We start from the raw sequence: 54,555 nt of genomic DNA on the forward strand, positions 1-54,555 counted from the left end.
GTCGACCAGGAACGGCATGTCGTCGGTGACGATGTCGATGACGTCAGAGGCGGGGTCGACCGCGGCGCTACCGCCCGGCCGGGCCCGGACCAGGGCCCGGCCCTGCGGCCGCGTCGCGGCCAGCCCGGCCTGCTCGCGGGCCACCGCGGCCAGCCGGACCGGGCCGGCCGCGGCCAGGTCATCGTCGGCCACGTGCCGGTAGTAGGCCCGCACGTAGGCCTGCACGTCGCCGACGCCGGGCAGGTCCCCGATGACCTGGCCCGCCTCGCCGAGCAGTTTCTCCCTGGCCTCGCCAGTCTCCGACATCCCTCACTCCTCTGAATGCACTTCGTGCCGGGGGGTTCCGGGGGGTTGGTCCCCCGCTCCAGCACGGCGGCGCCGTTGCCGCTAGTTACAGCCAGTCCCGCAGCTCCCATAGCAGCGGGTAGTACCTCATCGGAACACGTCTGTGCAGATATGGTGCGCCCGTTGAGCCGCCAGTCCCAGACTTCGTGCCGATTTGCCGCTCAACCATCTGCACGTGCCGGGCCCGCCACAAGGCGGCCAGCTCATCGTGGGTGAGCAGGTCCTCGGCCAGCTGCCACTCCTCGTCGTGGCCGTCGCGGTCACGGGCCACCAGCACCAGCGACTGCAAGATCTCCTGGTCGCTGGCCACCGGCAGGCCCCGCGAGGCCAGCAGCCCGACGTAGGCGTCCCACAGCGACGGCTCGGCCAGCCGCCGGTCCAGCCGCTCGCGCTCGGCGTCGGTCAGCGACCGGAACCGGGCCAGGAAGCCGGGGTCCTTGGCCCCCGACAGGAACTCCAGCTCCCGGAACTGGACCGACTGGAACCCGCTGGCCGGGGCCAGCGCGGCCCGGAACTCCAGGAAGTCCTGCGGGGTCATGGTCTCCAGCACGTCGATCTGGCTGACCAGCAGCCGCTCGACGACGTGAGCCCGCCGCAGCAGCTGCCGGGCCCGCCACAGCTCGCGCTTGAGCATGAGGTCGCGGACGGCCGTCAGCTCGTGCAGGAGCTGCTGGAACCACAGCTCGTAGGCCTGGTGGGTGGTGATGAACAGCAGCTCGTCGTGGGCCGGCGGGTCCGACTCGAGATGCTGGGCGTCGAGCAGCTGCGGCAGCCGCAGGTAGCTCCCATAGGTCAGCTGCGCTCCCTGCTCCCCGAAGGAGACGAACCTCTCGTCGCTCATGCGCAGACGGTAGACCCGCGTCGGTCATGATGTCCGGCATCAGGTTCCGACTCGGGGAGAAGAGACGATGAGCAGGCGCATCAAGCACGAGCTGACGTACGACGCCCCGCTGGCCGCGGTGGCCGCGATGCTGGTCGACCCCGTGTTCCGCGAGCAGGTCTGCGACCGCCAGCACGTGCTTCGCCGGCAGGTGAGCGTGACACCGTCCGGGTCCGGCACCGAGGTCGTCGTCGACCAGGTCCAGGCGGCCGAGGGCATCCCGTCGTTCGCGAAGAAGTTCGTCGGCGACGAGATCAACATCGTCCAGAAGGAGATCTGGACCGACGCCGAGCGCGCCGACGTCTTCGTCACCATCCCGGGCAAGCCCGGCGACATGCGGGGCACGATCCGGCTCGAGGAGCGGGACGGCCGCACGACCGAGACCGTCTCCCTCGAGATCAAGGTCGGTCTGCCGCTCGTCGGCGGCAAGATCGAGGGTCTGGTGGGCGACCTGCTGCTGAAGGCGCTGGCCAAGGAGAACGAGGTCGGGCGGGACTACCTCTCGCGCTGAGCCTCCGGGGCGTCGTGGCCCTCCGCCTCGGCGGCGCGGTCCTGCCGGCGGCGTACGGCGATCACGATCCCCAGCACGACGAAGGGACCGAAGGCGAGCGCGACCGTGAGGGCCTGCTCCACCGGGTGCAGCGCCCCGAGGTGCATCGGGATGGTCGTCATCGTCCTCAGTCCATGTACGGGTAGCGGTAGTCGGTCGGCGGCACGAAGGTCTCCTTGATCGACCGCGGGGAGGTCCAGCGCAGCAGGTTGACCGCGGCGCCGGCCTTGTCGTTGGTCCCCGACGCGCGGCCGCCGCCGAACGGCTGCTGGCCGACGACAGCGCCGGTCGGCTTGTCGTTGACGTAGAAGTTGCCCGCGGCGAAGCGCAGCTCCTCGCTCGCCCAGGTGATCGCCGCGCGGTCGCGCGCGACGACCGCGCCGGTGAGGGCGTACGGCGCCGCTCCCTCCAGCTGCCGGGTGACCTTCTCGAAGTCCCCGTCGTCGTAGACGTGCACGGCGAGGATCGGGCCGAAGTACTCGGTGGAGAACATCTCGTCGGTGGGGTCGCCGCCCTCGACGACGGTCGGGCGGACGAACCAGCCGACCGAGTCGTCGGTCTGCCCGCCGACCAGCACGTCGAGCCCGTCGGTGCCGCGGGCGCGGGCGATCGCCTTCTCGTGCTTGGCGAACGCGCGCTCGTCGATGACCGCGCCCATGAAGTTCGACAGGTCGGTCACGTCCCCCATCGCGATCGCCTCGACCTCGGCGAGGAAGTCGTCCTTCAGCCGGTTCCACACCGAGCGGGCGACGTACGCGCGCGACGCGGCCGAGCACTTCTGGCCCTGGAACTCGAACGCCCCGCGGATCATGGCGGTGCGCACGACGTCCGGGTCGGCCGACGGGTGGGCGAGGATGAAGTCCTTGCCGCCGGTCTCGCCCACGATGCGGGGGTAGGAGCGGTACGACGCGATGCTCTCGCCGACGGCGCGCCACAGGTGCTGGAAGGTCGGGGTGGAGCCGGTGAAGTGGATGCCGGCCAGGTCGGGCGAGGCGAGCGCGACCTCGGAGACCTCGATCCCGTCGCCGGGCAGCATGTTGATGACCCCCGGCGGCAGCCCGGCCTCCTCGAGCAGCTCCATGGTCAGCGACGCGGCGAGCTGCTGGGTCGGCGAGGGCTTCCAGAGGACCGTGTTGCCCATCAGCGCCGGCGCGGTCGGCAGGTTGCCGGCGATCGCGGTGAAGTTGAACGGCGTGATCGCGTAGACGAAGCCCTCGAGCGGGCGGTGGTCGGTGCGGTTCCAGATGCCCGGGTTGTTCGCGATCGGCTGGTCGGCGAGGATCTGCCGCGCGTAGTGGACGTTGAAGCGCCAGAAGTCGATCAGCTCGCACGCGGAGTCGATCTCGGCCTGGAAGGCCGTCTTGGACTGACCGAGCATGGTGGCGGCGTTCAGCCGCTGGCGCCACGGGCCGGCCAGCAGGTCCGCGGCCCGGAGGATCACGGCCGCGCGCTCGTCGAACGGCAGCGCCCGCCAGCCGGCCGCGGCGTCGGAGGCGGCCTGCACCGCGGCCCGCGCGTCGTCCTGCGTCGAGGCCTGGAACGTGCCGAGCACGTGCTGGTGGTCGTGCGGTTGCACGACCCGGGTCTCGACGCCGCCGCCCTCCTGCCAGCTCCCACCGACGTAGCCCGCCAGGGCGCGGGGGGACGACTCGAGCCGCTCGATCTCGACCAGCAGGGCCGCCCGTTCGGGGCTGCCCGGGGCGTAGGTCAGGTTCGGCTCGTTGATGGGAGCCGGTGGAGACGTGATGGCATCCATGTCGCGACTCTCTCACCGGAGGTCGGGCACCTCAAACAGCACCCGCACCCCGCGCTCAACCGAAGGCCGAGCCGTCCAGCAGCTGCGGGATCTCCTGGGTCGCGAACCAGGCGAGGTCGTCGTCGGGGTGCGCGCCCTCCTCGGGGTCCGCGTGCACGGCCACGACGTCGCGCAGCGGCACCGGCCCGTCGGGGTCGGCGACCTCCGCGACGACCACGATCCGGCGCCCGGAGCCGTCGAGCAGCTCCGCCGCCGCGGCGCCCGCGGCGACCAGCGCGGCGTACTCGCCCTCCTCGGTCTCGTCGGGCGCGACGAACCGCTCCTCGGTCGCCGGCACCTCGCCGGCGGCGGCGTACGCCGCGAGGCCGCTCAAGGTGGTGGGGACGTAGATCCGTTGACTCATGGCTTCACCGCCGGTTGCTGGGGGTTGCTCTTCTTCCGGCGTCCGCGTGGCACCCGCGGCCGGGCGCCGGTGACGGTGTCGAGGAGCTCGTCGAGCGCCTCGCGCAGGCACTGCTCCAGTACGTCGATGTCCGGCACCAGGTCTCGGTCGGCGGTCAGACCGTAGGTGACCTGCCCGTCGTACGACGTCACGCCGATCGCCAGCGCGTGGCCGGGCAGCAGCGGCGGCACCGGGTAGGTGGCGAGCATCCGGGCGCCGGCGGCGTACAGCGGCGACTGCGGCCCGGGCACGTTGGTGACGCTCAGCTGGAAGCCGCGCCCGCGCTCGGCCGCGGCGACGCGCGAGCCGATGGCGTGGAAGGTCGACGGCGCGAACCCGGCGATGCCGGCGAGCCGGTTGGCCGCGACCCCGCGGCCGGTCTCCTGGTGGACCTTGAAGGAGTACGACACCTGGTGCAGGCGGACGACCGGGCTGGCCTCGCCGATCGGGAGCTCGACCAGGTGCGCGGCGATCTGGCTGCCGAGCGCCGTCGCCTCCAGCTCCGCGTCGATCACCGAGACCGGGACGACGGCGCGGATCTGGCGCAGCCCGCCGAGCGAGCCGGAGCGGGTCATCAGCCAAGCGCGCAGCGCGCCGGCCACCGTGGCCAGGATGACGTCGTTGACGGTGCCGCCGTGGACGTCGCGGATCCGTCGGTAGTCCTGCAGGTCGGTCCAGACCGCGCCGATCCGCCGCTGCTGGGAGAGCTCTCCCGCGAAGGGACCTTCCCGCTCGGGACGACGGCCGGCGAGCCCGTTCACGATCCTGCCGGCCCGCTGGGCGGTGCCGTCGAGTCCGCGCAGCACCGCGCTGGCGGTGCTGCGCGCGGTGTCGAGGCCGGTGGTCGCGTCGCCGAGGGTGTCGCGCAGGGCGTCCGCGACCAGCCCCGTCGGGGTCGGGCGGCGGCGCGGCTCCCAGGCGTCCCCGCCGAGCTCCTTCCGCTCGGGCGTCAGATCGAGCAGCACCTGGGCCAGGTCGACGGTGTCGACGCCGTCGACGAGCACCTGGTGCGCCTTGTAGAGCAGCGCCACCCGGCCGTCGCCGAGCCCCTCGACGAAGTAGACCTCCCACAGCGGCCGGCCGCGGTCGAGGGGACGCGAGACGATCCGGGCGACCAGCTCCTGGAGCTGGCCGAGCGTGCCGGGGCGCGGCAGCGCGGAGCGTCGTACGTGGTAGCCGATGTCGAAGTGCTCGTCGTCGACCCAGACCGGGTTCGCGACCCTCCCGGGCACCGACTGCAGCCGCTGGCGGTAGCGCGGCACGAACGAGATCCGGTCGGAGATCAGTGCCACGAGACAGTCGTGGTCGAAGCCCGACTCCCCCGGGTCGAAGATCTCGACCGTCGCGTTGTGCATCGGCGTGGTGGTCGACTCCTCGGCGAGGAGAGCGAGGTCCCGTGGCCGCAGCCGCTCGCCCATCTGCCCCCGCCTCTCCCTCGCGCGTATCCGGGCCTGTGGGACCCGGACTTGCTCTGCATGGGATTCTGACAGACGTGCCCGTGCGAAGACGGGCACGTCTGCTGTCCGAGTGGTGCCGAACGAGATGAAGGTGGATCCGATGCGTCGACTGATCGCGAGTGTCGCGGTCGTTGCGAGCACGCTGGCCCTGACCAGCGCCTGCGGTGACGAGGAAGAGCCGCCCGCCGGCAACGGCGAGCCGGTCTCCATCGAGATCACCTTCGAGGGCGACACGGTGACCCCCCGCAGCGCCGAGGAGACCATCGCGCAGGGCACCGACGTCGAGCTCGTGGTCGAGGCCGACAAGCCGGGCGAGCTGCACGTGCACTCCTCCCCCGAGATGTCGCTGAAGTACGGCGCCGGGACCACGACGATCCCGGTCAAGCTCTCCAACCAGGCCCCCGGAGTGGTCGACATCGAGTCGCACGACCTCGACGTGGTCGTGATCCGCCTCGAGATCCGCTGAGGTGCGCCCCGACGGCTCCACGCTCGCCCACGGCATCGGGGGTGCGCAGGATCTTCCCATCTCGCCCGAGCTCGCGATCGCGGGCGCGGTCGCGGCCCTGACGGTCTCCTTCACCGTCCTCGCGCTCGCCTGGCGCACCCCTCGGTACGCCGATTCCGGCGGCGGCCGGCCCGCCCCGGCCTGGCTCGACACCCTGGCCTCGCATCCGGCGTTCCGGATCGGCCTGCGCGTGCTCGGGATGGTGCTGTTCCTCTACACCGCGATGGTGGCCGTGCTGGGGCCCGACCGGGTGACCAACCCGTTCTTCGGGATCTTCTACGTCTGGTGGTGGGTCGGGCTCGTCCCGTTCTCGCTCCTGTTCGGCCCGGTCTGGCGGGCGATCAGCCCCGTGCGCACCATCAACCTCGCGTTCGCGAAGGTCTCCGGCGGCGACCCCGACGTCGGGATCTTCCGCTACCCCGAGCGGCTCGGGCACTGGCCGGCCGCCGTCGGGCTGTTCGCGTTCGTGTGGCTGGAGCTGGTCTACCCCTACTCCACCGAGCTCGGTCCCGTCCGGCTGTGGTGCGCGGTGTACGTCGCCGTGATGCTGCTCGGCGGCGCGCTGTTCGGCAACACCTTCTACGAGCGCGCCGACCCGTTCGAGGTCTACTCCACCCTGGTCGCCAAGCTCTCGGTGTGGGCGACCGACGGGGGCCGGCTGGTCCTGCGCAGCCCGCTGGCGAACCTGGCCACCGTCGTACCCCGGCCGGGGCTGGTGGCGGTCACCGCGGTGCTGTTCGGCAGCACGGCCTTCGACTCGTTCCGCGACTCCACCACCTGGTTGCGGTTCCTGCAGGACCACGACTTCATCAATGCGAACGGAGCGGTGGCCTCGGACACCGCGGCCACGATCGCCAACAACGTCGCCCTGCTGGTCTTCTGCGTGGGCATCGGGCTCATCTTCGCGGCCGCGACGATGGCGACCGGGGTGGAGCACAGGACCGACCGGCGCACGCTGCCTAACCGGTTCGCGCACTCGATCGTGCCGATCATCGTCGGCTACATCGTGGCGCACTACCTGACGTACTTCGTCGAGGTCGGCCAGATGACGCTGATCCAGGCCAGCGACCCGTTCGCCGACGGCAGCAACTACCTGGGCACGGCCGACCTGCAGGTGAACTACTGGCTGTCGTACCACCCGACCCTGCTGGCCAACACCAAGGTCATCGCGGTCGTCATCGGTCACGTGCTGGGCGTGATCGCGGCCCACGACCGGGCGGTCCAGATCCTCCCGGCCCGCCACCAGCTGACCGGTCAGCTGCCGCTGCTGTTCGCGATGGTGGGCTTCACCGCCGGAGGCCTCTTCCTGCTCTTCGCCGCCTGAGCCGCGACACGGGCGCGCTCGCGGGTCCCGGCCCGACGAGCGCGTCGGCGACCGCGGCGACGGCGCGCACCACGGGCGCGTCGCCCTGGCCGACGAGCGTGCTGCCCGTGACCAGTGCCCGGTCGACCGTGGGGCGGTCGTCCGGCACGAAGTGCAGTCCGGCGTGGCGGGCGAACCCGGCCACCATCCCGGCGACGTCGCGCTCCGACCAGCCGAGCGAGGGGCGCATCCGGTTGACGACGACCCGCACGGGAGTGCCGGGGAGACGCTCGCGCAGGTCGACCAGGCCGCGGGCCAGCCGGGAGAGACCGACCGGGTCGGCGGCGCCGACGACCACCACCTCGTCGGCCGCGTCGAGCGCCTCCAGCGTCAGCTGGTGACGACTCGGCCGCGCGCCCAGGTCGCCGCTGCGCTCGTCCTCCAGCCCCGGACCCGTGTCGACGACGACGTGTCCCTGCGCGCCGGCAAGTCCGAGCAGGTGCTCGACGACGCCGGGCCGGACCTCCACCCAGCGGTCCGGCCGGGGCAGCCCGGTCACGACGCTGAGGTGCCGGTCGAGCGCGCGCTGCGTCGAGGCGAGCCCCTCCTCCAGGCCCCCGGCGGCCGCCAGCCGGGCCGCGGCGAGCAGGCCGGAGACCTCGTCGAGGACGCCGAGCTGCTGGGCCACGCTCGCCGACACGGGATCGGCGTCGACCAACGTCGTCCGCAGCCCCCGCCGGGCGAGCTCGGCCGCCAGCCCGGTCGCGATGGTCGTGCGGCCCGGCGCTCCGGGCGGTCCCCAGACGACCAGCACCCGGCCGGGCGTGGGCGCTGCGTCGTACGGCGGCGGCCCGCTCGGGTCGGCGGGCTCGGCGTCCGGCTCCGCGTCGCCCTCGGTGTCGGGCTCCGGCACGGGCCGAGCCGCCGACGCGACCGCCCGCCCCAGGGCGTCCAGGTCGGTCTCGGCCAGCACGGTCCGGACCCCGATCCGGGTCGCCCTCAGCCGGGCCGCGTCGTCCGGCACCCCGGACGGGACCACGGCCACCGGGGTCACCCCGTGCCGTACCAGGTGGTCGACGGCGGCCCGGTCGAGACCCGGGGCGTCCAGGGCCACCACGGCCACGTCGGACTGACCGGCCGACGCGGCGGCGAGCAGGTCGTCGACGTCGACGCACCGTTTGAGGACCACGATGCCGGCGGTGTCGTTGAGGCGCCCGAGGGCGACCGGCTCCCAGGCCGCACCGGCGGCGACCACGAGCACCACCGTCGTCACGATCAGCCCCGCCGTACGACGGTCAGCACAGGGTTCTCGACGGCCCCCGTAAGCTCGAAGTAGCGCTCGACGTCGTCCTCGCCGACCGCGAGCACCAGCTGGCGCCGGCCGCCGGCCGAGAAGCCGGACCCGGCCGAGGGCGCGTCCACGACGGTCGCGTCCTCGAGCAGCAGGCTGTCTCCGGGCACCGCGGCGCCCGGGCCGGCGGCGGGTGCGTTGAGGTGGACGCTGACGACCGACCCCGCAGCCACCGAGACCGGGACCAGCGCGGGGTCGACGGAGATCGGCAGCTCGACCCGCCCGTCCGCACCGGCGGCCGCGACCGCGCCCCGCGGGAGCAGCTCGCCGCCCCCGACGCCGCGGGTCAGCTGCAGGTCGCCGGGCAGCTCGTCCTCCACCGTGAAGTAGCCGCCCAGGGCGGCCTCGTCGGCGAAGCGCACCCGGTGCGGCACCAGGTCGGACTCGGCCAGCCGGTCCCCGGGGCCGACGTCGGCGGCCACCGCCCAGACCTGCACCGTGTCGTCCGCCGCGCCCAGGAGGCGGGCGCCGGCGACGACCGAGACGGCGACGATCGCGACGCCGGCCCAGAGCCGCGGGTCGCGCCAACCGGACGTCGTCGCACGCACCGCGGGCGCGGGCTGCGGTGCGGCGGGAACTCCCGAACTCCTCGACACGGGCGCCATCATGCCCACCCGATCGCTCCGGGACACCCCTCTCTCCACAGCCGCCCGGGTGGCTGCGACCGCGGCACCGGGGCAGGTGCGACGATGTGCCCATGGCCGCAGCACCCCGCTTCCTCACCCTCGCCGACGTGGCCGAGGTGCTCAACACCTCCAGCGCGCAGGTGTACGCGCTCGTGCGGCGCGGCGACCTGCCGGCGATCAAGATCGGCGGGCGCGGCCAGTGGCGGGTGGAGGGCTCGGTGCTCGAGGACTACATCCAGCGGATGTACGCCGAGACCGCCCAGTTCGTCGACCAGCACCCGTTCGTCGAGAGCGACCAGGAGCGGGCCCCGGACCAGGTCTGAGCCGAGGCTCCGGGGTCAGCCCACCTCGGAGTCGAGGGTGACCTCGACGCTCCGCTCGTCGCCACCCCGGAGGACGGTGAACTCCAGGGTCTCGCCCGGCTGGTGCGAGCGGATCGCCACGATCAGGGCGATGCCGTCGGTGACCCGCGCCCCCTCGACCGCGACGATCACGTCGCCCGCCCGCAGGCCGCTGTCGGCGGCCGGGGTGCCGTCGTTGACCTTGTCGATCTTCGCCCCGGAACCGTCGTCCTGACCGGTCTGCACCTGCGCGCCGATCACCGGGTAGCGGGCCTCACCGGTCCGGAGGATCTGGTCGGCGGTGATCCGCACCTGCTCCACGGGGATGGCGAAGCCGACGCCGATGTTGCCGGACTCGGTGCCGAAGCCGCCGCCTCCCGTGGTGGCGATGGCGGAGTTCACGCCGACGACCTGGCCACGCAGGTTGACCAGCGGCCCCCCGGAGTTGCCCGGGTTGATCGCGGCGTCGGTCTGCACGGCGTTGATGTACGACGACTCGCTGGCCGCGTCACCGGTGGACACCGGTCGCTGGAGCGCGCTGACGATGCCCGCGGTGACCGTGGAGCTCAGCCCGAGCGGCGAGCCGATGGCCACAACGCCCTCGCCGACCTGCAGCGAGCGCGAGGCGCCGAGCGCAGCCGGGGCGAGGCGCTCGGCGTCCTCGGAGTAGAGCACCGCGAGGTCGTAGACGGGGCTGCGGCCGACGACCGTGGCGTCGTACCGGTTGCCCTCGTGGTCGACGATGGCGATCTTGCCGTCGGACTTGGCGGCGTCGGCGACGACGTGGTTGTTCGTGACGACGTGGCCCTGCTTGTCCAGGACGAACCCGGACCCGGTGGCGCCGTTGGCCTGGCCGTCGTGCTCGGCCGAGACCTGCACGGTGCTGGGCAGCAGCTCCTGGGCGACCGCGGCGATCGAGCCGTCAGCCGCCGCCAGCGGAGGCGTCTCGACGATGTCGACGCCCGCCAGCCCGTCGCGGACCGAGCCCGGACCGTCGTTGGCGTTGAGCTCGTCGTGCGCGATCGAGCCGGCGACGCCGCCCGCCAGGCCCAGGACCAGGGCGAGCACCGCCACCACCGGCCAGGTCCAGCCGCTGACCCGTCCGCGGGTCGCCGCGTGCCGGGCCGGCGCCGGACCGGTCGGCATCGGCCGGGTGCCCGGGGGCGGGAAGCCGGGCCACTGGCCGGCCGGCGCGGGCGCGGGCGGAGGCTGGTGCGTCGGCGGCACCCAGGAGGCGGCCCCCGGCGGAGGGCCGACCGGAGGCGGCCCGCTCGGCGTGGCGCTGATGGGCTGGGTGGGCTCGCCGTCCGAGGGGAACCGCTGACCTGCGTCGTTCACGGGGCCATCATCACAGTCATCCGAAATCCGCGTCGGCTCCGCCGACCCTCGACCCCGCCCATGCCCTAGGGGGTGGGCTGCGTCGGACGCCGTTGTGCCGGCGTGGGTGCCGGGGTCCCGGTGTTGGCGATCGAGGTGACCGGAGCCCGACGCTCCGGGTGCGGCACGTCGGCCGGGGCGGTGCCGAGCACGAGGACACCCATCACCGCGGCGCCGACCGCGCCGCCGCCGATCGCGGCCAGCGAGGCGGTACGCCGGGGACGCGGTGCGCCGCGCTCCCCCATCGCCAGGTAGTAGTCGCCCGGCGGCATGCCCATCGAGGAGTGGCCGGAGGCGTCGAGCGGGGAGGGACGGCAGCGTGCCGCGCCGAGCAGCGAGCCCTTCAGCCCGTCGGGTGCGCAGTCGTCGCCGAAGGAGAGACCGGCCAGCCGGGTCTTGACCCAGCCCTCGCGCTCGACGAGGTCGCGGCACAGGTGGCACTGGTGGACGTGCGCCCAGGCCCGCTCGGTCTCCTCACCGGAGAGCTGGCCGTCGAGCAGCGCGCTGGCCCGGGACCCGAGGTGGCCGATCATGCGCGCTCCGGGAGCACGATGGGGCCGGTGGCGGGCCCGGAGTAGCGGGCGCGGCCGACACCCGGGGCGCGGTGCGCGAGCGCGGCGCGGAGCATGGCGCGACCGCGGTGGATGCGGGAGCGCACGGTGCCGAGCTTGGCGCCGAGGATGCCCGCGATCTCCTCGTAGGAGAGGCCCTCCACGTCGCACAGCACGACCGCCGCACGGAAGTCGGGCGGCAGGGTGGACAGGGCGCGCTCGACGTCGTCGTCGAAGCGCTGGTCGGCGTACGCCGCCTCGGGGGCGGGCGAGTTGCTCGTGAGGCGGTCGGCGCGCTCGTCGGAGAGGGCGTCGAAGCGGATCCGCTGCTTGCGGCGCGCCTGGTCGAGGAAGAGGTTGGTGGTGATCCGGTGCAGCCAGCCCTCGAACGTGCCGGGGGTGTAGGTCGACAGCGACCGGAACACGCGGACGAAGACCTCCTGGGTGAGGTCCTCGGCGTCGTGGCGGTTGCCGGTCAGCCGGTAGGCGAGCCGGTAGACGCGATCGGAGTGCTTCTCGACGATCTCGTCCCAGGTGGGGACCTCCGAGCTCGGCTGAGCACCTGCTGGCTGAGCGTCCACGGGGACCCCTTTCGACCTGAACAACGTCCCTTCCCTCCGCACGCTAGGCCCCCTTGCTGAAAGAACCCTGTGATCGGGTCGTATCCCTGCCAACGACCGACTCCCCCCGGGTGTTCCCGGGGCGGCGTACGCGCTCGTGCGGAGGGGGTCGCGATACCTTGGCCCGGTGACGACGCCGATCAACGCCGCGAGCTGGTCCTACTCCGAGGCCTACGTCGCCGAGGACGACGTGCTCGCCTCGGCCCGCGCCCGCGCCGAGGAGGTGGGCGTGGTCGCCATCGGGTCCGGCGCCGGCGCCGCCCTGCGCTTCCTGGCCTCGGTCCTCGACGCCCGTGCCGTCGTCGAGGTCGGCACCGGCACCGGCGTCTCGGGGCTCTGGCTGCTGCGCGGCATGCGCGCCGACGGTGTCCTGACCACCGTCGACATCGAGGCCGAGCACCAGCGCCTCGCGCGCCAGTCCTTCACCGAGGCCGACATCCCCAGCCAGCGTGCCCGCACCATCTCCGGAGCGGCGCTCGACGTGCTCCCGCGGCTCACCGACGGCCACTACGACATCGTGTTCTGCGACGGCGACAAGCGCGAGTACTCCGCCTACCTGCAGGAGGCCCTGCGCCTGCTCCGCCCCGGCGGCGTGGTGGCCTTCGACAACGCCCTGTGGCACGACCGGGTCGCCGACCCCGCGCGCCGCGACGAGGAGACCGTCGCGATCCGCGAGCTGGGCCGCGAGGTCGCCGCCCACGACGAGCTGGTACCGGTGCTGCTGCCGGTCGGCGACGGCCTGCTCCTCGCGAAGAAGGAGTGGAACCCCGAGCGCTCCTAGCCTCGGGGGCTCACCCGGCGCGGCCACCAGAACCGGTCCCCCAGCCGGACCGCCAACGCGGGGACGAGCACCGTGCGCACCAGCAGGGTGTCGAGCAGGACGCCGATGCAGATGACGGTGCCGATCTGGGCCAGCACGACCAGCGGGAGCACACCGAGCACCGCGAACACCGCGGCGAGCAGGATCCCCGCGCTCGTGATCACCCCGCCCGTCGCGGTCAGCGCTCGGAGCATCCCCTCGCGCGACCCGTGCGTGCGCGCCTCCTCGCGGGCCCGGGTGACCAGGAAGATGTTGTAGTCGACGCCGAGCGCCACCAGGAAGAGGAACGCGAACAGCGGCGTGCTGTTGTCCAGCGCCTCGAAGCCCAGGACCCGCGTGAACAGCCACCAGGACGCGCCGAGGCTCGCGACGTACGTCGCCAGCACGGTCACCACCAGGAGCACCGGCGCCACGACCGCGCGAAGGAGCAGGAGCAGCGCCCCCAGCACCAGGGCCAGCAGGAGCGGCAGGATCAGCATCCGGTCCCGCTGGGCGCCCTCCTCCTCGTCGATGGCCTCGGCCTCGGCGCCGAGCACATGGGTCTCCTCCAGGTCGGCGAGCTCCTCGCGCAGCTGCAGCACCGTGTCGCGGGCCTCGGGCGATCCCGACTCCCCCTCGAGGACCACGTCGAGCTGGGTGATGCCGTTGCCCTCACCGGTGATGCGCGCGGAGCCGACGCCCTCGGTCGCCTCGACCTGCTCCAGCACCGTGTCGGCGTCGGCGGTCGTCACCACCCGCGCGGGGTCGGTGAGCCCGGCGGGGAACGACTCGGCCGCCCGCTCCGCAGCAGTGATCGCCTCGGGCTCGTCGAGGAACTGGTCCTCGCGGTCCAGGCCGGTGTCGATGCTCAGGGTGCCGATCGCCAGGACGGCCAGCAGCAGGAGGGAGCCGGTGATGAACGCGGTCGGCCGCCGGCTCACCTGGGCGCCCACCCGGTGCCAGAAGCCGGTGCCGTCGACGAGCGCCGTGTCGCCCTCGTGGGGCACCCGCGGCCAGAAGACCCAGCGGCCGAACAGCACCAGCGTCGCCGGCAGCACGACCAGCGCGAAGAACGCCGCCACCGTGACCCCGATGGCGCAGGCCAGTCCGAGGCCCCGGGTCGTCGGCGTGAGCGAGAGCAGCAGCGTGAGCACCGCGAGGACGACGGTCACGGCGCTCGCGAGCACGGCCTCGGCGGTCCGGCGTACCGCCTTGGCCATGGCGGCGTGGGGGTCCGAGGTGGCGCGCAGCTCGTCGCGGTAGCGGGAGATCAGCAGCAGGGAGTAGTCCGTCCCCGCCCCGAAGACCAGCACGGAGAGGATGCCGACCGTGGACTGGTCCCAGGCGACGCCGAGCACGGCCATCGCCTGGGTCGAGAGGACGGCCGCCAGGCGGTCCGCGACGGCCACGACCACCAGGGGCACCACCCAGAGGATGGGACTGCGGTAGGTGATCACCAGGAGCAGGGCGACGATCACCACGGTCGAGAGCAGCAGCCGGACGTCCGCGCCCTGGAAGACGGCGGAGAGGTCCGCCTGGATCGCGGCCGGCCCGGTGACCTGCCCGGTGACGCCGTCGGGCAGGGACTCGTCGAGCGTGTCGCGCAGCTCCTCGACCGCGTCGGAGGAGTCGTTGCCCTCCGCGGTCTGCACCGGCTGTACGGCGATGGCCGCCGTACCGTCCTCGGAGACCGTGAACTCGGCCTTCACCTCGAGCCCCTCGAGCACCGCGGGGTCGAGACGGCCCTCGTCGGCGGTGACCAGGATGATCGCGGCCGAGGTGTCGGACTCGGGCAGCTGCTCGCGCAGCTCGGTGCCGAGCGTGCTGTCCAGGCCCTCGGGCAGGTTGTCGAGAGCACTCTGCTCGCGCTCGCCCTCGCCCAGCAGCCCGAGCACCGCGACGGCGAGGAGGAGCGGCACCAGGGCGACGAACCACGCCGTACGACGGCGGGTGATGCGGGTGGCCCAGTCCTGCACGAGACTCTCCTGGAAGATGGGGGCGACGAGCGTCCGCTCATCGCGTGAGTAGCTAAGTGGGTGAACTAGAAGTGAGCGAACGACCCCAGGTATCCACTGCGGTCCTCTTACGCACGCTCATCGAGGCCGCGACCCGTGTCCGGCACCTGATCGCCCGTCGGGCCGGCCTGGGCGAGAGCGAGCTGGTCGCCCTCGAGCACCTGGCCGAGAACGCCGTCGGCCCCGCCGAGCTGGCGCGTCGGCTCACGGTGACCACCGCGGCGACCACGGGGATCGTCGACCGGCTGGCCGCGCGCGGCCACGTCGAGCGGCGTCCGCACGCCCACGACCGTCGGCGCACGGAGGTGCACCTGACCGACTCCGGCCGCGCCGAGGTGGTGGGTCACCTGATGCCGATGTTCCTGGCCCTGCGTCAGCTCGAGACCGAGTTCACCCCCGAGGAGCTCGAGGTCGTGCACCGCTACCTGCGCGGTGCCACGAGCGCGGTGGAGCAGGCGCTCGACGAGGATCCGGCCGGCTGACCCCTCAGAAGCGGGGCGCCGCCAGGAAACCGTCCCAGCCCTCGGCGATCGCGACCACGTCGAACGCCTCGATCAGCACGGGCGGGCTGCCGACCATCCGCGACCCCGGCACGTCGGCGGCTCCGGCGCGGAACTCCTCCTCGAACGCGGCCCGCGCCTCGTCGGTGGCGAAGACGTAGGTGCCCTCGAACCACTCGCCCCGGCGTACCCGCCAGGTCTTGAAGCGGAGCCCCGACATCCCGGTGAAGCGGGCGTGGGACGTGCCGGCGACGAAGTCGGCGAGGTCCTGCTCGACGCCTTCGGGGGCGTCGGCGAGCGACCAGCGGATGGCGAGTCCGAGCACGTCAGATCCCCTCCAGCGGCTCCGGGCCACTCAGCCAGGCGAGCAGCGCTCGCGCGCCGAAGCCCGTCGGCCCGGTCGTCCACTCGAACCGCTCGTCGGGCGAGTCACCCACCGAGGCTACGTCGAGGTGCGCCCAGGGCACGTCGCCGACGAAGTGCTGGAGGAAGAGCGCCGCCGTGATCGCGCCGGGACCGCCGCCGGCGTTGTCGGCGTCGGCGACCTTCGAGGCGATCTTGTCCTCGTAGACCGCGGCCAGCGGGAAGCGCCACAGCGGCTCCCCCGCTGCGGCGCCCGCATCGGAGATCCGCTCGGCCAGGGTGTCGCGGTTGGCGAAGAACCCGCCGACCTGCTGGCCCAGCGCGACCTTCATCGCCCCCGTCAGGGTCGCGACGTCGACGACGACGGTGGGCTGGAGCGTGGCGACGGCGTACGCGAGGGCGTCGGCCAGCACGACCCGGCCCTCCGCGTCGGTGTTGGTGATCTCCGAGGTCCGCCCGCCCCAGTGCCGGACCACGTCTCCGGGACGCAGGGCGTTGCCGGAGACGGCGTTCTCGGCCATCGGCACCAGGCCGACCACCCGGACCGGGCAGTCGAGGTCGGCGAGCGCGGCCAGCACGGAGAGCACGACGGCGCCGCCGGTCATGTCGCGCTTCATGTTCGACATGGCCTCCCCCGGCTTGATCGAGAGGCCGCCGGTGTCGAACGTGATGCCCTTGCCGACCAGCACCACCGTCGGGGTGCGCTTGGTGACCCGGCGCGGGGTGTAGTCGAGGCGGACCAGGCGCGGCGGCGTCGCCGAGGCCTGGCCGACGCCGAGGATGCCGCCGAAGCCCTCCGCGGCGAGCCGCTTCTCGTCCCAGACGTCGTAGGTCAGGCCGGCCTCGTCGGCGATCAGGCGGGCCTGGTCGGCGAGCCAGGCCGGGTTCTTCAGGTTGGACGGCGCCGTCGCCAGCTGCCGGGCGCGCCAGCCGGCGCCGCCGAGCGCGAGAGCGCGACGCAATACGCCGAGGTCGCCGTCCGGTCGGCCCGCCAGCACGATCCGGGCGACCGGCACCCGCTCCGGCGGGGTCGAACGCCAGTGGAAGCGGAACGAGCCGAGCATCGCACCGACCACGAACGCCTCCAGGCCCGCGTCGTCGGCCACGGCGCTCAGCGACGTGGCCACCGAGCTCCGGTCGGCAGCCGCGCGCGCGAGCGCGGCACCCGCCCGGCGCAGGTCGTCGGGGCGCTGCGCACCGACACCGACGAGCAGCACCAGGCGGAGCCCGGCACCGTCGGGCCCGTCCGGGACCACCGGCAGCGAGGTGACCTCCCCCGCCTTGCCGGTGGCCCGCTCCTGCTCCAGCAGTGCGAGCAGGTCCACGTCGAGCTGATCGGCCAGCTGCTCGGCTCCGGGACCGAGCAGCGGGCCTCCCCCCTCACCGTCGGCGGGCAGCACCGGGAGGGCCACCACCTCGACGCCTCGCACGGCGTGCGGAAGCACGTCGCTGAAGGCGAACTCCGGAGGTGAGACCTGAGCGGGGAGATCGAGACGTGCGGGAGAGGTCACCGACCTCAGCCCACGACGTCCTTGAGCGCGTTGCCAAGAGCACCGGCCTCGTCGGCGTTGAGCTCGACAACGAGGCGGCCACCACCTTCGAGGGGAACGCGCATCACGATGCCGCGTCCTTCCTTGGTGACCTCCAGCGGACCGTCACCCGTCCGCGGCTTCATTGCCGCCATCCGGCACCTCTTCCTTGTCCTGTCAGGGGCGCTCGGGGACCCCCAGGTCCCGTGAACGCCGTGTGCATCAGCCATTATCCCCTATGCGAGGGGTGGGCCGCGCCACAGTCCGGTGGATCCGGTGCGGCAGACTGCGGCCATGACCGATGCTCCCGTCCTCCTCGACATCTCAAACGGTGTCGCCACCATCACTTTGAACCGCCCCGACGCGATGAACAGCCTCGACGTCGCGACCAAGGTGCTGCTGCGCGAGACCGTGCAGCAGGTGGCCGACGACACCGCCGTCCGGTGCGTCGTGCTCACCGGCACCGGCCGCGCCTTCTGCACCGGGCAGGACCTCAAGGAGCACATCCAGCTGCTGCAGAACGGCGGCAGCGAGGCCCTGTTCCGCACCGTCGACGAGCACTACAACCCGATCGTCAGCGCGCTGGCCGGCATGGCCAAACCGGTCATCGCCGCCGTCAACGGCGTCGCGGCGGGCGCCGGCGCGAGCCTGGCCTTCGCCTGCGACCTGCGCCTCGTCGCCGACACCGCCGGCTTCAACCTCGCTTTCGCGAACGTCGCGCTCTCGTGCGACACCGGCGCCAGCTACCACCTCCCGATCCTGGTGGGCCGGGCCAAGGCCCTCGAGCTGCTGTACTTCCCCCGGACCGTCAAGGCCGACGAGGCGCTCGACCTCGGCCTCGCGACCCGGGTCGTGCCCGCCGACGAGCTCGCCGCCGAGGCCGCGTCGCTCGCCGCGCAGCTGGCCGCCGGCCCCACCGTCGCGCTCGGCTCGATCCGGCAGTCGGTCGCCTACTCGGCCGACCACACCTTCATTGAGGCGCTCGAGTTCGAGAGCTTGATGATGCAGAAGTCGGGCGCCACCGAGGACCACCAGCGCGCCGTCGCCGCCTTCATCGCCAAGGAGAAGCCGACCTTCGAGGGGCGGTAGCCACCTCAGCGGTTCGGCGACTCCTCGACGGTGCGGTAGCCGCGCCAGGCCCGGAAGACGCGGAGCACCCGCTCCGGCGCGACCTTGCGCATCGACCGGCGGCTGGGGCGGGCGCCGTACTCGACGGTGAGGGCGTCGCCGCGGAACCGGTCGTTGTACCAGCCGGTCATCGTGCCGTGGCAGACCCCGCCGCAGTCGAAGGTCTTGGCCGGCAGGCCGAGCACCTTCGCCACGCGGCGGGCGAAGCCGGCGTTCTTGGTGTCGGTGTCGACGCCGTCGAGCGGCTGGTGGAAGCTGAGGACGTGGTCGGGGCGCACCGTGCGCAGGAACCCCATCATCGCCTTGGTCTCGGGCTCCGAGGCCGGGCCGCGGCCGGACTCGTAGTTCCCGTCCAGGTCGGCCCAGCGGTAGGGGTAGTTGCGGTTCAGGTCGACGCCGCGGGCGCTCTTGCGGGTGCCCGCGGCGAGGCCGTCCGGGTTGTACGTCGGCACCACCCACAGGTCGAGGTCGCGGACCGGCTCCCCGTCGACGAGCTCCTGCAGGATCTGCCGCGTCGCGGGCTCGTTGCCGTGCATGGTCGAGATCAGCACGACCGTCGGAACCTTTTTGCCGCGCTTGCCGAGCCGGTAGGCGACGATCGGGCGCCCCTGGACCGAGTGCCCGATCACCCGCTTGCCGACGACCGTGGGCTCCGCGGCCGCCGCGACAGCTCCGGACGACGTGGCGGGTACGGCGGTCGCGGTCAACGCGAGCGAGAGCAGGACGAGCCCGAGGCGACGAGTCATCGGAGCATCACACCACCTGGGTGAGGTACGCCCAGGTGAACACGCCGACGCCGACGAGCATCCCGACGTGGGCCAGCACCGAGAGCCCCGGCCCCTGCGACCAGCCGTCGCTGCGCTCCTCGGCGGCGTGCCGGCCGCGGCTCGGCAGCCAGCGGACGAGGATCAGCAGCCCGGCGAGCGCGACCACCCACCACAGGCCGATCGCGGCGAGCCCGACGACGCTGCCGCCGAGCGTGCTGCTCTCGGGCGCCACGAGGAACGTCACCCAGACAACGAGCGCCAGGCCGCCGGCGCCGGTGTGCAGGTTCAGCAGCGACCGGCCGACCTCGAGCCGGCCGGCCTTCTGCGGACGGCCGAGCCGCACCCGGGTGAGGACGACGACCACGGCGGCGAGGCCGGTGAGCACGTAGACGATGACGGTCGCCGACACGGCGGGCAGGTCGGGAAACACGCGGGCAGTCTTCCCTACGCCCGCTCGGCGCCGCCATCGGCGGTGGGCGGCTCATCGGCCGGCGCACCGTCCAGCTGCTCGGCATCCGCCTGCTCGGCGTCCCGCCGCTCGCGCTCGGTCGCGAGCCGGTCCAGCAGCGCGTCGACCTCCTGCATGCGGTAGCCGCGGAACGCCAGCGGGAACCGGATCCGACGCAGGTCGTCGGCCGTCACCGGTCCGTCGGCGGGGACGGTCGCGTCGACGCGATCGTCGTACGCCTCGGACAGGGGCGCGCCCCGACCGGCGGCCACCACGGCCACGCCGCCCATCGCGAGGACCAGGAGGGCGGCGAAGAACCACATCACGACGCCGCCTCCTTGTCCCGCGCGGCGACCATCAGCGCGACCGCCTCGTCGACGTCGTCGGTCACCAGCAGCGCGTCGAGGTCGGACTGCGAGATCCGGCCGTCGGCCAGCACGGTGTCGCGCAGCCAGTCGATCAGGCCGCTCCAGTACGCCTTCCCGAGCAGCACGATCGGGAAGTGGGTGATCTTGCGGGTCTGCACCAGGGTCATCGCCTCGAACAGCTCGTCGAGGGTGCCGACGCCGCCGGGCAGCACGATGAAGCCCTGGGTGTACTTCACGAACATCGTCTTGCGGACGAAGAAGTAGCGGAAGTTGATGCCGACGTCGACCCACTCGTTGAGCCCGGCCTCGAAGGGCAGCTCGATGCCGAGCCCGACGCTGAGCCCGTCGGCCTCGCAGGCGCCCTTGTTGGCCGCCTCCATCGCACCCGGACCACCGCCGGTCACGACCGCGAAGCCCGCCTCGACGAGCTTGTGGCCCGCCTCCACGCCCGCGGCGTACGACGGGTGCGCGCGGTCGGTCCGCGCGGAGCCGAAGACCGCGATCGCCGGACCCAGCTCGGCGAGCGTGCCGAAGCCCTCGACGAACTCGGCCTGGATCCGCAGCACCCGCCATGGGTCGGCGTGCACCCAGTCGGACGGGCCGCGCGAGTCCAGCAGCCGCTGGTCGGTGGTCGTGAAGTCGACCTGGTCGCGCCGCTGCAGGACCGGCCCCTTGCGCTTGTCCCTCACCACGGGGTCACCGTCCTTCCAGCCAGGCCCGGAGGCGGGCCTCGCAACGCTCGATGTGCTCGACCGGCACGTGCTCCTCCTGCTTGTGCGCGAGCATCGGGTCGCCGGGGCCGTAGTTGACCGCGGGGATCCCGAGTCCGGTGAAGCGGGCGACGTCGGTCCAGCCGAACTTCGGGTTCACCTCGCCGCCGACCGCCTCCACGAACGCCTTGGCGGCCGGCCGGTCCAGGCCGGGCAGGGCTCCGGGGGCCGAGTCGGTGAGGCGGACGTCGTACCCCTCGAAGAACTCGCGGACGAACGTCTCGGCCTCGGCCTCGCTGCGGTCAGGCGCGAAGCGGAAGTTCACCTCGACCACGCACTCGTCGGGGATCACGTTGCCGGCGACCCCGCCGCTGATCCGGACCGCGTTGAGGCCCTCGTGGTACTCCAGCCCGTCGATCACCGGCCGTCGCGCCTCGTACGAGTTCAGCCGGGCCAGCACCTCGGCGACCCCGTGGATGGCGTTGACGCCGCGCCAGCTGCGCGCGGAGTGGGCGCGCTCCCCCGACGTCCGGACCTCGACCCGCAGGGTGCCCTGGCAGCCGGCCTCGACCGAGGCGTTGGAGGGCTCCATCAGGATCGCGAAGTCGGCGGCCATCAGGTCGGGGTCGCTCTCGGCGAGGTGGCGCAGCCCGTTGAACTCGGCCGCGATCTCCTCGCCGTCGTACAGGAGGAAGGTGACGTCGCGGACCGGCTCGGGGACGGTCGCCGCGAGCCGCAGGATGACGGCGTCGCCGCCCTTCATGTCGCAGGTGCCGAGACCGTGCAGGATCCCGCCCTCGAGCCGGCTCGGCAGGTTGTCGTTGACCGGGACGGTGTCGAGGTGGCCCGCGATGACGACCCGCTCGCTGCGGCCGAGGTCGGTGCGGGCGACGACGGTGTTGCCGCGGCGCGTGACGCTGAGGTGCGACAGCGGTACGAGCGCCGCCTCGACCGCGTCGGCGATCTCCTGCTCGTCCTTGCTGACCGACTCGATGTCGACCAGCTGGCGGGTCAGGGTCACGGCGTCGGCGGAGAGGTCGAGCTGCATGACGCCTATCCAACCAGCCCGGTGAGCGGGCGCGGACCGGACGGCAGCGGGACCGCACTTCCACCGAAGTGGAACACGTTCTAGTGTTCCTCGCATGCGCAACGGCATCGTGCTCTTCACGTCCGACCGCGGCATCACGCCGGCCGCCCTCGCGAAGGCGGCCGAGGACCGCGGCTTCGACACGCTGTACGTGCCCGAGCACACCCACATCCCGGTCAAGCGCGAGGCGGCCCACCCCGGGACGGGCGACGAGTCGCTGCCCGACGACCGCTACCTGCGCACCCTCGACCCGTGGGTCTCGCTGGCCACCGCAGCCGCCGTGACCACGCGGATCGGCCTGTCCACCGCGGTCGCCCTGCCGGTCGAGTCGGACCCGATCACCCTGGCGAAGACCATCGCCACGCTCGACCACCTCTCGGGCGGCCGGGTCTCCCTCGGCGCCGGCTTCGGGTGGAACACCGACGAGCTCGCCGACCACCACGTGCCGGCCGGGAAGCGCCGTACCGTGCTGAAGGAGTACGTCGAGGCGATGCGCGCCCTGTGGACGCAGGACGAGGCGTCGTACGACGGGGAGTTCGTGTCGTTCGGGCCGTCCTGGGCCTTCCCCAAGCCGGTCCAGGCGCACATCCCGCTGATCATCGGCGCGGGCGGCGGCCCGAAGACCTTCCGGTGGATCGCCGAGCACGCCGACGGCTGGATGACCACCCCGACGCAGACCGACGTCAGCGGTCAGATCGACGCCCTCAAGAAGGCGTGGGCCGACGCCGGCCGCGACGGCATCCCGGACATCCGGGTGCTGATCGCCTTCAAGCCCGACCCCGCCGACCTCGCCGCCTGGGCCGAGGCCGGCGTCTCCGAGCTGATCTGGGGCGTCCCCGACAAGTCCGAGGACGAGGTCGTCGCCGCGCTCGACCGGCTCGCCGGGCGCCTGGGCCTGAGCTGATCCTGGGACGTCATGCGGAGGGAGCAACCGCCGGCTCCGTCCGGATGACGTCCGGTCACGCCGCCGACGACCGCCACCCGGCCGCGAGCATCGCGGCCTCGATCTGCGCATAGAAGGACTCCGGCTCGAGCCGCAGGCCCAGCAACGGCAGCCGGAGCACCGTGTCGCCCCGCATCGCGAGCGCGTTCTGGCGGAGCGCGTCGCCCACGATGCTCTCGGCCCAGCTGTGGTGGATGCCGTCGATCTCGACCACGAGGTGCAGGTCGGGCCAGTAGAGGTCCACGTAGTAGCGGTTCGCCCGGTCGCGGCGCAGCACCTGCCGAGCCGGCTCAGGTAGGCCCCGGCGGCGCAGCTCGCGGGCCACGTCCAGCTCACCCAGGCTTCGGGCGCCACCGAGCAGGTCGTTGACCACCTCGTGGAGCAGCAGCCGTCGACGGTCGCGCCTGATCCGCAGCAGCTCCTCTCCGATCACCTCCGGGCGCTCGAGCCCCTGCTGTACGACCAGGGTGACCAGGTAGGTCGCCTCCTTGTCGGTGCGTGCCCACAGCGCCCCGCGAACCGCCGCCACCGCCACCCGAGTGCGCGGGATCCCACCGGGCGCCAGGTCGTCCGCCGACCACCGCCGGGTCTGGCGGATGTCGAACAACGGCGTACGACGCACCCGCACCCCGCGCGGCACCGAGACACGGACCCGGTCCACCGTGAACCGCTCCAGCCCCGACGCGACCAGCGAGGAGGCGCCGTCGAGCTGCGCCCGCGGCCCGCTCTGGAAGAGCGCCGCCCAGCGGTTGCCCTCGGCACTGATCTCCCCGTTGTGCAGACAGACCGACTGGTCGCCGATCAGCTGCCAGCGCCGCGCCCGCGTCTCGCCGCGCACCTCCCAGCGGGTCACCCCGAGGCCGTACACCTGCTTGCGGGACACCACCTGTCCCTGCTGGCGACCGAGCTCGCGCACGGCGACGAGGCGCGGGTCGTCGTACGAGGTGCGGCGGGGCATGCCGACGACCCTCGCGCGAATCACAACCCGCCGGGGACCGCGCGGACTGATCTGTGGAGACACACCCGCCGGACGTCATGCGGAAGGAGCAACCGCTGACTCCGTCCGGATGACGTCCGCCTGACTCACTTCCGGTCGAGGTGGACCAGCAGGCCGTCGACGATCCGGGCGAGCCCGAACTCCAGTTCGCGCTCGGGGTCGGTGGCGGCCTGGTAGGCCTCGCCGGCGGCCGAGCCGACCCGGCCGGCCAGCGGGTACGACCGGTGCTGCATCACCTCGCCGAGGGCGTCGGCGTTCGCCTCCCACCACTCCAGCTCGCTGAGGCCGGACTCGCGCTCGGCCCGCTGCACCTCGTGCAGGGCGCGGGCGATGCTGGAGGCGTACCCGACGAGCAGCGCGACCGTCTGGTCCATCTCGATGTCGTCGAGGCCGATCCCCTCGACTGCTGACAGCTGCCACTCGTACCGGTCGGAGGCGTGCGGGCCGAGCCAGGGCCGCAGTCCGGAGACCTCGAGCAGCCAGGGGTGGCGGCGGCAGACGTCGTACTGCTGGCGCGCGATCAGCTCCAGCCGCCCGCGCAGGTCGGCGGGCAGCTCGGGCAGCTCGGCCCCACCGAAAGCCTGGTCGACCATCAGCGCGATCAGCTCGTTGCGACCGGGCACGTAGCCGTAGAGCGTCATCACCCCGATCCCGAGGTGCTGAGCGAGGCTGCGCATCGAGAGCGACGCGAGGCCGTCGCGGTCGGCCAGCTCGATGCCGGCGTCGACGACCTGGTCGACGGAGAACTTCTGCTTGGGGCCTCGCCGGGTCGCCTGCTCCGCCGGTACGGCGTGCCGCCAGAGCAGGCGCAGGGCGGGGTCGGGATCGGCGGGCATGCGGGAAGCCTACTTCTTCGTACGCCGTACGGAATTATCTGCTATCCTCCGTCGTTCAACTCCGTACGTCGTACGATATTAGGAGTCGCCCATGCCCGTCCCTCCCCCGATCTCCGCGCGCGGACTGCGCAAGCGGTACGGCGACACGCTCGCCCTGGACGGCCTCGACCTGGAGGTCGCGGCCGGGACCGTGCACGCCCTGCTCGGTCCCAACGGCGCCGGCAAGACGACCGCCGTGCGCACCTTCGCCACCCTGACCAGCTGCGACGAGGGCGAGGTCCTCGTCGTCGGCGAGGACGTACGCCGCCGGCCGGGCGCCGTACGCCGCGCCATCGGGCTGGTCGGTCAGTCCTCCGCGCTCGACGAGGTGCTGCACGGTCGCGAGAACCTCGTGATGTTCGCCCGGCTGCACGGGCTCTCCAAGGCGGACGCCGAGGCCCGTGCCGCCGAGCTGCTGGCCGACTTCGGGCTCGCGGACGCGGCCGACCGGAAGGTGTCGACGTACTCGGGCGGCATGCGGCGACGCCTCGACATCGCCGCCGGGCTGATTCGCACGCCGCGGCTGCTGTTCCTCGACGAGCCGACGACCGGGCTCGACCCGCGCGGCCGGCACGAGGTCTGGGAGACGGTACGGCGCGTGGTCGCCGCGGGCACGACGGTGCTGCTGACGACCCAGTACCTCGACGAGGCCGACCAGCTCGCCGACCGGATCACGGTCCTCGGCGCCGGGCGGGTGATCGCGGAGGGCACCAGCGCGGAGCTGAAGAGCCGCCTGGGCGGCGACCGGGTGACGGTGACGCTCGGCAGCGCTGCCGACCTCGAGCGGGCCGCCGCCGCGACCGGCGGCTCCCCCGACGCCGAGACCCTCCAGGTCACCGTCGAGGCCGGACCGGCCGGCGGGTCGGCCGCCCTGCTGGAGGTCGTCCGTGCCCTCGACCGGGAGGGGATCGGCGTCGACGACGTACTGCTGCGCCGGCCGACCCTCGACGAGGTGTTCCTGCACCTCACCGCACCGACCGACACCGATCACGAGGAGGTGGGCCGATGACCGCGGTCCTGCGCCAGAGCTGGGTGATGACCCGGCGCGAGCTGCTGCACTGGGTCCGGGAGCCGTGGGCGCCGATCTTCGGGATCGCATTCTCGATCATGCTGCTGCTGGTCTTCGGCTACCTCTTCGGCGGCGCGATCGAGCTGCCGGGCGGGGGCGACTACCTGCCCTACCTGCTGCCCGGCATGTTCGCGCTCTCCATGCTGTTTGGCGTCGAGGCGACGATGGGCGCGATCACCAACGACTCGAAGCGGGGCGTGACCGACCGGTTCCGCTCCATGCCGATCAGCAGTCTCGCGGTCCCCCTCGGGCGGGCCGGCGCCGACCTCGCCAACTCGACGCTGCAGCTCGCGGTGCTGATGGTGGGCGGGCTGCTGGTCGGCTGGCGGGTCACGGGCTCGGCGGCCGATGCGGTGCTGGCCGTCGTACTCCTGCTGTGGCTGCGGTTCGCCGTCCTGTGGCTCGGGATCTTCCTCGGCCTCACCTTCCGCAGCGAGGGCGCGCTGATGGGCGTGCAGGTGCTGGTCTGGCCGATGGGGTTCCTCTCGAACCTGTTCGTCGCGCCCGAGACGATGCCCGATTGGCTGGCCTTCCTGGCGCAGTGGAACCCGGTCTCGGCCACCGCGGCCGCCTGTCGCGAGCTGTTCGGCAACCCGAGCGGCATCACCGACGGCGTCCTCGCCGAGCACGCCGTACTCGTCGCCCTCGCCTGGCCGGCCGTCCTCACCCTGGTGTTCGCGCCGCTGTCCGCCCGGGCCTACCGCAACCTCTCCCGCTGAACCGCCGACCCGGCGCGAGTTCGCGCCGGGTCGGCAGTACATTCACGCCGGGTCGGCGGTCAGGCGCGGGTGACGGTGACGGTGGGGTCGCCGTCGGGGCCGGCCACCACGTCGTACGACGTCGCGAGGGTCTCGCTCGTGATCAGGTCGGCGTGCGTGCGGGCGGCGGCCTGGACGGCGTCGGAGCCGGCGACGGTCAGGGCGATCCGGTCGGAGACCTCCAGACCGGCGTCGCGGCGGGCCTGCTGGACCTGGCGGACCAGGTCGCGGGCCAGCCCCTCCGCGGCGAGCTCCGGCGTGACGGCAGTGTCGAGGACGACGAAGCCGCCGCGCGGGAGCACGCCGACCGCGGTGGTCTCGTCGGCGGCGCCGGCGACGGTCTCCAGGGTGTACTCACCCTCCTCCAGCACCAGGCCGCCGGCGGTGACGGTGCCGTCCTCGGCCACCGACCAGTCGCCGGACTTCGAGCCCTTGATGGCCGTCTGCACGTCCTTGCCGAGACGCGGTCCCGCGGCGCGGGCGTTGACGCTCAGCCGCTGCGCGACGCCGTACGACGCCGCCTCGGGCGCGTCGGCGGCCAGTAGCCGGACCTCCTTGACGTTGACCTCGTCGCGGACGATCCCCTCGAAGCCGGCCAGCGCGGCCGGGTCGTCGACCACCACGGTCAGCGTCGCCAGCGGCAGCCGGTTGCGCAGGTTGGCCGCCTTGCGGAGCGCGGACGTCGCCGAGCAGACCTCGCGGACGGTGTCCATCGCGGCGACGAGCGCGTCATCGGCCGGCAGCTCCTCGACGGACGGCCAGTCGGTCAGGTGCACCGAGCGCCCGCCGGTCAGGCCGCGCCAGACCTCCTCGGTCGTCAGCGGCATGAGCGGCGCGGTCGCCCGGCAGACCGTCTCCAGCACGGTGTAGAGCGTGTCGAAGGCGGCCGGGTTGTCGCCCCAGAACCGCTCGCGCGAGCGCCGGATGTACCAGTTCGTCAGCACGTCGAGGAAGGACCGCGTCGCGTCGCAGGCGTCGGCGACGGCGTAGTTGTCGAGCGCGTGCGTCATCTCGCCGACGAAGTCGCGGCACTTGGCGAGCAGGTAGCGGTCGAGCGGGTCGGTCGAGGCGGTCGACGCGGACGCGTCGTACCCCTGACCGTCACCGGCGGCGTTGGCGTAGAGCTGGAAGAAGTACCAGCTGTTCCACAGCGGCATCATCACCTGGCGCACCGAGTCGCGGATGCCCTGCTCGGTGACGACCAGGTTGCCGCCGCGCAGGATCGGCGAGGACATCAGGAACCAGCGCATCGCGTCGGCACCGTCGCGGTCGAAGACCTCGCTGACGTCGGGGTAGTTGCGCAGCGACTTCGACATCTTGTTGCCGTCGGAGCCCAGCACGATCCCGTGGCTGATACAGGCCTCGAACGCCGGCTTGTCGAACAGCGCGGTCGCCAGGATGTGCAGCGTGTAGAACCAGCCGCGGGTCTGGCCGATGTACTCGACGATGAAGTCGCCCGGGAAGTGGCCCTTCTTCTCGGCCGTGCCGTCGAACCACTCGGCGTTCTCGAACGGGTAGTGCACCTGGGCGTACGACATCGAGCCCGAGTCGAACCACACGTCGAGCACGTCGGTGACCCGGCGCATCGTGGACTTCCCGGTCGGGTCGTCGGGGTTCGGGCGGGTCAGCTCGTCGACCCACGGGCGGTGCAGGTCGCGCTCGCCGTCGGCGTTGCGGGGCAGCCGGCCGAAGTCGCGCTCGATCTCCTCGAAGGAGCCGTACACGTCGATCCGGGGGTACGCCGGGTCGTCGCTCTTCCACACCGGCACCGGGGAGCCCCAGAACCGGTTGCGGGTGATCGACCAGTCGCGGGCGTTCTCCAGCCACTTGCCGAACTGCCCGTCCTGGATGTGGTCGGGCACCCAGCGGATCTGCTGGTTGAGCTCCAGCATCCGCTCCTTGATCGCGGTCACCTCGACGAACCACGACGAGACGCCCTTGTAGATCAGGGGCTCGCGGCAGCGCCAGCAGTGCGGGTAGGAGTGGTCGTAGGTCTCGCGGCGCAGCAGCACGGTGCCGGGCGTGACCGAGCCGGTGCCGGCCTTGAGGTCGTCGATGATCGGCAGGTTCGCGTCGAAGACCTGCAGGCCCTCGTAGTCGGTCACGGGGAACGTGAACCGGCCGTCCTTGCCGACCGGCATGACCGCCTCGATGCCCTCGCGGTCGGTCACCACCTTGTCGTCCTCACCGAAGGCGCCGGCGGTGTGCACCAGCCCCGTGCCGTCCGTGGTGGTGACGAACTCGGCCGCCACGACGCGGAACGCGTTCTCGTGGCCGCGGTAGTAGGAGAACGGCGGGTCGTACGTCAACCCGACCAGGTCGGCGCCGACGTGGCGCGACACGACCTCCGGCTCGTCCCCCAGCTCGCGGGCGTACGACGCCAGCCGCGACTCGGCCAGCAGGTAGCGCGTCCCCTCGTGCGAGACGACGACGTAGTCGATGTCCTCGCCCACCATCACCGCGAGGTTGCTCGGCAGCGTCCAGGGCGTGGTCGTCCAGACGAGCAGCTTCACGCCCCGCAGCGGGCCGTCCGTCGTGACGTCGTACCCGACGGTGACGGCCGGGTCCTGCCGCATCTGGTAGACGTCGTCGTCCATCCGCAGCTCGTGGTTGGACAGCGGCGTCTCGTCGTTCCAGCAGTAGGGCAGCACGCGGAAGCCCTCGTAGACCAGGCCCTTGTCGTGCAGGCCCTTGAAGGCCCAGATGACCGACTCCATGTAGTCGGGGTTCATCGTGCGGTAGTCGTTGTCGAAGTCGACCCAGCGCGCCTGGCGGGTGACGTAGTCGCGCCACTCGCCGGTGTACTTCATCACCGACTCGCGGCAGGCGTCGTTGAACTTGTCGATGCCCATCTCGACGATCTCGTCGGTCGTCTTGATGCCGTTGAGGCGCATCGCCTCGAGCTCGGCGGGCAGCCCGTGGGTGTCCCAGCCGAACCGGCGCTCGACCCGCTTGCCGCGCATCGTCTGGTAGCGCGGCACCAGGTCCTTGACGTACCCGGTGAGCAGGTGGCCGTAGTGCGGCAGGCCGTTGGCGAACGGCGGGCCGTCGTAGAAGACGAACTCGTTCGAGCCGTCCGCACCGGCGTCGCGCTGGTCGATGCTCGCCTGGAAGGTGCCGTCGGCGGCCCAGTAGGCCAGCACCCGCTCCTCGATCTGCGGGAAGCGCGGGCTCGACGGGACCGCGCCCGTGGCGTCGGTGGAGACCTTCGGGTAGGTCATCGGTGGCATCTCCTGCGGTACGTCGTGCTCGGGCTGCTGGCCACGAGGACGACATCTCTGCCGCGGTACCACCTCGCTTGCCCGTCTCGCGACGGACCGCTCGTTCAGGGCTGTGACGGGCCTACCCGCCGGGTTCTACTGGGCCGGAGCCGTTCTTCCCGGGGCTCGCCGCTGATGACGGCTCGAACGCCTGTGGGGAAATCGTACCGAGCGTCGGCATGCATGCACGAATCAGATACGTGGCACCGGATCCCGCGCCGGCGGGGCGGACCGACCGACTAGGGCTGGTCGACCGTCAGGTGCAGCAGCCACGAGCCGCCGTCGCCGGTCCGGATCAGGACGTGCCGACGCGCACCGGCCCGCCCGTGCAGCACGAACACGAACCGCCGCTCGCTCCGGTCCTCGAGCTCCCACCAGCCGGAGTCGGCGATCGCCTTGTGCTCGTCGGCGTACGACGCGTGGTCGAGGTCGTGGTCGTCCACGGCGATGGCGAGCCGGTCGTGCCGGCTGTCGGTCGGAAGCCCCTTCGGCACCGCCCAGGACCGGAGCACCCCGTCCTCCTCCAGGCGCAGGTCGAAGTGGTGGCGCGGCCGGTGGTGCTCGTGCAGCACGAAGATCGGCCGCACGTCCGTCTCGTCGTCGCCCACCCGGATGACCCTAGGCGCCGGCCCTCGTAGAGTGAACGCCCGTGACCACCGCTGCCTGGGGCTACGGCCTGACGACCATCGCCGCCGACGACTCCGTCCTCGACACCTGGTTCCCCGCGCCCGCGCTGGGCGAGAAGCCGGCCGACGCCGGGACGCCCGCCGAGCTGAGCGCGCTGGCCACCCCGGACGACGTCCGCGGCGTACGCCGCGAGGTCCGCCTGGTCGAGATCGCCGACCTGGCCGCCGCGCCCACCACCACCGAGGAGGCCTGGCTGCGCCTGCACCTGCTCAGCGCGCGGCTCGTCGTCCCGCACGGCCTGTCGCTGGACGGCGTCTTCGGCCTGCTCACCAACGTCGTGTGGACCTCGGCCGGCCCGTGCGCCGTCGAGGGCTTCGAGCTCACCCGCGCCCGGCTGCGCGCCGCCGGCCAGCACGTCAGCGTGTACGGCGTCGACAAGTTCCCGCGGATGGTCGACTACGTCGTCCCCTCCGGCATCCGGATCGGCGACGCCGACCGGGTCCGGCTGGGCGCCCACCTCGCGGCGGGCACGACCGTCATGCACGAGGGCTTCGTGAACTTCAACGCCGGCACGCTCGGCGCCTCGATGGTCGAGGGCCGGATCTCCGGCGGCGTCGTGGTCGGGGACGGCTCGGACGTCGGCGGCGGCGCCTCGATCATGGGCACCCTCTCCGGCGGCGGCAAGGAGGTCATCTCGATCGGCCAGCGCTGCCTGCTGGGCGCCAACTCCGGGCTCGGGATCTCCCTCGGCGACGACTGCGTCGTCGAGGCCGGCACCTACATCACGGCCGGCACCAAGGTCACGATCACGGACATGGACGGCAAGCCCAAGATCGTCAAGGCGCTGAGCCTCTCCGGCGCGAGCAACGTGCTGTTCCGCCGCAACTCGGTCACCGGCGCGATCGAGGCCGTGCCGTGGAAGTCCGAGGGCGTCACGCTCAACGCCGCGCTGCACGCCAACTGAGCCCGGGGCCGTTTCCCAGGTTCCTCTCACCTGGGTCGGTTAGAACTGTCACCGCGCGCCGGCGAGGACGACTCGGGCCGTCCGGGCCGCGCGCGAGCACCATTCCCGACCCCGAAGGACGACCGAGATGAGCCTGCGCACCGGTATCGCGCTGCTCGGCGTCGGGGTGGTCGGCGCGGTGGTGGTGACGGTCGGCGTCGACCGGATCCGCGACCTGAGCCCGTTCACGCCGAGCGACCAGTGCACGGCGACGGTCGGCGACTCGACCGTCGTCCTGGACCCCGAGCAGGCGGAGAACGCCGCGCTGATCGCCGCCATCGCCGTACGACGGGGCATGCCGGCGCGGGCCGTGACGATCGCCCTGGCGACGGCGTACCAGGAGTCCAAGCTCGCCAACATCGAGTACGGCGACGCCGACTCGCTCGGTCTCTTCCAGCAGCGGCCGTCGCAGGGCTGGGGCACCGAGGAGCAGGTGATGGACCCGGTCTACGCGACCAACGCCTTCTACGACGCCCTGGCCGAGGTCGACGGCTACCGCTCGATGGAGGTCACCGTCGCCGCGCAGACCGTGCAGCGCTCCGCGTTCCCCGACGCGTACGCCGACCACGAGGCCGACGCCCGGGTGTTGGCGTCCGCGTTGACCGGCAACTCCCCCGCCGCGTTCAGCTGCCGCGTGGACGCCGACGTCCCCGAGGCCCGCGACGGGCTGCGCGCGACCGGCCTGGTGCGCCGTGCCGACGTCGTACGGCAGGAGACGCTGGCCGTCTTCGGCGACGTCTCCCTCGGCGGCTTCGAGCCCGGCGGGGTCGGCACCGGCCACATGGAGGGCTCCACCCACTACGAGGGCCGCGCCGTCGACATCTTCGTGCGGCCGATCAACGCGGCCAACAAGGTCCGCGGCTGGGCGATCGCGCACTACCTCGTCGCGCAGGCCGAGCGCCTCGACGTGCAGACGGTCATCTTCGACGCCAAGATCTGGCAGGCCCGGCGCTCCGACGACGGCTGGCGCGACTACGACCCGCCGGCGCGCTCAGGTGACCGCGCGATCCTGGAGCACCGCGACCACGTGCACGTGGACGTGTTCGACTGAGCGGGGCGGTGGGGGCGGGGTCGTCGCAGGTTCATCACGGTATGCAGACGAGCCGTCACCTCCCACGGTGGGTACGCCGTGGGAGGCGTCAACTGGTCTGCATACCGTGATGAAACCGCAGCCCTGAGCGCGGTCCCCTCAGCCCGCGAGCCGGGCGATGGCGGCGTCGACCCGCTCGTCGGTGGCGGTGAACGCCACCCGCACGTGCTGCGAGCCGGCGGCGCCGTAGAACGAGCCGGGAGCCACGAGGATGCCGAGGTCGGCGAGGTCCGAGACGGTCTTCCAGCAGTCCTCGTCGCGCGTCGACCAGAGGTACAGCGACGCCTCGGAGTGTTCGACCCGGAAGCCGGCGCCCTCGAGGGCGGCCCGGAGCCGGAGCCGCCGGGCTGCGTACCGGCCGTGCTGCTCGAGCGCGTGGTCGTCGTCGTCCAGAGCGGCCTTCATCGCGACCTGCTGCGGGCCGGGCATCTGCAGGCCGAGGTTCTTGCGGACGGCGAGCAGCTCGCCGACCAGCGCCGGGTCGCCGGCCACGAAGGCGCAGCGGTAGCCGGCCAGGTTGGAGCGCTTGGACAGCGAGTGGATGGCGAGGATGCCCTCGTGCGAGCCGCCGCAGACGTCGGGGTGCAGCACCGAGACCGGCGACGCCTCCCAGGCGGACTCCAGGTAGCACTCGTCCGAGACCAGGATCGTGCCGCGCTCGCGACACCAGTCGACGACCTTGCGCAGGTGCTCGGGCGGCAGCACCCGGCCCGTCGGGTTCGACGGCGAGTTGAGCCACAGCAGCGCCGGGACCTCCGGGCCGAACGACGTCAGCGAGTCGGTCGCGACCGCCCGGGCACCGGCGAGGACCGCGCCCACCTCGTAGGTGGGGTACGCCAGCGCCGGGTAGGCGATCAGGTCGCCAGGACCCAGGCCGAGGTGGATCGCCAGCGATCCGATCAGCTCCTTGGAGCCGATCACGGGCAGCACCCGGTCCAGGCCGAGCCCGGTCACGCCGTGCCGGCGCTCGAGCCAGTCGATGCAGGCCTGGCGCAGGTCGGCTCGCCCGATCGTCACCGGGTAGCCCGGCGAGTCGGCGGCCTCGCGCAGCGCGTGCTGCGCGACCTCCGGCGTCGGGTCCACCGGGGTGCCGACCGACAGGTCGACCACCCCGTCCGGGTGGGCGCGGGCCCGCTCGGCGTGCGCCGTCAGGTTGTCCCAGGGGAAGTCGGGAAGCCGCGCGGAGACGGCTTCCCGCGACATCCGGCTCAGTGGTCCTGGTTCTGCGGGGGCAGGGCGGCGATCATCGGGTGGTCCTTGTCGATGACCCCCATCTTGGCCGCGCCACCCGGCGAGCCGAGGTCCTCGAAGAAGCCGACGTTCGCGTCGTAGTAGTCCTTCGACTCCTCCGGCACGTCGTCCTCGTAGAAGATCGCCTCGACCGGGCACACGGGCTCGCAGGCACCGCAGTCGACGCACTCGTCGGGGTGGATGTACAGCATCCGCTTGCCCTCGTAGATGCAGTCGACCGGACACTCGTCGACGCAAGCCCGATCCTTGAGGTCGACGCAGGGCTGAGAGATGACGTACGTCACCGAATCCTCCTGAAATGCTGATGGGAGCAAGTGCTCGTCCCCCAGCCTAGTATCCCGGGGTGCGGAACGATGACAGACCTCAGCATGTGACCGAACACATGCTCGGACCCCACGTCGTGGGGAAGCGGATCGTGGTCCGCCGCGTGCTCCGCGGCGAGACGGGTCCCAGCGGCGGACCGGCCCTCACCGACCTGCTCGGCGTCTGCACCGCGTGGACCGCGACCAGCTGCGTGGTGCTGCCCGAGGACGGCGCCCCGGTCGAGATCGCGCTCTCCGACATCGTCTCCGGCAAGCCGGTGCCGCCCCGCCCCTCGGTCCGGCACCGGGTCTCGCCGGTCGAGGCCCAGACCCGGTCCCTGGCGATGTGGGCCGACCTCGACACCGAGCCCGTCGGTGCCTGGGTCCTGCGGCACTCCGCGACCTCGCGGGCGCGCCGCGCCAACTCCGTGCTCGCCTTCGAGCCCTCCGGCGTCGCCGACGACTACGACCGCGTCGTCGAGTGGTACGCCGCCCGCACCGGCCGGCCGGTCGCGGCCGTGCTGCCGGACTCCCCCGAGGAGGCCCTCTTCCTCGGCCGCGGGTGGGGGCCGGAGAGCACCGACGCCGACACCGTCTTCCAGCTGGCGGGCGTGGCGCGCGTGCGCCGTGCCCTCCCGCAGGCCGACGGGGGCGTCGAGGTCGAGGTCTCCCCCGGTCGCGGCGACGGCCTCCATGCCGTCGCCCGGATCGGCGAACTCGCCTCGGGCGTCGCGACCTTCGACCGGGACTGGGTCGGTCTCCGCACGATCGAGGTCGCCCCTGACCGACGTCGCCAGGGACTGGGCAGCCGGGTGCTGGCGGCCCTGCTGGAGTGGGCGGCCGAGCAGGGCGCGACGACGGCGTACCTCCAGGTGCTGGGCGACAACACGCCCGCACTCGGGCTCTACGAGGGGCTCGGCTTCACCGAGCACCACCGCTACCGCTACCTGGCTCCCCTTCGGTAGTCCGGCTGAGCGGACCGGCTACTGCCCGGCGTTCGGCCCGCGCTCCGGCTTGGGCTTCTTGCAGACCACCGTGTCGCTCGGGATGTAGGTCGTGTGGAAGTTCTCGGTCTTCTCGACCGTGTCGGAGCCCGGCTTCTTGAAGAACCGCTTCACGTCGACGTCGAAGCCGCCGTACCCCTGGTTCGGGACGCAGTCCGGCGTCGTCAGCGTGCGGGTGGCCGGCTTGGTGAAGGCGTAGCGGTCCGACGTCGTCGTGGTGATGTCCCAGACCTTCGTCGACCACATGCTCACCGTCACCGTGCCCTGCGACCGGCCCGCGCTCTTGATCACCTTGGCGTCGACGAGCACGCCGTACGGCGTGTCGTTGGTGAAGCGCAGGTCGACCGCGCCCCACGCGACGGTGGCCTCGCGCCCGACCGGGTAGCGGTCGATGTAGACCGAATGCGGCTTGTGCTCGACGTCCTCCAGGCCCGCGAAGAACGCGGCGTTGAAGGTGGTGGTCGCCATCTGGGAGACCCCGCCGCCGAGATCCTCCTTGAAGATCCCGTTGCTGATGATGGTGCCGGTCGTGAAGCCGTTCTCGACGGTGCGCTCGCCGACGATGTCGTTGAGGGAGAACGTCTCACCCGGCTTGAGGACCGTGCCGTCGACGAGCTCGGCCGCGCGGCCGATGTTGGTGTCGCGGTACGACGCGGGCGGGTAGTACGTCGTGAACGTCGAGACCTTCTCCCGGATCCGCAGCTGGCGGGCGTCCTTGGTCGTGAACTCCGGCTCGGCGACGGTCGCCTCGACCTCCGCCTCGCGCTTCCCCGACGGCTGCGTGAGCAGCTGCTGGAACGTCGTCGCGACCGCGGCCGGCTCGTAGGTGACGCCCGGCTTGGCGGGGACCACCTTGGGCTTGCCGTTGCGCAGCACGACCGTCGCGTCGACCGGGGCGCCGTCCTCGGAGATGCCGGCGTCGACCAGCGCCTTCAGCGCCTCCTGGTCGATGTCGGGCACCAGCGCACCGCCCTCGGCCTTGACGCCGAGCACGTCGCCGAAGTCGCGCGGCGCGAGCCGGACGGGCGAGTCGCCGAAGACCAGGGTGACCGGGCCGGAGAGGGCCGGGTTGGCGAAGCTGTCGAGGGCGTCCTGGACGTCGGCCTCGTCGATCTCGGGCTCGGTCGGGATCAGCGTCAGCTCGACGCTCGGGTCGTCGGCGAGGTACGCCGCCGTGATGGCCTCGGCCGCCACGTCGGGGTCGATCGCCTCGCCGGCCTCCGGCTCGACCCGCCGGACCTCGGAGCCCTCGAACTCCAGGCTCCCGTCCTTCGGCAGCGTGCCGACCTCGGAGCCGAGCCGGTCGAGCAGCTCGCCCATCGCGGCGTCGTCGACCTGGACGACCGGCTCGAGGTCCGCACCGCCGGTGAAGTAGTCCCAGAGCCGACCGGGCTTCCAGCTGCGACCGCCACCGGCGGCCTCGACCGAGGCCCGCAGGTCGATCGAGAGCCCCGCCTCCGCGGGGGTGATCTCCTCGGTGGCCGAGCCGACCGAGACCGTGATCGGCTCGTCGAGGCGCTCGGCCAGTCCGTCCTCCAGGGCCTGGACCGCCTCGGCCTCCGTGCGTCCACCGACGTCGACCCCGGCCACGGTGGTGCCGCGCGGGACCTTGTCGCCGGCGACGGCGTACGCCGCGGCCCAGCCTCCTGCGACGAGCAGGGCGAGGGCGAGCACCACGAGGATGACCGCCCGGCCGCCGGCCCGCTCGCTCTTGTTCGTCACGCGGGTCATCCTAGGTTCCGGTGGGGACAGCACCCCGCGCCCCCCGCCGCGGGAGCGTGACCAGGGCGCCGATCAGGAACGCCATCGCCGCGGCCAGGAGCACGTAGCCGGCGAGCCCGTCGCCGATCACGAAGTCACCCTCGGGTCGCGGGACGGTGAGGTAGCCGACCATCGCGATCCAGCCGACGGCGAAGGGCAGCCGCGCCCACCAGCCCGGCGGCAGGGCCACCAGAACCGCCGCCGGGGCGGTGACCGCCAGGAGCAGTCCCCACCACAGCTGGTGCAGCGCCACCGAGGCGACGGCGGTGAGGGCGCCCAGGGCGAGCAGCGCCACCAGCGCCGCCACCCGGGCGAGCGTCGTCACCGTTACAGGCCGGCGAACAGGTCGGTCTCCAGACCGTCCTCGCCGACCTCGCCGACCTGGCCCTTGGCGAGCCGGTAGTACTCCACACCCCAGGCCGTCGCGCCCACGTTGTTGCTCAGCGCGAAGAAGGGGCCGTCCGTCGTGATCTGCGTGGCGTGCGCCGCGAGCGCGGCCATCTTCGCGTCGACGTACTCGGTCGCGTCCACGCCGGCGGCGAGGTGCTCGTCGGGGGTGACGAAGTGCGGCAGCGGCCCGTCGGGGTCCATCCCCTCGAAGGAGGTCGTGTCACCGGCGTCGCGCAGCGCCCGCAGGCTCTCGCGCATCCGGCTCTCGGACATCGCGCCCCAGTAGATCTTCGGCACGTCCCAGGCCGCGCCCAGGTCGGGGCGGTACGACGGCACGGCGGCCAGCGCGGCGCCGTACGTCGCGACCCGGTGCGCCTGGATGTGGTCGGGGTGGCCGTAGCCGCCGAACTGGTCGTAGGTGACCAGCACCTGCGGGCGGACCTCGCGGATGACCGCGACGAGGTGGTCGGACGCCTCGGTGAGGTCGGCGTTGGCGAAGGCGCGGGGGTCGGTCTCGTCGGCGGCGACGGCGTGACCGTCCTCGTGCCACTTCATCCCGGAGTCGCGGTAGGTGCCGAACCCGCCCAGGAACCGGTGGTCGGTGACGCCGAGCGCCTTCATCGCGCTCGCCAGCTCCTCGCGACGGTGGGGGCCGAGCCCGTCCTCCCGGTCGGCGGCCAGGTGCTCCAGGTCCGGGACCAGGATCTCGCCCATCTCGCCCGCCGTGCAGGTCACGAGCGTGACGCCGCGGCCCTCGGCGGCGTACTTGGCCATCGTGGCGCCCTGGCCGATCGACTCGTCGTCGGGGTGGGCGTGCACGAGGAGGAGTCGCTGGTCAGCGGTCATGTGTTCGTTCCTAGGTTCTTGATCCGGCGCGGCTGCGTCGGGAGCTCGAGCGGGCTCGGTGGTTGCCAACGGCTCTCGGGGCCGGACTGTTCCCGATCGAGCCAACCGTCGTACTCGTCAACGAGCAGCTCGAGCAGCAGCTCGGGCGCGTCGGTGAGCACCGCCCAGGGATGGTCCTCGTCATCGTCCTCGCCGGCGAGACGCTCGCGGGTCACCCAGGCGTCGTACCCCTCGGCGCGCAGGCGCGCCGTCACCGCGGCGGCATCGTCCTCGTCGAAGAGGATCGCGCGCAGGACACTCGCGGGCGCCTGGCGCAGCAGGTGCCCCACCTCCGGGAGGAACGGGCGGTCCGGCTCCAGCCAGTCCACCTCGCCCAGCTCGTCGGGACCGAGCCAGCGGACCTGGTCGTGCTCGACCGGGTCGGGCTCGCCGCTCGTCAGGCGGACCGTCGCCACCCGCAGCTCATGGGTGTCACCGATGGCGGCCGACCCGGCGAGCCAGCCGGTCACCTCGACGCCACAGCCGAGCTCCTCGGCGATCTCGCGCTCCAGCGCGTCCGCGGGCTGCTCCCCCGGCTCGACCTTGCCGCCCGGGAACTCCCACCGGCCGGCGAGCGCAGGCGGCGCCGTACGACGGGTCGCGAGCACCTTCCCGGCGCGCACGACCGCGGCGCCGACCACCTGCTTCCTCACCGGGCCGAGGCTACGTTGCCCGCATGGCGGCGAGCGCGGGAGTGCACCTGGTCCGGACCGCGGAGGGCCTCACCCCGGTGGGCGAGCGGGTCGGGCTCGACGGCGTCCTGGCGTCACTCGACCGGCGCGCCCGCCGGACGCTGGCGCCGGGCCTCGCCGTACGGCGGGCGCTGACGTGGGACGCGGCGGACCGGCGCGACCCGCACTGGTGGCCGCAGGGCATCACCTCATCGACCGAGGCGGGGGTGCTCCCGGGGCGGCGGATCCTGGTGGTCAGCTGGTACTCCAAGGGCGGGCACGGCGCGCGCGTCACCTTCCTCGACCTCGACCGGCGCCGCTACCGGCACGTGCTGCTCGTGACCCCGTCGCTGGAGCCGGTGCACGTGCATGCCGGCGGGCTGGTCTGGCACGGCCCTCATCTGTACGTCGCCGCCACCGGGCGCGGGCTGCAGCTGTGCCGTCTCGAGGACCTGGCTCGGGTGCCGGGCGGAGTGCACGGGCACGAGTACGTGCTTCCGGTCCGGTCCACCTACCGCGCCCGGACGGCCGAGGGGGTGGAGAGGCTGCGCTACTCCTTCTGCTCCCTCGATCCCGACGGGCCTGCGCTGGTCGTCGGCGAGTACGGCAACGCCCGCCAGACCCGGCGCATCGCGCGCTACCCACTCGACCCCGCCACCTCGCTGCTCGTCGCCGACGACGCGGGGGCGTCGTACCCCGTGGTCGTCGAGGACGGCGCGGTCGTCCGCACGCAGGGCGTCGTCGTCGCCGGCGGACGGCACTACCTCACCCGCTCGCACGGCCCCTGGATGCCCGGCTCCGTGTACGCCGGCGCCCCCGGCGCCCTGCGCCGCCACCGCTGGGCCGCCCCGATGGGCCCCGAGGACCTCACCTGGACCCGCCCCGACGACCTGCTCTGGTCCGTCTCCGAACACCCCCGCCGCCGCTGGATCTTCGCCATGCGCCGCCGCACCTTCAGCGCCTGACATAGGCCGAGCGGGAGGACCCTCCGCCCGACGCTGGTTGAGGGGCGAAGGACGAAGTCCTGAGTCTCGAAACGGTGAGCCAGGAGAAGGGGCCGTGTACGACGGTCTTTGAACGTGACGCTGGTTGAGGTGCGAGGCGCCCAGCGCCGAGCCTCGAAACCCCGCGAGCCAAGAAGCAGCGCCAGGTACGACGGCCGCTGAACGTGACGCCGGTTGAGGTGCGAGGCGCCCCAGCGCCGAGCCTCGAAACCCGGTGAGCAGAGAAGCAGCGCCGAGCGAGCACTCCCGGCCGCTGTGGAAGACGGATCCAGACTGTCGGCGCCCGCCTCTACCATCTTTGTATGGCCACTCGGGAACTCCACGACTGCGACAACGCACCCGCGTTGCTCGCCTACGTGGGCGCCCGACGCACTGTGGTGATGCGGGGCGAGGCTGACCAGCTCGCCGCCGCGGTCGCCTGGGCCGGCATGCACTCGACTGATTCGTTGGATGACGCCGCAGTGCTGGTCGCCGGCGCCGAGGAGGCGTTGACGATCGCGGGGCCGGGTGCCCCGCTGGTCGCCGAGTTCAGCGTGCTGGAGTTCGCCGCAGCGCTCGGGCTCTCCTCCGATGCCGGGCGGATGTATCTGGGTGAGGCGGTCGAGCTGGCCCACCGGCTCCCGCGGCTCTACGCCCGGGTCCAGTCGTTGGACCTTCCGGTGTGGAAGGCGCGGCGGATCGCCAAGTCCACCGTCGACCTCCCGATGGCGGGTGCGGCGTACGTCGACGCGCACCTCGCCCCGGTGGCGCACAAGGTGTCCATCGCGCAGCTCGACCGGACCGTCGAGGAGGCGCGAGTCCGCTTCGACCCCGACGAAGCCATGGCGCGTCAGGTCGCCGCGCAGGAGGGACGGCACTTCGACATCGAGACCCGCCAGGTCTCCTTCGACGGCTGCGTCGACGTCCACGGCACCCTCGACCTTGCCGACGCCCTCGACCTCGAGGACGCCGTCGCCAGACGCGCGCGCGACCTCGGCGCGTTCGGCCTCGACGCCCCACTCGACGTCCGCCGCTCCATCGCCGTCGGCGACCTGGCTCGGCGCCAGCTCTCGCTCGATCTCGCGGCGGCGGAGCCGGAGGTTCGGCCCAAGCCCCGCCAGGTCCTGCTGCACGTCCACCTCTCCGAGGCCGCCCTCGCCGGTGCCAGCACCGACCTGGACCTCGCCCGGGTGGAAAAGACCCGCTCCTTCGTCTCGGCCGATCAGGTCAAGACCTGGTGTGCCAACCCCGACACCCAGGTGATCGTGAAGCCGGTCATCGACCTAACCGATCACGTCCACGTCGATGCCTACGAAGTCCCGGACCGGCTCCGCGAGCGTCAGGTCCTGCTCCAGCACACGTGCGTGTTCCCTTGGTGCCAACGCCGAGCCCGGCGGGCGGACTGCGATCACATCGACCCCGCCGCCCGTGGCGGTCCGACGTGTGACTGCAACATCGCACCGCTGTGCCGGCGACATCACCGGGCGAAGACCCACACCCGCTGGCGCTACGACAAGACCGACGACACCTCGTTCGTCTGGCGAAGTCCCAACGGACTCACCTTCCAGCACGACCATCTCGGCACCATCCCGCTCGAGACCCTGCAGCCCTGACCAGCACCAGCCCGTCAGGGCTACAGGCACGCTCTCCCGGACGCTGGTTGAGGTGCGAGCGAAGCGAGCCTCGAAACCCGGTGAACCGAACGACCGCGACGACTACAGGCTGCTTCTCGACTCGCCGGGTTTCGAGGCTCAGGACTCCGTCCTTCACACCTCAACCAGCGCGCCGTCACGGGCGCCATGCATCGCGACACCACCCATCCCCTCGACACCGCAGAGCGCCAGGCACGCCTTCCCGGACGCCGGTTGAGGTGCGAGCGGAGCGAGCCTCGAAACCCGGTGAACCGAACGACCGCGACGACTACAGGCTGCTTCTCGACTCGCTGGGTTTCGAGGCTCAGGACTCCGTCCTTCACACCCCAACCAGCGTCATCGGGCGTCGGTCGTACTCGTTCCCTCTGCGGCGGGTGACCACAGCGGTCGACCCGAAGCAGCCGCCGACCCACAGGCGACGGTGACCAGGTACGACGAGTGCCGCCCACGGTGACCCCGTTATCTCTGTGATCCTTGAAGCGACCGTGTGCTGGACGGAGACCGGAACCCAGCGCCGTACCCCGGCTGCTTCTCGGCTCGCTGGGTTTCGAGGCTCAGGACTTCGTCCTTCGCACCTCAACCGGCGGGGGTCCGCGGCTGCATGGCGAGTTGGCGGGACTGGGCGACGAGGCGGCCGGTGGAGTCCCAGACCTCGCAGTCCTCCTCGAACATCCCGCCGGCGAGGTTGCGGGTCTCGTGGTGGACCTTCAGCCAGCCGGGGGCCGGCTTGGCGCGGACGTGGGCGCTCAGTTCCAGGGTGGGCGCCCAGCCTGGCATGCCGAGGTTGAACGTCACCGGCGGGAGGGCATCGAGGACCATCAGCAGCGAGATCGGGTCCGGCTCGCGGCCGTCGGCCAGGCGGAACCACGCGCGCATCCGGCCCTCGCCGCTCGGCCGGCCGGTCACCCAGCCGAGGTCGTCGGGGTGGAAGCGCATGTCGAAGCGGCGCATGATCGGCGCCCGGTCCAGCACCTCGCGCGGGGCGGCGCTGCCGCGAGGGCACTCCTCGAGCGGCGGGAGGTCGAGCTCACCGGCGGTGGTGCGGACGTCGTCGCCCAACCCGTCGAGGTCCCCGTACGTCGCCAGCACCGCGATCCGCGTCTGGTCGCCCTGGACCAGGTCGGCGGAGGCGGTCGCGACCCGGCCGCCGTCACGTCGTACGTCGACGGCGACCGTCGCGGGTCCGGGGCGCGCGGCCGAGAGGTAGTAAGCGCTGACCGCGAGCGGGTCGGGCTTGCCCGGGAGGCTGGCACGGATCCCGCTGCCGATCAGGGCCAGCAGGTAGCCGCCGTTGAGCCCGCCGCCCACCGACCATCCCCCGTCGAGGTCGGCGGCGTACCGCCCCTCCCCTGCGGGCGTCAGCGCGATGTGGCTGTCGAACTCCGAGAGCGTCTGCATGGCGGCAACGTACCGACCGGGTCCGGCAGGATGTGCCCATGGGTGAGCGACGACCGGGCTGGGTGTACGACGCGGGCAGCGAGCCCGACCCGCGCTTCACGCTGGCCAACGAGCGCACCTTCCTCGCCTGGGTCCGCACCAGCCTCGGCGTGCTGGCCGGGGCGGTGGCCCTGGAGTCGCTCGCCGTCCCCGAGCAGGACGGCCTGCGCCTGGTCCTGGTGGTCGCACTGCTGCTGCTCGGCGGCCTCACCGCCCTGCTGGCCTGGCTGCGCTGGGCGCGCGTCGAGCGCGCGATGCGGACCCGGACCCCGTTGCCGGCGTTCCATCTCGGCCTCGTGATGACCTCGGCGCTCGTGGTGCTGTCGGTCCTGCTCGCGGTGGCGCTGGCCCTGTAGCCGAGTCAGACCGCCTTCGCGGCCGCGCGGCCCGCCGTCCGGCCCGAGAACAGGCAGCCGCCGAGGAAGGTGCCCTCAAGCGCGTTGTAGCCCATCATCCCGCCGCCGCCGAAGCCGCTCACCTCGCCCGCGGCGTACAGCCCCGGGAACGGCGTGCCGTCCGCGCGCAGGCACCGCCCGTCGAGGTCGGTCTCCAGGCCACCGAGGGTCTTGCGGGAGAGGATGTTGAGGCGTACGGCGATCAGCGGTCCGGCCTTCGGGTCCAGGATCTTGTGCGGCGTGGCGACCCGGATCAGCTTGTCGCCGAGGTAGCCGCGCGCCCCGCGGATCGCCGTCACCTGGGCGTCCTTGGTGTAGGCGTTGTCGATCTCCCGGTCCCGCGCCTCGATGAGCTCGCGCAGGTCCGCCTCCGCCAGCTCGGGCGCCCCCGGACCGGCGACGGCGTTCATCCCCCGGACCAGCTCGGTCAGCGTGTCCGCGACGACGAAGTCCTCCCCGTGCTGCTTGAACGCCTCCACCGGCCCCGGCGCGCCCTTCTTCACGCGCGACAGCAGCAGCTTGACGTCCTTGCCCGTCAGGTCGGGGTTCTGCTCCGACCCCGAGAGCGCGAACTCCTTCTCGATGATCTTCTGCGTCAGGACGAACCAGGAGTGGTCGTACCCCGTCGAGCGGAGGTGGCGCAGGGTGCCGAGGGTGTCGAAGCCCGGGAAATACGGCGCGGGCAGCCGACGGCCGGTCGCGTCCAGCCAGAGCGACGACGGGCCGGGCAGGATCCGGATGCCGTGGTTGGCCCAGATCGGGTCCCAGTTGCGGATCCCCTCCACGTAGTGCCACATTCGGTCGGGGTTGATGACGTTCGCCCCGGCGCCCTGGGTCAGCGCGAGCATCCGGCCGTCGACATGGGCCGGTACGCCGGAGACCATGGTCGCCGGCGGGGTGCCGAGCCGCTCGGGCCAAGCCTGGCGGACCAGGTCGTGGTTGCCGCCGATCCCGCCGCTGGTGACGATCACCGCCGAGCCGCGGAGCTCGAAGTCGGCGACCTCGTCCCGGGAGCTCGCCCGGCCGCGCTCGACCGGGTCCGCCGCCAGCACCCGTCCCTGCACCCCGACGCAGGTGCCGTCCTCGACGACCAGGCCGTCGACCCGGTGCCGGAACGCGAAGGTGATCAGCCCGTGCGCGACGTGCTCGCGCACGCGCCGCTCGAACGGCGCCACGACGCCCGGTCCGGTCCCCCACGTGATGTGGAAGCGCGGCACCGAGTTCCCGTGCCCCTCCGCGCGGCCGTCGCCCCGCTCGGCCCAGCCGACCACCGGGAAGAACCGGTGCCCCATCTCCCGCAGCCAGGAGCGCTTCTCCCCCGCGGCGAAGTCGACGTACGCCTCCGCCCACGCGCGCGGCCAGCGATCCTCCGCGCGGTCGAACTGGGCGCTGCCGAGCCAGTCCTGCCAGGCCAGGTCGTGGGAGTCCTTGACCCCCATCCGGCGCTGCTCCGGTGAGTCCACGAGGAACAGCCCGCCCAGCGACCAGTGGGCCTGGCCGCCCAGCGACTGCTCACCCTCCTGGTCCACCAGCACCACCGACCGGCCCGCGTCCGCCGCCTCGGCGGCCGCCACCAGGCCGGCCAGGCCGGCTCCCACGACCACGACATCGCACTGCGCCACAGCATCCACGGCGCGATCCTCGCACGGCCGGCGACCGCGTGGGTCAGTCCGGCGCGGAGGCCTCGTCGACGTGCCGCAGGGGCAGCGCGAACGCGAAGGTGCTGCCCGCGCCCGGAGTCGCGGTGACCCAGATCGAGCCGCCCATCAGGGTGACCAGCTGCTTGCAGATCGCGAGCCCGAGGCCCGTGCCGCCGTAGCGGCGCCCGACCGTGTGGTCGCCCTGGGTGAACGCCTCGAAGAGCCGGCCCTGCTGCTCCTCGGTCAGCCCGATCCCGGTGTCCTCGACCCGGACCACGACCTTCGTCGTGGTCGTCGTGCGCTCGGCGACCTCCACCCGGACGTGGATCGTCCCCTCGTGGGTGAACTTGACCGCGTTGCTCAGCAGGTTGGTGAGCACCTGCGCGATCCGCTCGGGATCGCCGGAGAGCGGGCGGGACAGCGCCGGGGCGATCTCGGCCTCGAGCTTCAGCCCCTGCTCCTCGGCCGCCGGCCGGGTCAGGGCGACCACGTCGAGGACGATCGCCCGCAGGTCGAGCGGGACGTCGTACAGCGTCGCCTTGCCGGCCTCGATCGCGGAGAAGTCGAGGATCTCGTTGACCAGCCGCAGCAGCCGCTGGCCGGAGCGGCTCATCGTGCCGGTCAGGGCCACCTGCTCGGTGTCCAGGTCGCTGTCGAGCAGCAGCTCGGCCGCCGCGAGGAGGGCGGTGAGCGGAGTGCGGATCTCGTGGCTGACGTTGGCGAGGAACATCGACTTCGCCTCGCTGGCCTCCTCGGCCCGCAGCCGGGTCTCGTGGAGCTCACGCTGCATGCGGTTGCGACCAGTGATGTTCTCGGCGATGCCGTAGACGCCGACCAGCCGGTCGGCGACGACGATCGGCAACCCGGTCACGAGCAGCTCGACGTCGGTCCCGTCGCGGGCGCGGATCACGGTCTCGAACTGCTGCGCCTCGCGCTGGAGGAGCCGCCCGAAGGCGGCGACCACCGCGTCGAGGTGCTCGGACTCCAGGATCTCGGTGAAGACCATCCCCCGCAGTTGCGTCTCGGTGTAGCCGCTGATCCGCTGCGCCGCGGGGTTGGCCGCGGTGAAGCGGCCCCCGAGGTCGAGGGAGAAGACCGCGCTGGGGTGGTACTCGAACAGCGAGCGGTAGCGCTCGTTGGTCTCGGCGAGGCTCAGCTCGGCCCGGTGCTGGCGCGACCAGAGGTACGCCGCGGCGAGGTGCGCGGCGGCCGAGGCCGCCACGGCCACGACCGCGCCGCTGCGGCGCCCGAGAAAGCCGACCATGTCGGCCAGTGTTGCAGCCTGCACCCCCCGTGGGGGCTCAGCGCCAGAGATCGCGGTGGAGCTGGAGCTCGGTGTGCAGCGCCGGCGGCACCGGGAGACCTCGCTCGACCAGTGCGCCGGTGAAGTCCTCGAGGGCCGCGAGCAGCTCGCGGTGCGCGCGGGCCAGCTCGTCGCGGTGCCCGCGGCCGGTACGCCGGTCGGCGACCCGCTGCCGGGCCTCGTGCAGGCGGCGGTTCAGGAGCGCGAGCGATTCGGGCGAACCGGTTCGCGACTCCTCCTCGGACGACGCCCCCATGAACCCCACCTTCCGCCTCCGCCCTCGCGGCCCGGTCGAGCCGCGTCCGTCGGAGTGGTTGGCGTCACGTTACCGCCCCGGCGGCCTTTGCGGGCGGCACATCGCGATCAGGCGCGCCTGCGGCGCAGCGGCAGCAGGTGGGTCTTCCCCTCCCGCTGCGCGACCATCAGCGTCGCCTCGCGGTCGTACGACGCGGCGAGCTCGGCGACGTACTCGTCGTGCCCGGAGTCGATGGCCTGGTTGATCGCGCTGACGTAGCTGCCGTGCAGCCGGTCGAGGTCCTGGACGAGGGTGGTGGAGGTACTCATACCGGTAGAGCGCCCAGGCGGGACGCTTCGTTCCCGTTCTCGCCGCGATGTGACCAAGCGCCCACGGTTGAAGAACGCCCCCGCCGCGGACAGGATCGCCGGATGAGGATCACCGGCGCCGTCCTGGAGGAGATCGGGCTCCCGCGGCCGTACGCCGCGTCCCGCCCGCTGAAGCTGCGCGACCTCGAGCTGGCCGAGCCGGGGCCGGGCGAGCTGCTGGTCCGCATCGAGGTCGCCGGGCTGTGCCACTCCGACCTCTCCGTGGTCAACGGCGACCGGGTCCGGCCGGTCCCGATGCTGCTCGGCCACGAGGCGGCCGGCATCGTCGAGGCGACCGGGCCCGGCGACTCCGACCTCGCGGTGGGCCAGCGCGTCGTCATGACGTTCCTGCCCCGCTGCGGCGACTGCGCGGGCTGCCGCACCGACGGCGTCCGTCCATGCGTGCCCGGCTCCGTCGCCAACGGAGCGGGTGCCCTCCTCGAGGGCGGGACCCGCCTGAGCGGCGACACCGGGCCGGTCCTGCACCACCTGGGCGTCTCGGCCTTCGCCACCCATGCGGTCGTCGACCGCCGCTCGGTGGTGCCGGTCGACGCCGACGTTCCCCCCGAGGTGGCGGCGCTGCTGGGCTGCGCGGTCCTCACCGGAGGCGGCGCGCTGCTCAACGCCGCCCCGCCCGCGGCCGGCCAGCGGGTCACGGTCGTCGGCCTCGGCGGCGTCGGGATGGCGGCGCTGCTCACCGCGCTCGCCCTGGAGGTGGAGGTCGTCGCGGTCGACACCGTGGCTGACAAGCTCGCCATCGCGTCCCGCCTCGGCGCCACCCGCACGGCCCACCCCGACGAGGCCGCCGGGGAAGGACGGGAGGGCCTGCTCGGCGACGTGGTCGTCGAGGCCGCGGGCAGCGCCCGGGCCTTCGAGACCGCGATCGCGCTCACCGCCCCGGGAGGTACGACGGTGACGGTCGGCCTGCCCCATCCCGACGCCCGGGCCAGCGTCTCCCCCCTGGGCCTGGTCGCCGAGGGCCGCACGATCGTCGGCAGCTACCTCGGCAGCGCGGTCCCGAGCCGCGACATCCCCCGCTTCGCCGCCCTGTGGCGCGCGGGCCGGCTGCCGGTCGAGGAGCTGGTCTCGTCGACCATCGAGCTCGCCGAGCTCAACACCGCGCTCGACGTACTCTCCGACGGCGCGGCGCTGCGCCAGCTGGTGCGCTTCCCCTGAGGCGAGCTCAGCGGAACGCCGGGATCCCGGTGATCGCCTGGCCGAGGGTCAGCGTGTGGATCTCGTTGGTCCCCTCGTAGGTGTAGACGGCCTCCAGGTTGTTCATGTGCCGGATCACGGGGTACTCCAGCGTCACGCCGTTGGCGCCGAGCACGTTGCGCGCCTCGCGCGCCACGTCCATCGCCTGCCGGACGTTGTCCAGCTTGCCCATGCTGACCTGCGCCGGGGTCAGCCGACCCTGGTCCTTGAGCCGGCCGAGGTGCAGGGCCAGCAGGGTGCCCCGGTTGACCGAGACCAGCATCTCCACGAGCTTGCGCTGGATCAGCTGGAAGCCGCCGATCGGCCGGCCGAACTGCTCGCGGGAGGTCGCGTAGTCGAGGGCCGCCTCGTAGCAGGCACGGGCCGCGCCCATCGCGCCGAAGAGGATCCCGTAGCGCGCCTCGTTCAGGCAGGACAGCGGACCGCGCATGCCCTCGACGCCGGGCAGCACCGCACCGGCGGGCAGCCGCACGTCCTCCAGCACCAGTTCCGAGGTGACCGAGGCGCGCAGCGACATCTTCTGGTGGATGGTGTTGGCCGTGAAGCCCGGCGTGTCGGTGGGGACGACGAAGCCGCGTACGCCGTCGTCGGTCCGCGCCCAGACGACGGCCACGTCGGCGATGCCGCCGTTGGTGATCCACATCTTGGTGCCGTTGAGGACCCAGTCGGTGCCGTCGCGCTTGGCCACCGTGCGCATGCTCGCCGGGTCCGAGCCGGAGTCCGGCTCGGTCAGCCCGAAGCAGCCGATGGCCTCGCCGGACGCCATCGCCGGGAGCCACTGCTCCTTCTGCTCCTCGGAGCCGAAGGCCCGGATCGGGAACATCGCGAGCGAGCCCTGCACGGAGACGAAGCTCCGGATGCCGGAGTCCCCCGCCTCCAGCTCCAGGCAGGCCAGGCCGTAGCTGGTGCCGCTCGTGCCGGCGCAGCCGTAGCCCTCCAGGTGCATGCCGAGCAGGCCGAGGGAGCCCATCTCGGTGGCCAGCTCCCTCGGGAAGATCCCGCGGTCGAACCAGTCGCCGACGTCCGGGAGCACCTGCTGCTGCACGAACTTGCGGACGGTCTGCTGGATCGCCACCTCCTCCTCGTCGAGGAGCGCGTCCAGGTCGAGGAAGTCGCGGGGGTCGTTCGCCCGGCGGGGGTCCAGGGGTGTCGTCATGGTGCTGTCCTGTCCGTGGGTGGATGTGCAGGGGCTCGGCCGCCGATGGCCGCGGTCGCGTTGCGGGCGGTCGCCGTGACGCGTTCGACCAGGAGGGCGGTCGGCAGGTCCTCGGCCACCGGGCCGCCCCAGATGGTGAGGGCGAAGGCGACGTCGCCGTTCGGGCCGAAGACGGGCGCGGTGATGGACTCGACGCCCTGGTCCTTGCGGTACTCCGTCGGGTTGTAGCCGACCCAGCCGCCGCCGGCCGCGTGCGGGAGGGTGACCACGTAGCCGCGCGAGCGCACCAGGTCCGGGATCTCCAGGAAGCGCTCGCGCGCCTCCGCCGAGACCGGGCTGGCCGCGCGCAGCCACTGCTCGCGTCGCTCGGGCGTCGACCACGCGGCGAAGACCGAGCCGAACGGCGGGCGGAAGGCCACCCGGCGTCCGACCTGGGAGAGCTCGCCGCTGCGGGGTCGCCCCGACGCGGCGGCGAGGACCAGCTCGTTGCGCACCAGGCAGCTGGCGGTCACCTCGGTGTCGAGCTCCTGGGCGAGCTCGTCCATCATCTGGCGGACCGAGTCGATCAGCCGCAGCTGGTCGAGCAGGTCGGCGTCCGCCGTCGCCAGCGATCGCGGTCCGAAGGAGCCGTAGCCCCCGCGGAAGAACAGGAGCGGGTCCACCGGGTTGAGCACGCCCAGCTCGAGCACGCGGCCGACGACGATGTCGTGGTCGCCGCCCTCGTGGATGGCCTCGATCTCGCAGTCCAGATGCGCGACGCAGTGCTCGATCACCGGGTTGCCGTGGTCGGACGGGCGCCAGGCGATGCCGTCGAACTTGTCCACCTTGCGGGTCGCCACGGCCCGGCACACCGGTTCCTGCTCGGCGCTGAGCACGTTGACCCCGAAGCCCGTCCCCGACTCCCGCAGCGCCTTCCAGGAGCTCGACTGCTTGTCGGGCATGAACATGACGAGCGCGGGGTCGAGCGAGACGGAGTTGAACGAGCCCACGGTCATGCCCAGGGCCTCGCCCGACGCGGAGAGCGCCGTGATCACGACCACCCCGGTGGGGTACTGCCCCATCACCTCACGGAAGTCTGCCTGGTCGATCGGTGTCCTGGCATCACCCATGTCACCCTCCTGCCACAGTGGCGCGGCCACGGTCGAGCGCCACCACGCCGTCGGCCCGCACCGTGCGGAACCACACCTGCTGCCCCTGCTGCCACACCTCCACGGTGAGCTCCTCCCCCGGCCACACCGGGCTGGAGAACCGTCCGCCGATCGAGGTCAGCGCGGACGGCGTACCCCCGGCCACGGTGGCGACCAGCGCGCGGCAGGTGAAGCCGAAGGTGCACATCCCGTGCAGGATCGGCCGGTCGAAGCCGCCGCGAGCAGCGAAGGCGGGGTCGGAGTGCAGCGGGTTGCGGTCGCCGTTGAGGCGGTAGAGCAGCGCCTGCTCCGGCCGGATGACCAGGGGTACGACGTGGTCCGGCCGCGGGCTCGGCGGCTCCCAGGCCTCGCTCGTCCCGCGGTCGCCGCCGAAGCCGCCCTCACCCCGGATGAACGAGGCCGACCGGCTGCTCACGACCGCGTCGCCGGTCTCCGGGTCGACCGCGATGGTCTCGGTCCACACCACGGCGCCCGAGCCCTTGTCGAGGATCTCGCCGACCCGGGCCGTGACCGAGAGCCGTCCCGCCACGGGCAGCGGCCGGTGCAGGACCAGGTGCTGCTCGGCATGCACCAGCTTCGACCGGTCGTACGGGCCGATGTCGGGGCGCAGCACCCGCTGGGCGAGCACCCCGCCGTACGACGGCAGCACCTCGGGCGTGACGCCCTCGGTGTTCTCCGTGGTGAGGACGAGCTCCTGCAGCGGGTCCTGGCCGGCGCCGACCGAGACGGCGTAGAGCAGCACGTCCCGCTCGTCCCAGTCGACGGTCACCGCGTCGGTGGCGGTGCCACGGGAGGAGAGGTCGAGGGGCACGGCTCAGCCCTGCCCGGAGTCCGCACCGGGAAGTCGCGGGTTCACGTAGGCCTGCTCCAGCAGCTTCGGCATCACCTCGGCCACCTCCTCGTCGGTGAACAGGTGCTCCCGGGACTCGCTCGGCCCGGGGCGCCAGCCCTCCAGGACGGTGACGGTGCCGCCGGTGACCCCGACGACCTGACCGGTGACGTCACCGCTGGCATCGGTGCCCAGCCAGGTGACGAACGGCGAGATCGCGGCCGGGTCGAACGGGTCGAAGGCGCCCTCGGCGTCGTCGATCAGGCCTTCGGTCATCCGGGTCCGCGCCCCCGGCGACACGGCGTTCACGCGGACGCCGTACCGGTGCAGCTCCATCGCGGTGATCACCGTGAACGAGGCGATCCCCGCCTTCGCCGCCCCGTAGTTGGCCTGACCGATGTTGCCGAGCAGGCCGGACGTCGACGTCGTGTTGACGATGCACCAGGGGCGGGCGCGGCCGGCCCGGTGCTCGGCCCGCCAGTGGTTGGCGGCGTGGTGCGTCGGCGCGAAGGTGCCCTTGAGGTGCACCCGGATCACGTCGTCCCACTCGTCCTCGGTCATGTTGGTGACGGTCCGGTCGCGGATGATCCCCGCGTTGTTGACCAGGGTGTCCAGTCGGCCGAACTCGTCGATCGCGCGGTTCACCAGCGCCTCGGCGCCGGTCATCGAGGAGACGTCGTGGGTGTCGGCGACCGCTCGGCCGCCGAGGGCGCGGATCTCCGCGGCCACCTGCTCGGCCATCGACTCCGAGGCTCCGGAGCCGTCGCGGGCGACGCCCATGTCGTTGACGACGACCGCGGCGCCGTGTGCGGCGAGGTCCAGCGCGTGGAAGCGTCCGATGCCCCCTCCCGCGCCGGTCACGATCACGACCCGGTCGTTGGCGTCACTCATCGCAGCTCACTCTCACTCGTCGGTTCGATCTGTCTCAGGCGGCCAGGGCGGCAGGGGTGCCGAGCACGAGGACGCCGGCGCTCATGAACATGCCGCCGTTGCCGAGGGCGACGCTGATGTTCACGTCCGGCACCTGCGCGGCCGCCTGGCCGCGGAGCTGGCGGACGGACTCCTGGATGGCGAACATGCCGTACATCCCCGTGTGGGTGTACGCCAGGCCGCCGCCGTTCGTGTTCAGGGGCAGCGACCCGCCGGGGGCCGTGTGCCCCTCCTCGACGAAGGACGGCGCCTCCCCCTTGCCCACGAAGCCGAGGTCCTCGAGCCCGTAGATCGGCACGTGCGCGAAGGCGTCGTAGATCATCAGGTGGTCCACGTCCGCGTGCCGGATGCCGGCCTCGGCGAACGCCCGCTCACCGGCGGTGCGGAACGCCCGGGAGGAGGTGAAGTCCTCCATCATCGAGATCATCGCCGACTCGCTGGACTCGCCGCTCCCGAGCAGGTGCACGGGGTCGTGCGGCAGGTCCATGACGCCCGCCCGCTCGGACGAGGTGAGGACGACGGCCGCGCCGCCGTCGGTGACCAGGCAGCACTCGAGCAGGTGGATCGGGTGCGCGACGACCCGGGAGGCGAGCACGTCCTCGACGGTGATCGGGTCCCGGAGCTTGGCGCGGGGGTTCATCGCCGCCCACTGGCGCTGGACGACGGGGACCGTCGCCAGCTGCTCGGGCGTCATGCCGTACTCCTTCATGTAGCGCAGGATCCCGATGGGGAACGTCGTGGGCGCGCCCATCACGCCGTACGGCACCTCGAACTGGCCGCGCATCGACTGCGGTGCGGGCGCCCAGGGCTGCATGCCGACCCGCGACCGGCCGGACTCGCCGTGCGTGACCAGGACGGTCGAGCAGTGGCCGGCGGCGATGGCCGCGGCCGCGTGCCGGACGTGCAGCATGAAGGACGAGCCGCCCACGTGCGTCCCGTCGAGGTAGTGCGGCGTGATGCCGAGGTACTCCGCCACCTCGACCGGGGACTCGCCGGCGCACGCGACGCCGTCGATGTCCTGCAGTCTCAGCCCGGCGTCGGCGATCGCGCGGCGCGCGGCCTCCGCGTGCAGCTCGATCGCCGACTGGTCCGGGATCTTGCCGAGCCTCTCGGTCTCGGCGGCGCCGACGATGGACACCGCTCCGCGCATGCTCATGAGGTCCTCCCGACGGGCCGGAACTTGGGGACGGCGACGTCGCCGTGCTTGTCGAAGACGACCTCGAGGTCCATGTCCAGGACGAGCGCCTCCGAGGTCTGCGGGCACTCGACGATGTTGCTCATCAGCCGCGGACCCTCCTCGAGCTCCACGACCGCGATCGCGTACGGCGCGTCCTCCTCGAACCCCGGCGCCGGCCGGGTGTTGATCAGGTAGGTGTGCAGCGTCGCGCGGCCCGAGCAGAGCAGCCACTCCAGGTCCTCGGAGGCGCACGACGGGCAGGCGGTGCGCGGGTACATGAAGGCCAGGCCGCAGGCCCGGCACCGCGGCACCCGCAGCTCGCCGCGGGCGGCGTACTCGAAGTAGGGCTCGGTGTTCGGCGTCGGCTGCGGGACGGGCTTGGCCGTCATGCTCACCACCCCTTCCGGACCGCGATCCGCTCGCGGTGCACGTCGGCGTTGCCGAGCAGGAGCTCGGAGGACTTGGCGCGCTTGAAGTAGAAGTGCGCGTCGTGCTCCCAGGTGAAGCCGATGCCGCCGAAGATCTGGATCGACTCCGCGGCGATCGCGAAGAACGCGTCGGAGCAGACGGCCTTGGCGACCTCGGTGGCGAGTGCCCGGTCCTCGGCCCCCTCGGCCACCGCGGTGCTCGCGCTGAGGGAGGCGGAGCGTGCGGCCTCGAGCTCGAGCAGCATGTCGGCCGCCTTGAACTTGATCGCCTGGAAGCTGCCGATCGGCACGCCGAACTGCTCGCGGATCTTGGCGTAGGCGACCGTCTCCTCGAGCACCTTCCCGGCGGCCCCGACCATCTCGGCGCACAGGGCGGCCAGCACCAGGAGCTCGGTCTCGGCGAGCGCGCTCTCGACGGCGGCGCCGCGCGCGACCACGGCGGCCTCGGCGTCCGCGAAGTCGACGGTGGCGAGGCCCCGGGTCTCGTCGAGGGCCGGGTGCGACGTCACGCGGACGCCGTCCTGCCGGACGTCGACGGCGACCAACACCGGCTCGTCCTCCTCGTGGGCGACGGCCAGCAGCAGGTCGGCCGCCGCGGCGTCGATGACGAGCGGGGCCGTGCCGGAGAGGACCTCCCTGGCGAGCGTCAGCCCGGTCGTCGTACCGGCCCAGGCGCCGGAGGCGTCGAGCACCGCGGCGGTCGCCACCGTGTCACCGGAGGCGATGCCGGGCAGGTAGCGGGCGCAGGCCTCGTCGTCGCCGGAGAGGCGCAGCAGGTTGCCGGCCAGCACGACCGAGGCGAGGTACGGCGAGGCGTGGACGACGCGGCCCATCTCCTCCAGGACCACGGCCTGCTCGAGGAACCCGAAGCCGGACCCGCCGTACTCCTCGGAGACGGCCATGCCGTGGAGGCCGAGGTCCTGGGCCATCGACTTCCACAGGTCGTGGTCGAACG

The 54,555-nt window shown here is 72.6% G+C and carries 59 protein-coding genes (1 of these 59 only partly in view); 17 read left to right on the forward strand and 42 right to left on the reverse strand.

Annotated elements, in window-relative coordinates; genetic code table 11:
- Positions 1-306 (reverse strand): hypothetical protein (locus VMF51_RS11470; protein ID WP_325474563.1); only part of this gene is annotated, 306 nt, incomplete at its 3' end.
- A gap of 85 nt (positions 307-391) precedes the next feature.
- Entirely contained in the window at positions 392-1,186 is a 795-nt protein-coding gene (locus VMF51_RS11475) for a tryptophan 2,3-dioxygenase (RefSeq protein ID WP_325474564.1), read from the reverse strand.
- Positions 1,187-1,253: 67 nt separating this feature from the next.
- On the opposite strand from VMF51_RS11475, the gene VMF51_RS11480 reads away from it, so the two are divergent.
- A complete protein-coding gene (locus VMF51_RS11480; RefSeq protein WP_325474565.1) occupies positions 1,254-1,736 on the forward strand; it encodes a DUF2505 domain-containing protein in 483 nt (160 codons plus the stop codon).
- Here VMF51_RS11480 and VMF51_RS11485 read toward each other — a convergent pair.
- The 4 genes from VMF51_RS11485 to VMF51_RS11500 are packed head-to-tail and all read right to left on the reverse strand — an operon-like array spanning position 1,721 to position 5,391.
- On the reverse strand, positions 1,721-1,897 hold the full coding sequence (locus tag VMF51_RS11485; protein WP_325474566.1) for a hypothetical protein: 177 nt from the start codon (positions 1,895-1,897) through the stop codon (positions 1,721-1,723). The genes VMF51_RS11480 and VMF51_RS11485 overlap by 16 nt on opposite strands.
- Before the next feature lie 5 nt (positions 1,898-1,902).
- A complete protein-coding gene (gene pruA / locus VMF51_RS11490) occupies positions 1,903-3,531 on the reverse strand; it encodes an L-glutamate gamma-semialdehyde dehydrogenase (RefSeq protein WP_325474567.1) in 1,629 nt (542 codons plus the stop codon).
- A gap of 55 nt (positions 3,532-3,586) precedes the next feature.
- A complete protein-coding gene (locus VMF51_RS11495; protein WP_325474568.1) occupies positions 3,587-3,934 on the reverse strand; it encodes a DUF6912 family protein in 348 nt (115 codons plus the stop codon).
- Complete coding sequence (locus VMF51_RS11500) at positions 3,931-5,391, reverse strand: wax ester/triacylglycerol synthase family O-acyltransferase (protein WP_325474569.1); 1,461 nt, start codon at positions 5,389-5,391, stop codon at positions 3,931-3,933. The genes VMF51_RS11495 and VMF51_RS11500 overlap by 4 nt, the downstream gene beginning before the upstream one ends.
- Before the next feature lie 139 nt (positions 5,392-5,530).
- Here VMF51_RS11500 and VMF51_RS11505 point away from each other — a divergent pair, with 139 nt between their 5' ends.
- Together VMF51_RS11505 and VMF51_RS11510 are read left to right on the forward strand one after the other, a co-directional pair.
- The gene (locus tag VMF51_RS11505; RefSeq protein WP_325474570.1) at positions 5,531-5,896 is read left to right on the forward strand and encodes a hypothetical protein; all 366 of its coding nucleotides are present in this window, start codon (positions 5,531-5,533) and stop codon (positions 5,894-5,896) included.
- A gap of 1 nt (position 5,897) precedes the next feature.
- On the forward strand, positions 5,898-7,259 hold the full coding sequence (locus VMF51_RS11510) for a hypothetical protein (protein ID WP_325474571.1): 1,362 nt from the start codon (positions 5,898-5,900) through the stop codon (positions 7,257-7,259).
- On the opposite strand, the gene VMF51_RS11515 is transcribed toward VMF51_RS11510, so the two are convergent.
- Together VMF51_RS11515 and VMF51_RS11520 are read right to left on the reverse strand one after the other, a co-directional pair.
- The gene (locus tag VMF51_RS11515; RefSeq protein ID WP_325474572.1) at positions 7,222-8,511 is read right to left on the reverse strand and encodes a hypothetical protein; all 1,290 of its coding nucleotides are present in this window, start codon (positions 8,509-8,511) and stop codon (positions 7,222-7,224) included. The genes VMF51_RS11510 and VMF51_RS11515 overlap by 38 nt on opposite strands.
- 2 nt (positions 8,512-8,513) lie before the next feature.
- Positions 8,514-9,185, reverse strand: coding sequence for a hypothetical protein (locus VMF51_RS11520; RefSeq protein ID WP_325474573.1), 672 nt, complete (start codon positions 9,183-9,185; stop codon positions 8,514-8,516).
- Between the two features lie 101 nt (positions 9,186-9,286).
- Here VMF51_RS11520 and VMF51_RS11525 point away from each other — a divergent pair, with 101 nt between their 5' ends.
- On the forward strand, positions 9,287-9,538 hold the full coding sequence (locus VMF51_RS11525; RefSeq protein WP_325474574.1) for a helix-turn-helix domain-containing protein: 252 nt from the start codon (positions 9,287-9,289) through the stop codon (positions 9,536-9,538).
- Between the two features lie 15 nt (positions 9,539-9,553).
- On the opposite strand, the gene VMF51_RS11530 is transcribed toward VMF51_RS11525, so the two are convergent.
- The 3 genes from VMF51_RS11530 to sigE form a co-directional block, all read right to left on the reverse strand.
- Entirely contained in the window at positions 9,554-10,894 is a 1,341-nt protein-coding gene (locus VMF51_RS11530) for a S1C family serine protease (RefSeq protein ID WP_325474575.1), read from the reverse strand.
- 65 nt (positions 10,895-10,959) lie between these two features.
- Complete coding sequence (locus VMF51_RS11535) at positions 10,960-11,466, reverse strand: hypothetical protein (protein WP_325474576.1); 507 nt, start codon at positions 11,464-11,466, stop codon at positions 10,960-10,962.
- On the reverse strand, positions 11,463-12,065 hold the full coding sequence (gene sigE, locus VMF51_RS11540; protein ID WP_325474577.1) for an RNA polymerase sigma factor SigE: 603 nt from the start codon (positions 12,063-12,065) through the stop codon (positions 11,463-11,465). The genes VMF51_RS11535 and sigE overlap by 4 nt, the downstream gene beginning before the upstream one ends.
- Before the next feature lie 166 nt (positions 12,066-12,231).
- On the opposite strand from sigE, the gene VMF51_RS11545 reads away from it, so the two are divergent.
- A complete protein-coding gene (locus tag VMF51_RS11545; protein WP_325474578.1) occupies positions 12,232-12,885 on the forward strand; it encodes an O-methyltransferase in 654 nt (217 codons plus the stop codon).
- On the opposite strand, the gene VMF51_RS11550 is transcribed toward VMF51_RS11545, so the two are convergent.
- Positions 12,882-14,879, reverse strand: coding sequence for an MMPL family transporter (locus tag VMF51_RS11550; protein ID WP_325474579.1), 1,998 nt, complete (start codon positions 14,877-14,879; stop codon positions 12,882-12,884). The two genes, VMF51_RS11545 and VMF51_RS11550, sit on opposite strands and share 4 nt — an antisense overlap.
- A 71-nt stretch (positions 14,880-14,950) precedes the next feature.
- Here VMF51_RS11550 and VMF51_RS11555 point away from each other — a divergent pair, with 71 nt between their 5' ends.
- Positions 14,951-15,400 carry a MarR family winged helix-turn-helix transcriptional regulator gene (locus tag VMF51_RS11555; protein WP_325474580.1) on the forward strand — a complete coding sequence of 150 codons (450 nt, stop codon included), beginning with the start codon at positions 14,951-14,953 and terminating at the stop codon, positions 15,398-15,400.
- A 4-nt stretch (positions 15,401-15,404) separates the two neighbouring features.
- On the opposite strand, the gene VMF51_RS11560 is transcribed toward VMF51_RS11555, so the two are convergent.
- The 3 genes from VMF51_RS11560 to VMF51_RS11570 are packed head-to-tail and all read right to left on the reverse strand — an operon-like array spanning position 15,405 to position 17,465.
- Positions 15,405-15,743, reverse strand: a complete 339-nt coding sequence (locus tag VMF51_RS11560) for a hypothetical protein (RefSeq protein WP_325474581.1) — start codon at positions 15,741-15,743, stop codon at positions 15,405-15,407.
- A gap of 1 nt (position 15,744) precedes the next feature.
- Positions 15,745-17,292 carry a leucyl aminopeptidase family protein gene (locus VMF51_RS11565; RefSeq protein ID WP_325474582.1) on the reverse strand — a complete coding sequence of 516 codons (1,548 nt, stop codon included), beginning with the start codon at positions 17,290-17,292 and terminating at the stop codon, positions 15,745-15,747.
- Positions 17,293-17,297: 5 nt separating this feature from the next.
- Positions 17,298-17,465: a DUF3117 domain-containing protein gene (locus VMF51_RS11570; protein WP_182527156.1), complete on the reverse strand. Its 168-nt coding sequence runs from the start codon at positions 17,463-17,465 to the stop codon at positions 17,298-17,300.
- A 139-nt stretch (positions 17,466-17,604) separates the two neighbouring features.
- On the opposite strand from VMF51_RS11570, the gene VMF51_RS11575 reads away from it, so the two are divergent.
- Entirely contained in the window at positions 17,605-18,399 is a 795-nt protein-coding gene (locus VMF51_RS11575; protein ID WP_325474583.1) for an enoyl-CoA hydratase-related protein, read from the forward strand.
- A 5-nt stretch (positions 18,400-18,404) separates the two neighbouring features.
- Here the strand turns inward: VMF51_RS11575 and VMF51_RS11580 are convergent, their stop codons facing one another.
- Genes VMF51_RS11580 through dapE form a run of 5 tightly spaced genes read right to left on the reverse strand, consistent with a single transcriptional unit; the run spans position 18,405 to position 21,779 of the window.
- Positions 18,405-19,184: a M14 family zinc carboxypeptidase gene (locus VMF51_RS11580; protein ID WP_325474584.1), complete on the reverse strand. Its 780-nt coding sequence runs from the start codon at positions 19,182-19,184 to the stop codon at positions 18,405-18,407.
- A gap of 7 nt (positions 19,185-19,191) precedes the next feature.
- Positions 19,192-19,635, reverse strand: coding sequence for a hypothetical protein (locus VMF51_RS11585; RefSeq protein WP_325474585.1), 444 nt, complete (start codon positions 19,633-19,635; stop codon positions 19,192-19,194).
- Positions 19,636-19,649: 14 nt separating this feature from the next.
- Positions 19,650-19,976 carry a DivIVA domain-containing protein gene (locus VMF51_RS11590; protein WP_325474680.1) on the reverse strand — a complete coding sequence of 109 codons (327 nt, stop codon included), beginning with the start codon at positions 19,974-19,976 and terminating at the stop codon, positions 19,650-19,652.
- Positions 19,976-20,713 (reverse strand): TIGR00730 family Rossman fold protein, encoded by a 738-nt coding sequence (locus VMF51_RS11595; protein ID WP_325474586.1) that lies wholly within the window; start codon positions 20,711-20,713, stop codon positions 19,976-19,978. The genes VMF51_RS11590 and VMF51_RS11595 overlap by 1 nt, the downstream gene beginning before the upstream one ends.
- A gap of 4 nt (positions 20,714-20,717) precedes the next feature.
- Entirely contained in the window at positions 20,718-21,779 is a 1,062-nt protein-coding gene (dapE, locus tag VMF51_RS11600; RefSeq protein WP_325474587.1) for a succinyl-diaminopimelate desuccinylase, read from the reverse strand.
- Between the two features lie 94 nt (positions 21,780-21,873).
- Between dapE and VMF51_RS11605 the strand changes: the two genes are divergently transcribed.
- Positions 21,874-22,722: an LLM class F420-dependent oxidoreductase gene (locus VMF51_RS11605; protein WP_325474588.1), complete on the forward strand. Its 849-nt coding sequence runs from the start codon at positions 21,874-21,876 to the stop codon at positions 22,720-22,722.
- 55 nt (positions 22,723-22,777) lie between these two features.
- On the opposite strand, the gene VMF51_RS11610 is transcribed toward VMF51_RS11605, so the two are convergent.
- Both VMF51_RS11610 and VMF51_RS11615 read right to left on the reverse strand, forming a co-directional pair.
- Positions 22,778-23,719: an endonuclease domain-containing protein gene (locus tag VMF51_RS11610; RefSeq protein ID WP_325474589.1), complete on the reverse strand. Its 942-nt coding sequence runs from the start codon at positions 23,717-23,719 to the stop codon at positions 22,778-22,780.
- Between the two features lie 125 nt (positions 23,720-23,844).
- Complete coding sequence (locus VMF51_RS11615) at positions 23,845-24,594, reverse strand: TetR/AcrR family transcriptional regulator (RefSeq protein WP_325474590.1); 750 nt, start codon at positions 24,592-24,594, stop codon at positions 23,845-23,847.
- A 91-nt stretch (positions 24,595-24,685) separates the two neighbouring features.
- Between VMF51_RS11615 and VMF51_RS11620 the strand changes: the two genes are divergently transcribed.
- Together VMF51_RS11620 and VMF51_RS11625 are read left to right on the forward strand one after the other, a co-directional pair.
- Entirely contained in the window at positions 24,686-25,642 is a 957-nt protein-coding gene (locus VMF51_RS11620) for an ATP-binding cassette domain-containing protein (protein WP_325474591.1), read from the forward strand.
- On the forward strand, positions 25,639-26,421 hold the full coding sequence (locus VMF51_RS11625) for an ABC transporter permease (protein ID WP_325474592.1): 783 nt from the start codon (positions 25,639-25,641) through the stop codon (positions 26,419-26,421). Before VMF51_RS11620 ends, VMF51_RS11625 begins: the two co-directional genes overlap by 4 nt.
- Before the next feature lie 59 nt (positions 26,422-26,480).
- On the opposite strand, the gene ileS is transcribed toward VMF51_RS11625, so the two are convergent.
- Together ileS and VMF51_RS11635 are read right to left on the reverse strand one after the other, a co-directional pair.
- On the reverse strand, positions 26,481-29,681 hold the full coding sequence (ileS, locus tag VMF51_RS11630; RefSeq protein ID WP_325474593.1) for an isoleucine--tRNA ligase: 3,201 nt from the start codon (positions 29,679-29,681) through the stop codon (positions 26,481-26,483).
- Positions 29,682-29,959: 278 nt separating this feature from the next.
- Complete coding sequence (locus VMF51_RS11635; protein WP_325474594.1) at positions 29,960-30,328, reverse strand: DNA polymerase ligase N-terminal domain-containing protein; 369 nt, start codon at positions 30,326-30,328, stop codon at positions 29,960-29,962.
- Between the two features lie 41 nt (positions 30,329-30,369).
- On the opposite strand from VMF51_RS11635, the gene dapD reads away from it, so the two are divergent.
- A complete protein-coding gene (dapD, locus tag VMF51_RS11640) occupies positions 30,370-31,311 on the forward strand; it encodes a 2,3,4,5-tetrahydropyridine-2,6-dicarboxylate N-succinyltransferase (protein ID WP_325474595.1) in 942 nt (313 codons plus the stop codon).
- A gap of 127 nt (positions 31,312-31,438) precedes the next feature.
- A complete protein-coding gene (locus VMF51_RS11645) occupies positions 31,439-32,401 on the forward strand; it encodes a hypothetical protein (protein ID WP_325474596.1) in 963 nt (320 codons plus the stop codon).
- 138 nt (positions 32,402-32,539) lie between these two features.
- On the opposite strand, the gene dapC is transcribed toward VMF51_RS11645, so the two are convergent.
- Positions 32,540-33,643: a succinyldiaminopimelate transaminase gene (gene dapC / locus VMF51_RS11650; protein ID WP_325474597.1), complete on the reverse strand. Its 1,104-nt coding sequence runs from the start codon at positions 33,641-33,643 to the stop codon at positions 32,540-32,542.
- 5 nt (positions 33,644-33,648) lie between these two features.
- Positions 33,649-33,975, reverse strand: coding sequence for a ferredoxin (gene fdxA / locus VMF51_RS11655; RefSeq protein WP_325474598.1), 327 nt, complete (start codon positions 33,973-33,975; stop codon positions 33,649-33,651).
- Between the two features lie 98 nt (positions 33,976-34,073).
- On the opposite strand from fdxA, the gene VMF51_RS11660 reads away from it, so the two are divergent.
- Positions 34,074-34,958 (forward strand): GNAT family N-acetyltransferase, encoded by an 885-nt coding sequence (locus VMF51_RS11660; protein ID WP_325474599.1) that lies wholly within the window; start codon positions 34,074-34,076, stop codon positions 34,956-34,958.
- 18 nt (positions 34,959-34,976) lie between these two features.
- Here the strand turns inward: VMF51_RS11660 and VMF51_RS11665 are convergent, their stop codons facing one another.
- The 4 genes from VMF51_RS11665 to VMF51_RS11680 are packed head-to-tail and all read right to left on the reverse strand — an operon-like array spanning position 34,977 to position 38,686.
- Complete coding sequence (locus VMF51_RS11665; protein ID WP_325474600.1) at positions 34,977-36,719, reverse strand: VanW family protein; 1,743 nt, start codon at positions 36,717-36,719, stop codon at positions 34,977-34,979.
- 10 nt (positions 36,720-36,729) lie between these two features.
- Positions 36,730-37,083 (reverse strand): DUF6113 family protein, encoded by a 354-nt coding sequence (locus VMF51_RS11670; protein WP_325474601.1) that lies wholly within the window; start codon positions 37,081-37,083, stop codon positions 36,730-36,732.
- 2 nt (positions 37,084-37,085) lie between these two features.
- Positions 37,086-37,994: an N-acetyl-1-D-myo-inositol-2-amino-2-deoxy-alpha-D-glucopyranoside deacetylase gene (gene mshB, locus VMF51_RS11675; RefSeq protein WP_325474602.1), complete on the reverse strand. Its 909-nt coding sequence runs from the start codon at positions 37,992-37,994 to the stop codon at positions 37,086-37,088.
- Positions 37,991-38,686 (reverse strand): (deoxy)nucleoside triphosphate pyrophosphohydrolase, encoded by a 696-nt coding sequence (locus VMF51_RS11680; protein WP_325474603.1) that lies wholly within the window; start codon positions 38,684-38,686, stop codon positions 37,991-37,993. The genes mshB and VMF51_RS11680 overlap by 4 nt, the downstream gene beginning before the upstream one ends.
- 23 nt (positions 38,687-38,709) lie before the next feature.
- On the opposite strand from VMF51_RS11680, the gene VMF51_RS11685 reads away from it, so the two are divergent.
- Positions 38,710-39,669: a hypothetical protein gene (locus VMF51_RS11685; RefSeq protein WP_325474604.1), complete on the forward strand. Its 960-nt coding sequence runs from the start codon at positions 38,710-38,712 to the stop codon at positions 39,667-39,669.
- Between the two features lie 341 nt (positions 39,670-40,010).
- Positions 40,011-41,300, forward strand: coding sequence for an HNH endonuclease (locus VMF51_RS11690; RefSeq protein WP_325474605.1), 1,290 nt, complete (start codon positions 40,011-40,013; stop codon positions 41,298-41,300).
- Between the two features lie 615 nt (positions 41,301-41,915).
- Here the strand turns inward: VMF51_RS11690 and VMF51_RS11695 are convergent.
- Complete coding sequence (locus VMF51_RS11695) at positions 41,916-42,737, reverse strand: thioesterase family protein (protein WP_325474606.1); 822 nt, start codon at positions 42,735-42,737, stop codon at positions 41,916-41,918.
- Between the two features lie 38 nt (positions 42,738-42,775).
- Here VMF51_RS11695 and VMF51_RS11700 point away from each other — a divergent pair, with 38 nt between their 5' ends.
- Positions 42,776-43,132 carry a YidH family protein gene (locus tag VMF51_RS11700; protein WP_325474607.1) on the forward strand — a complete coding sequence of 119 codons (357 nt, stop codon included), beginning with the start codon at positions 42,776-42,778 and terminating at the stop codon, positions 43,130-43,132.
- A 5-nt stretch (positions 43,133-43,137) separates the two neighbouring features.
- On the opposite strand, the gene VMF51_RS11705 is transcribed toward VMF51_RS11700, so the two are convergent.
- From VMF51_RS11705 to VMF51_RS11720, 4 genes are all read right to left on the reverse strand, one after another.
- On the reverse strand, positions 43,138-44,802 hold the full coding sequence (locus VMF51_RS11705; RefSeq protein ID WP_325474608.1) for an FAD-binding dehydrogenase: 1,665 nt from the start codon (positions 44,800-44,802) through the stop codon (positions 43,138-43,140).
- A 34-nt stretch (positions 44,803-44,836) separates the two neighbouring features.
- Complete coding sequence (locus VMF51_RS11710) at positions 44,837-46,075, reverse strand: sensor histidine kinase (protein WP_325474609.1); 1,239 nt, start codon at positions 46,073-46,075, stop codon at positions 44,837-44,839.
- A gap of 37 nt (positions 46,076-46,112) precedes the next feature.
- A complete protein-coding gene (locus VMF51_RS11715) occupies positions 46,113-46,370 on the reverse strand; it encodes a hypothetical protein (protein ID WP_325474610.1) in 258 nt (85 codons plus the stop codon).
- Positions 46,371-46,477: 107 nt separating this feature from the next.
- A complete protein-coding gene (locus VMF51_RS11720) occupies positions 46,478-46,678 on the reverse strand; it encodes a hypothetical protein (protein WP_325474611.1) in 201 nt (66 codons plus the stop codon).
- A 102-nt stretch (positions 46,679-46,780) separates the two neighbouring features.
- Here VMF51_RS11720 and VMF51_RS11725 point away from each other — a divergent pair, with 102 nt between their 5' ends.
- Positions 46,781-47,893 carry an alcohol dehydrogenase catalytic domain-containing protein gene (locus VMF51_RS11725; RefSeq protein ID WP_325474612.1) on the forward strand — a complete coding sequence of 371 codons (1,113 nt, stop codon included), beginning with the start codon at positions 46,781-46,783 and terminating at the stop codon, positions 47,891-47,893.
- A gap of 7 nt (positions 47,894-47,900) precedes the next feature.
- Here the strand turns inward: VMF51_RS11725 and VMF51_RS11730 are convergent, their stop codons facing one another.
- The 7 genes in view from VMF51_RS11730 to VMF51_RS11760 are tightly spaced (at most 34 nt apart) and all read right to left on the reverse strand, a layout consistent with a single transcriptional unit that may run on beyond the window.
- Positions 47,901-49,088: an acyl-CoA dehydrogenase family protein gene (locus tag VMF51_RS11730; protein ID WP_325474613.1), complete on the reverse strand. Its 1,188-nt coding sequence runs from the start codon at positions 49,086-49,088 to the stop codon at positions 47,901-47,903.
- Positions 49,085-50,197, reverse strand: coding sequence for a flavin reductase family protein (locus VMF51_RS11735; protein ID WP_325474614.1), 1,113 nt, complete (start codon positions 50,195-50,197; stop codon positions 49,085-49,087). Before VMF51_RS11735 ends, VMF51_RS11730 begins: the two co-directional genes overlap by 4 nt.
- A gap of 1 nt (position 50,198) precedes the next feature.
- The gene (locus tag VMF51_RS11740; RefSeq protein WP_325474615.1) at positions 50,199-51,047 is read right to left on the reverse strand and encodes a MaoC/PaaZ C-terminal domain-containing protein; all 849 of its coding nucleotides are present in this window, start codon (positions 51,045-51,047) and stop codon (positions 50,199-50,201) included.
- A gap of 3 nt (positions 51,048-51,050) precedes the next feature.
- Positions 51,051-51,956 (reverse strand): SDR family oxidoreductase, encoded by a 906-nt coding sequence (locus VMF51_RS11745; RefSeq protein WP_325474616.1) that lies wholly within the window; start codon positions 51,954-51,956, stop codon positions 51,051-51,053.
- 34 nt (positions 51,957-51,990) lie between these two features.
- Positions 51,991-53,151 (reverse strand): thiolase C-terminal domain-containing protein, encoded by a 1,161-nt coding sequence (locus VMF51_RS11750; protein ID WP_325474617.1) that lies wholly within the window; start codon positions 53,149-53,151, stop codon positions 51,991-51,993.
- Positions 53,148-53,561, reverse strand: coding sequence for a Zn-ribbon domain-containing OB-fold protein (locus tag VMF51_RS11755; RefSeq protein ID WP_325474618.1), 414 nt, complete (start codon positions 53,559-53,561; stop codon positions 53,148-53,150). Before VMF51_RS11755 ends, VMF51_RS11750 begins: the two co-directional genes overlap by 4 nt.
- Positions 53,562-53,563: 2 nt before the next feature.
- Positions 53,564-54,555, reverse strand: the 3' portion of a protein-coding gene (locus tag VMF51_RS11760; protein ID WP_325474619.1) for an acyl-CoA dehydrogenase family protein. It continues 112 nt past the right edge of the window; only the last 992 of its 1,104 coding nucleotides appear in the window; its start codon lies off the right edge, out of view — the gene reads right to left on this strand; it ends in the stop codon at positions 53,564-53,566.

The organism is Nocardioides sp. (assembly GCF_035503875.1).
In the GTDB taxonomy this organism is placed as follows: domain Bacteria; phylum Actinomycetota; class Actinomycetes; order Propionibacteriales; family Nocardioidaceae; genus Nocardioides.

What these genes read in the sequence shown, in the direction of transcription:
- VMF51_RS11475 (WP_325474564.1), bottom strand. Translation starts at nt 1,186, where the DNA reads ATGAGCGACGAGAGGTTCGTCTCCTTCGGGGAGCAGGGAGCGCAGCTG.
- VMF51_RS11480 (WP_325474565.1), top strand. Translation starts at nt 1,254, where the DNA reads ATGAGCAGGCGCATCAAGCACGAGCTGACGTACGACGCCCCGCTGGCC.
- VMF51_RS11485 (WP_325474566.1), bottom strand. Translation starts at nt 1,897, where the DNA reads ATGACGACCATCCCGATGCACCTCGGGGCGCTGCACCCGGTGGAGCAG.
- pruA (WP_325474567.1), bottom strand. Translation starts at nt 3,531, where the DNA reads ATGGATGCCATCACGTCTCCACCGGCTCCCATCAACGAGCCGAACCTG.
- VMF51_RS11495 (WP_325474568.1), bottom strand. Translation starts at nt 3,934, where the DNA reads ATGAGTCAACGGATCTACGTCCCCACCACCTTGAGCGGCCTCGCGGCG.
- VMF51_RS11500 (WP_325474569.1), bottom strand. Translation starts at nt 5,391, where the DNA reads ATGGGCGAGCGGCTGCGGCCACGGGACCTCGCTCTCCTCGCCGAGGAG.
- VMF51_RS11505 (WP_325474570.1), top strand. Translation starts at nt 5,531, where the DNA reads ATGCGTCGACTGATCGCGAGTGTCGCGGTCGTTGCGAGCACGCTGGCC.
- VMF51_RS11525 (WP_325474574.1), top strand. Translation starts at nt 9,287, where the DNA reads ATGGCCGCAGCACCCCGCTTCCTCACCCTCGCCGACGTGGCCGAGGTG.
- VMF51_RS11535 (WP_325474576.1), bottom strand. Translation starts at nt 11,466, where the DNA reads ATGATCGGCCACCTCGGGTCCCGGGCCAGCGCGCTGCTCGACGGCCAG.
- VMF51_RS11570 (WP_182527156.1), bottom strand. Translation starts at nt 17,465, where the DNA reads ATGGCGGCAATGAAGCCGCGGACGGGTGACGGTCCGCTGGAGGTCACC.
- VMF51_RS11575 (WP_325474583.1), top strand. Translation starts at nt 17,605, where the DNA reads ATGACCGATGCTCCCGTCCTCCTCGACATCTCAAACGGTGTCGCCACC.
- VMF51_RS11580 (WP_325474584.1), bottom strand. Translation starts at nt 19,184, where the DNA reads ATGACTCGTCGCCTCGGGCTCGTCCTGCTCTCGCTCGCGTTGACCGCG.
- VMF51_RS11590 (WP_325474680.1), bottom strand. Translation starts at nt 19,976, where the DNA reads ATGTGGTTCTTCGCCGCCCTCCTGGTCCTCGCGATGGGCGGCGTGGCC.
- dapE (WP_325474587.1), bottom strand. Translation starts at nt 21,779, where the DNA reads ATGCAGCTCGACCTCTCCGCCGACGCCGTGACCCTGACCCGCCAGCTG.
- VMF51_RS11605 (WP_325474588.1), top strand. Translation starts at nt 21,874, where the DNA reads ATGCGCAACGGCATCGTGCTCTTCACGTCCGACCGCGGCATCACGCCG.
- VMF51_RS11610 (WP_325474589.1), bottom strand. Translation starts at nt 23,719, where the DNA reads ATGCCCCGCCGCACCTCGTACGACGACCCGCGCCTCGTCGCCGTGCGC.
- VMF51_RS11615 (WP_325474590.1), bottom strand. Translation starts at nt 24,594, where the DNA reads ATGCCCGCCGATCCCGACCCCGCCCTGCGCCTGCTCTGGCGGCACGCC.
- VMF51_RS11620 (WP_325474591.1), top strand. Translation starts at nt 24,686, where the DNA reads ATGCCCGTCCCTCCCCCGATCTCCGCGCGCGGACTGCGCAAGCGGTAC.
- VMF51_RS11625 (WP_325474592.1), top strand. Translation starts at nt 25,639, where the DNA reads ATGACCGCGGTCCTGCGCCAGAGCTGGGTGATGACCCGGCGCGAGCTG.
- ileS (WP_325474593.1), bottom strand. Translation starts at nt 29,681, where the DNA reads ATGACCTACCCGAAGGTCTCCACCGACGCCACGGGCGCGGTCCCGTCG.
- VMF51_RS11645 (WP_325474596.1), top strand. Translation starts at nt 31,439, where the DNA reads ATGAGCCTGCGCACCGGTATCGCGCTGCTCGGCGTCGGGGTGGTCGGC.
- dapC (WP_325474597.1), bottom strand. Translation starts at nt 33,643, where the DNA reads ATGTCGCGGGAAGCCGTCTCCGCGCGGCTTCCCGACTTCCCCTGGGAC.
- VMF51_RS11660 (WP_325474599.1), top strand. Translation starts at nt 34,074, where the DNA reads ATGCTCGGACCCCACGTCGTGGGGAAGCGGATCGTGGTCCGCCGCGTG.
- mshB (WP_325474602.1), bottom strand. Translation starts at nt 37,994, where the DNA reads ATGACCGCTGACCAGCGACTCCTCCTCGTGCACGCCCACCCCGACGAC.
- VMF51_RS11685 (WP_325474604.1), top strand. Translation starts at nt 38,710, where the DNA reads ATGGCGGCGAGCGCGGGAGTGCACCTGGTCCGGACCGCGGAGGGCCTC.
- VMF51_RS11690 (WP_325474605.1), top strand. Translation starts at nt 40,011, where the DNA reads ATGGCCACTCGGGAACTCCACGACTGCGACAACGCACCCGCGTTGCTC.
- VMF51_RS11695 (WP_325474606.1), bottom strand. Translation starts at nt 42,737, where the DNA reads ATGCAGACGCTCTCGGAGTTCGACAGCCACATCGCGCTGACGCCCGCA.
- VMF51_RS11700 (WP_325474607.1), top strand. Translation starts at nt 42,776, where the DNA reads ATGGGTGAGCGACGACCGGGCTGGGTGTACGACGCGGGCAGCGAGCCC.
- VMF51_RS11710 (WP_325474609.1), bottom strand. Translation starts at nt 46,075, where the DNA reads ATGGTCGGCTTTCTCGGGCGCCGCAGCGGCGCGGTCGTGGCCGTGGCG.
- VMF51_RS11715 (WP_325474610.1), bottom strand. Translation starts at nt 46,370, where the DNA reads ATGGGGGCGTCGTCCGAGGAGGAGTCGCGAACCGGTTCGCCCGAATCG.
- VMF51_RS11720 (WP_325474611.1), bottom strand. Translation starts at nt 46,678, where the DNA reads ATGAGTACCTCCACCACCCTCGTCCAGGACCTCGACCGGCTGCACGGC.
- VMF51_RS11725 (WP_325474612.1), top strand. Translation starts at nt 46,781, where the DNA reads ATGAGGATCACCGGCGCCGTCCTGGAGGAGATCGGGCTCCCGCGGCCG.
- VMF51_RS11730 (WP_325474613.1), bottom strand. Translation starts at nt 49,088, where the DNA reads ATGACGACACCCCTGGACCCCCGCCGGGCGAACGACCCCCGCGACTTC.
- VMF51_RS11735 (WP_325474614.1), bottom strand. Translation starts at nt 50,197, where the DNA reads ATGGGTGATGCCAGGACACCGATCGACCAGGCAGACTTCCGTGAGGTG.
- VMF51_RS11745 (WP_325474616.1), bottom strand. Translation starts at nt 51,956, where the DNA reads ATGAGTGACGCCAACGACCGGGTCGTGATCGTGACCGGCGCGGGAGGG.
- VMF51_RS11750 (WP_325474617.1), bottom strand. Translation starts at nt 53,151, where the DNA reads ATGAGCATGCGCGGAGCGGTGTCCATCGTCGGCGCCGCCGAGACCGAG.
- VMF51_RS11755 (WP_325474618.1), bottom strand. Translation starts at nt 53,561, where the DNA reads ATGACGGCCAAGCCCGTCCCGCAGCCGACGCCGAACACCGAGCCCTAC.